Origin of the sequence: Chryseobacterium formosum, from assembly GCF_026460885.1 — a bacterium.
GTDB lineage: Bacteria > Bacteroidota > Bacteroidia > Flavobacteriales > Weeksellaceae > Chryseobacterium > Chryseobacterium formosus.
The window spans coordinates 1-57,671 of the sequence record NZ_JAOVZW010000013.1 but is presented as its reverse complement, the minus strand read 5'-3'; the positions used below and the strand labels follow the sequence as shown (position 1 = coordinate 57,671).

Sequence of the window (57,671 nt, the reverse complement as noted above, 5' to 3'; positions counted from 1 at the left end):
AACCAGGATAACGAATACTTCTTACATCTACTCCATACTTGTCAAAATAATATTCACACCATTTTTCACCTGCCATTTTTGAAATTCCGTAAACTGTTGTAGGATTTAAAACAACATCCTGACCAACATTTTCTTTTGGAATTCCTTTCCCAAAAACAGCAATAGAACTAGGCCAGAAAATCTTTTTAAGCAAACCTTCTTTCGCCAATTCACAAAAATGAAGAAGTGGTTCAAGATTTAATTTCCAAGCGAAAATAGGCTGCTTTTCTGATGTCCCAGACAAAAGTGAAGCCAAGTGATACACAGTCGTAATTTCGTAATCTTTAATAACCTGTCTTACCAACTGTGTATTGGTAACATCCATTCTTTCGTAGTAACCTGCAGAAGTAAGACCTTTTTGGTATCTGTCAAGACCTGAAGCAACTACATTTTCAGCTCCATGAATCTCAACAAGTCGGTTTGTAAGTTCAGTTCCAATCTGCCCTAAAGCACCTGTAATCAATATTTTTTCCGTATAGGACTCCATTTTTATTTATTATTAGTTGATTGAAAGCAAAAGTAAATATTTTGATTACGATGAGAAAACAAAATTGTGATTTAGGATATAATTTTTATCATCTTTTGATTTCAAGTTTAAAACTTACTCATTTTCAATTGCTAAAGTTCAAATTAATACCTGAAATAATTTTTAATTTATATCTCGCAGACTGAGTAGATTATGCAGATTAATTCAACAAAATCTGCTTTATCTTTTTAATCTGCGTGAGGAATAGCTTTGGCAAGATAAAATTAGCATGAAAAATTCTATTTAATTTCTGTATTTTTCAGAAATATTTTAGAAACTCCAGCTTTGAAAAAGAAAAAAATCTACCAACAATTATACTTTCAGGTAATCATCGCCATCACATTAGGAATTCTTTTAGGAAAGTTTTCCCCTGAATTAGGCGAAAAAATGAAACCTTTAGGAGACGGATTCATCAAATTGGTCAAAATGATTATTGCTCCTGTCATTTTCATCACCCTTACTTTAGGGATTGCTCATATGACAGATCTAAAAAAAGTAGGACGAATTGCCGTAAAAGCAATGATCTATTTCTTCACATTCTCAACTTTAGCTTTAATAATTGGCTTAATTGTAGGAAATTTATTACAACCTGGATCGGGGTTAAACATTGATCCCACAAGTTTATCGGGAGACGTTTCACAGTATCAGCAAAAAGCTCATGACACGACTTTAACAGGCTTCATTATGAATATCATTCCTGAAACTCTTTTCAGCCCGTTAATTGGTGAGAATATTCTTCAGGTACTTTTGGTTGCAATTTTAATGGGAGTCGCTTTGGTTTTAACAAAAGAAAAAAGTGGAAAAGTAACAGAATTTTTACAGGTTTTGGCTGCTCCAATTTTTAAAATTGTTCATATTCTGATGAAATTGGCACCAGTCGGAGCTTTCGGAGCAATGGCATTTACGATTGGAAAATATGGTTTGGCATCAGTAATCAATCTTATATTTTTGGTAGGAACATTTTATATTACTTCTATCCTATTTGTTGTTTTGATTTTAGGATCTGTTGCTTGGTACAATGGTTTTAACATTTTTAAACTGATGTATTATCTTAAAGAAGAACTTTTGCTGGTTTTAGGAACAAGTTCATCCGAATCTGCGCTTCCAGGAATTATGGAAAAGATGGAAAAAGCAGGCTGTTCAAAAGCAATTGTAGGTTTGGTTGTTCCGACCGGTTATTCTTTCAATCTTGACGGAACCAATATTTATATGACTTTAGCCTCACTATTTATTGCGCAGGCTTTGAATATTGATCTTTCTATCGAAAAGCAATTGATGTTACTTTTAGTTGCCATGTTGAGTTCAAAGGGTGCAGCCGGAGTTACCGGAGCTGGTTTTGTGACTTTAGCAGCAACTTTGGCTGTAGTTCCTGAAATTCCGATTGCGGGAATGACTTTAATTTTAGGAATCGATAAATTTATGAGTGAATGCCGTGCTTTAACGAATGTTATTGGAAACTCTGTTGCAACAGTCGTTGTGGCAAATTGGGAAAAACAGCTGGATAAAGGGCAGCTTCAATATTGTTTGGCAAATCCGAATAAGATTGAGGAAAAACTTGAAGTTTAGAAAACTAAATTCTATGATTAGGACCATAAAATTTCAGAATTGTAATCGTTTACTTTGTAAGAGATTATTATCGTAATAATAATTTTTTCATCATTTGTGTTTTTAAGCCTTCTTCACGGAAGGCTTTTTTATTTCACTCTGATTAGTTTAAATAAGAATATTCAGACTTGAAGGCTGAACTTTTATATGAATTGGAGATTTTATTTTATTGAATTCTCCATCGAGATGCCAGTTTTTGGTATTTACTTTAAATTCAATTTCAGAAACCGGAAGATAAGTGATGTAATCATCTTCTTTCAGTTTTTTTGTAAACATTCTGAACGCAAACAGCGGCGAATAGGTCAGTGGAAACTTTTTAACCAAAACCATGTCAACCAAACCATCACTTTTACTTGCCATTGGAGCGATATAAGCATTATTTCCAAATTGACGGGTGTTAGCAATATTAACCATTAAATATTTTCCGTTGTACTGCTTATAATTTTCATCAAAAAATTTCAATTTAATCGGTTTATAATTAAAAAAAGTCTTTAGTGAAACTTTGATGTAATTTTTAAATCCACGATTGGTTTTCTCAAATTCCTTCACAACTTTTCCATCAAAACCAGTTCCGGAAACATTGATGGAAAGCTTGTCATTAACCGTAAACGTATCGATTTTACGGGATTTTTTAGCTTTTAATTTATCTAATAATTCATCTAAATTTTTACTAAACTGCGTTTCATTAGAAAAGCCATTTCCAGAACCCGCCGGAAAAATAGCTAAAATTTTATCAGTATTAATTAAGCTTTTGGCAACAGTTGAAATTGTACCGTCACCGCCAATTGCTACAAAAAAATCAACATCACAAAAATGAGTTTGGATAAATTCTTCAGTTCCTAAAATTGATTCAGAAATATAATACAAGGGATTTTGTACTTTATTTTTAAGTTCGTTCAGAAAAGGCAGATAATTTTTTTTTGCCGAAAAAGGATTGATGATAAAAGCTACTTTTTCCATTGCCACAAAATTAAAAAATGCTTCCTGATTTGGAAGCATTAATATTAGTTAATTTTCATTCTCTTTTTAAATTCGGGATTAATTGTTCCTTTTAATTCTTCCCAAGAAACAGGAATTACTATATCTCCCGCTGCAAAAGCCGCAATTTCATACGGACTGTAATGAAAATAGAGATTTTTTTCATCAAAATAAAAATCTTTGTTTGCTGGAATAACATCAACCAAAAGCATTTCAGAATTATTGACTGCACCCTCAGAATCTGTTGTTCCACTTGGAATTTTATTGAGATTTTTCATTAAAAGTGCTTCTAATTTTTCTTTTGGAATAGTTGTAATATCTTTTAAATCTAATTTTCTATTATTTTTCAAATCGAAAACTCTTGTATTAAAAGAATAATTTCCATGCGCTCCACCTTCATAAGAAGTGTATAAATATTCTATCTGAAGAAAATCGTCAGTCTGCGAAATCAATTTCATAAATGAGCCCGATTCCCAAGTTTGAGAGCGGTCAATATCAGAAATCCATTCTTTACTGTCTTCTTTCACAGAAGCAAAGAAATCTGTTTTATCTTTATTTAAAAAGTTCTCTAATCCTTGTTTTGAATAATCTGTAATTCCTTTTTTATCATAAATACTGTCTAACAATGCTTTATCTTTTAAAGTTGGAAATACCAGCATTTTTGCGGAATAATTTACGGAAAGCATTTCGTTAAACTTAATGGAATCATTTACTTTAATAGAATCTACTACAAATTTTTCAGGATTTTTGACATTTATTTTCGTTTCAATAGTTTTTGTTTCTGTCTTTTTACAAGCTGATAAAAGAAAAGCGGCAGAAAACAGAATTAACACAAATGCATTTTTCATAATTGTTTATTTTTGGATTGAAATGCAAAAACCATTCACAAAATGAATGGTTTTATATATTTTTAAAGAATAACTGATTATTTTTTAATCAAACTCATTACCTGACTTTCAGAATCTGAGATTACTTTCCAGATTTGTTTAAAAGCAGGATAATATTCTTTAGGATAATCGGCGCTTGCGATTTTATATTCTGAAACCGTTATTATCTTGTTATCTTTTTTCTCTACAGTGTAAGAATAACTGATCTCTTTATCATCAGTAACGATTTTTTTACTTTTTGGTAACTCAGCAATATCATATCCTTCAGGAATTTCTATTTCTACAACTTTAGCTTTGCTCATTGGCGAAATAAAATCAATCATATATTTTCTTGCTTCTTCCTGATCAAAATCATTCTTTGTCTGATGCAAAAATAAAAGTGGATTGATGATTTTTCTTTTTCCTAAATTATCAATCATATTGCTTGAACTAAAGCTCATCGTAGAACGAAACTCCCCCCCATCTAAAGTTCTTGAATTGATATTATCAAAATCAACAGAAAAAACTTCTTTATATTCTTTTTTATATTTATCTTGATTTTCATCAAAACGCTCTTTTGCATTAAGAGCTCCCATCCCTTCATCCTGATCCTGGTAAACACCAGAAACTGTACCATCAGGATTTATTTTTGCTTTTACTGTATGACTATTATAACTTTCTTTAATATTGGTAAGAGAAATAAGTTCTGCTTTATCATCTCTCAAAAGTAGCCCATTACTGTTCCAAACTCTTGCAGGAAGAAGATCTTCTTTTGCCTGTTTAGATGTTGCATCATAAAGGTATATTTTCTTATCAATTTCTGCACATACAATGACATAATTGAAATTACCCAAATTTGGGAAAGTAAGATTTACATAACCATGTCCGATAGTAGAAATCAAAATAGGATATGCTTTAATTCCTTCACTTCTCAAAATATTTAACAAAAGTAAGTTTATGTCTGCAGCATTACCCGTTTTATTTTTAATTAAATCTTTTATTCCATTATCTGTTCTAAAACCATAACGCTCATTCCATGTGTAACTATTTTTAACGAAATCAAATAAAAGATTCGATTTCTTATGTTGATCTTTTTCCTCGGAAATATTCTTCTGTATAATTTCTTTTACTAATCTATCTTTTTTATACTGATTTCCGAACTCATCATCTTCCCAGAGTTTTTTCCTGATATCTTCCCAGGTTGATGTATAATTTTTCAAACCATTATTGAAAAAAGTAGAATGCAATTCTGCCCTGATCTGAGTTCTGTAATTATCGTTGTTTTTCACAAATTTTTCTTTTTTAAAACCCTTTACATTCTCATAAGCAAATCTATACGTTTTGTATTGAGCTCCATAAATGTTTTCCTCTGCTACCTTTTTGTATTTCGGAGTCAGAGAACCTCTAAAATCAATATTATATGACATATTTATGGGTGATTCAAAAACATATTCGGTATATTCCGAAGGGGTATCCGTTTCAATATAAGTTAAAGGAATTTCATACGAGAAAGGTGAAGTGATTTCGTATTGAAATTCAATAACAGAGCCATTTTTAATATTAGGAAAGGCAAACTTATTGGTAGTATAATATTTGTTTTCTTTAGATCTGAATTTAGAACTTTTATCTACTTTTGTTTCAGCTATTTTACCATCTTCAAGATTATAAACATAAGCTTTTATTGAATTAAGAGTTTCTCTGCTCCCTTGGTTATTGTCATAAAGTGAGATTTCCAGATTCATCCAATCTTCTGCTTTATCTTTATCATAAATTTTAATTCTATATTTTACTTTTTTAACGTAATTACCTGTAGAATTATCAATATGATAATGTATTGAACGATATAAAGTTTCTGCCGGAGCTTTTTCATCAATCTCGGATTTTGCTTTTTTCAAATCTTCAATATCGAATTTCGGCAATTTCAGAAACTCATGTTTTTGTGCATAGATGGCAACAGTAGATACTGTGAAATACAATGCAAAAAATATTTTTCTCATTTATGATTTTTTAGAAATTAGAATTTTAGAATTATCAGCATTCATAATTTTTTTTCTGAAACTGATGTAATCATTGTATTTATCTTTAGAATGAAGTCCTTTTTTCATTTGAAAAAATCTTTTCACGATGAGTTGGTCATCTTTTTTCTCAAACGAAATTTTATATGTTCCAAAATCTGAAACTACATTTCCGTTTTCAGGAATTTCTTCGATAAAGTATCCTGCAGGAAGTTTATAAATAATTTCATACTCGTCTTCAAAAGAAAAACGGTTTTCAAAGGGAAGTTTTCGATTTTCATCCTGATGATAAGTCGCATTCGAGTAAATAGGAATTGCTCTGAAAATATAGCTTGAACCTACCATCTTTGAATAATTGACTGCTTTAAAATTCAAGTCAAAATCAATTGTTGCTAAATCTCGGTTATTTTTAAAATCAGACATTTCAACTTTTTCAAAATCCAACGTTGAAAGTGAGTTTTTAATCGAGCTATTTCTATCGGTTTGGCTTAATCCCGAATAAGATAAATTAAAATCATACTGATTTCCAGTGTAAGAAAATTTCCCATTACCACTAATGGTTTTATCAGGGTTTAACTGAATATTTAAAATCTGCTTTTCTTTATTTTGACCTGAAGAATAGCTTGGAGTCTCCATAATCTCAATTCCGGTAGGTTTTACTGCTAAAACATTTCGGTCTGTTGTGCTGTAACTTAGATGATTATAAGCAATTTCCTGAGAAGTATTTTCAAGCCAAATATTTCCTTTTTCAGTTGGAACTACCAAAATTACGTGATTTCCAGCCATTTTTGGAAAATCTGTATCAAAACTTATCGGTGAGGAATTCGAATTAATAATCGCATAATAAGATTTTATTCCAGCGTCATCCAAAAGCGTTTTCATATAATTGGTAAGACCTTTACAATCACCATACCCTTTCTTTTGTACTTCATCGGGCATCATGGGTTGCCATCCTCCAATTCCCAAAGCCACAAAAACATATCTCGTTTTGCTTTGCATATACTGATAAATTTTCTTCACTTTTTCTTCAGTAGAACCCGAAAGATTAAGTGCTGCAATTTCAGATTTGATTTGAGGCGTTGATGTAGAAACCGGAGTCAAAAGGTTATTATAATACCACAAACCAAAATCTTTCCACGTCGTTATACTTCCTTTTTTCCCCACCAAGCTAAACTGATCCAAAGAAAAACTTACTTTCGGCAATATTTTTTGGGGATTAGGAACCATGCCTTCATTATCAATTGCCGGAACATTTTCATAAGAATACAATTTTCCCCCGTCTTCATCCGCAACTTTCACTGAAGCAAAACCAAATTGGGAATCGTATATTTTAGAGCGTAAGTTAATTCCTGATTTATTTAAAATTTTAAAACTACTTTTCTGCAAAGAAATATTAAAATCATTATACGGTGTAAAATCAGAGATAAAAACTGTATTCTGATCTTTCTGATCGTAACTAAACTCAATGGTGTAAGGATAAGATGTTGGTGTATAAGACAGATACATCATCCTGTTATCAGAATAAAAAGAACCTTGAGAATTGGCTGCAATATCTGTAAAATCACTTTTAGAATAGCTTTTTATTTTTGCACCTTTTTCATCATAAACGGTTACTTTAATATCAGAAGCCGTATTTCTTTTTTCATAATAAATTCTCGGAATCGCAAAACCTACTGCATCTTTATTAATTACAGTGATTGCAGAAGAATTATGATAAACAATTTCGTCAATTTTATTGATTTCTAAAACTGTACTTTCATTTCTTATTACTGCACTTGCATTTTTCTTTAAAACATCACTGATTTCTGATACCGGATAACTTTGTGCATAGTAAAATGAAGCTAAAGAAACAGCTCCAACGCACCATAATTTCATCATCGTTATTAATTTTCCTCAAAAATAAAAAAAATCTTAATAAAATGTTAATTAATTTTCATTATCCTGAGATTTATTAGGTAAAAAAAAGACTCCATAGAATAATGGAGTCTTTTAAATATATTTAGAGAGATTAATTATACATCAATCTTCGCATATTTTGCATTTTTCTCGATAAATTCTCTTCTTGGTGGAACCTCATCTCCCATCAACATTGAAAAAACAGAATCTGCTTCTACTGCATTGTCGATAGTTACCTGCTTCAAAATTCTGTGCTCAGGATTTAAAGTTGTTTCCCAAAGCTGTTCAGGATTCATTTCCCCAAGACCTTTATAACGCTGAACCTCAACACCTTTTCCGTCCGGAGACATTTCTAAAGTAATTTCTTCACGCTCTTTTTCGTTATAAGCATATATTTTCTTGTTTCCTTTCTTTAATAAATATAGAGGAGGTTGTGCAATATAAATATATCCGTTTTCAATCATTTCTTTCATGAATCTAAAGAAGAAAGTAAGAATCAAAGTAGAAATGTGAGAACCGTCAATATCGGCATCGGTCATGATTACTACTTTATGATATCTTAATTTAGTTAAGTTCAAAGCTTTACTGTCTTCTTCAGTTCCTACAGAAACTCCAAGTGCCGTGTAAATATTTTTAATCTCTTCGTTATCGTAAACTTTATGAAGCATAGATTTCTCAACATTCAAAATCTTACCTCTCAACGGAAGAATCGCCTGGAAATGTCTGTCTCTCCCCTGCTTTGCAGTTCCCCCTGCCGAATCTCCCTCGACTAAGAACAATTCAGATTCTGCAGGATCTTTTGATGAACAGTCAGATAATTTCCCAGGTAAACCAGAACCTCCCATTGGAGATTTTCTCTGAACCATTTCACGAGCTTTCTTCGCAGCCTGTCTTGCTTTTGCAGCTAAAACAACTTTCTGAACGATAATTTTAGCTTCGTTTGGATTTTCTTCTAAAAAGTTTGTAAGCATTTCACCTACAATCTTATCTACAGCTCCGGAAACTTCAGAGTTACCTAATTTCGTTTTAGTCTGTCCTTCAAATTGAGGCTCCATTACTTTTACCGAAATTACAGCCGTTAAACCTTCACGGAAGTCATCTCCAGTAATTTCTACTTTTTCTTTAGCAGGAATTCCTAAATCATCAGCATATTTTTTCAACGTTCTTGTTAAAGCACGTCTGAAACCAGCCAAGTGAGTTCCACCTTCGTGAGTGTTTATATTATTAACGTAAGAATGAAGATTTTCACTGAATGAAGTATTGTAACGCATTGCAACTTCAATAGGAATATTTTCTCTCTCTCCTTCCATGAAAATTACGTTTTCCATGATTGCTTCACGGTTACCGTCGATGAATTCTACAAATTCTTTCAGCCCACCTTCAGAATGAAATACTTCAAAAGCGAAAGATCCGTCTTCATTTTCTTCTCTTTCATCAACAAGAGTAATTGTAATTCCTTTATTTAAGAAAGACAATTCACGCATTCTCGCTGCAAGAGTATCGTAATTATAAACTAATTCCTGAAAAATAGTTCCATCCGGTTGGAAGAAAACTTCAGTTCCTCTTTCGTCTGTAGTACCTATTTCAGCAACATCTGCCAAAGCTTTACCTTCAGAATATTTTTGCTGGTATAATTTACCGTCACGGCTTACTGTCGCAACCAATAATGTAGAAAGTGCATTCACGCAAGAAACCCCAACACCGTGAAGACCTCCTGAAACTTTGTAAGAATCCTTATCAAACTTACCTCCCGCACCGATTTTGGTCATCACAACCTCAAGAGCAGATTTTTGTTCCTTTTCGTGAAAATCTACAGGAATTCCTCTACCATTATCTTTTACAGAGATACTCTCTCCTTTATGTATCGTAACTAAAATAGTATCACAATGTCCCGCCAATGCCTCATCAATAGAGTTATCGACTACTTCATAAACCAAATGATGAAGACCTCTCACTCCTACATCACCAATGTACATAGATGGTCTTAATCGAACGTGCTCCATGCCTTCTAATGCCTGGATACTACTAGCTGTATATTGTTTTTGACTCATATAAAATATTAAAATCTTGCTAATTGCAAAGACTTACAAATATCGTGATTTTTTTCGAATTATGAAAGTTAAAAACCTCTAAAAATCTCTGAATTTATACTTAAAACAGAGTCAATATTTAGAACATAAAAAGAATAAAGTTAAAGCAGATTTTTGAATTATTTCTAATGTTTTAAATCATATTCTTCGCCTTTAATTTATCCGTAACTTTAAACTGAAAAATTGATATTATGGACGATTTCATGGCAGCTCGTGCACAGATGGCGCTCTCTTTGGGTTTTCACATCATCTTTGCGTGCGTCGGAATGGTAATGCCTTTTCTCATGGCATTCGCACACTGGAAATACCTCAAAACCAGAAACGAAATTTATAAAGGTCTCACAAAAGCCTGGAGCAAAGGAGTTGCGATTCTTTTTGCAACCGGAGCAGTTTCAGGGACGATGCTTTCATTTGAATTGGGATTGCTTTGGCCTGGATTTATGAAACATGCAGGACCCATTTTCGGAATGCCGTTTTCTCTTGAAGGAACCGCTTTTTTTATTGAAGCTATTGCTATTGGATTTTTCCTTTATGGTTGGGATAAATTTAATAAATGGTTCCATTGGTTTTGCGGATTTTTAGTTGGTTTAAGCGGTTTGGCATCAGGGATTTTAGTTGTCGCAGCCAATGCATGGATGAATTCTCCTACCGGATTTGATTACATTAACGGACAATACGTAAATATCGATCCTATAAAAGCAATGTTCAATGATGCTTGGTTTCCACAGGCTTTACACATGACAGTTGCTGCTTTTTGTGCGACAGGATTTGCAGTTGCGGGAGTTCATGCTTTTTTAATAATGAGAAAAAAGAATGTTGAATTTCACACCAAAGCGTTTAGAATTGCGGCAGGTTTTGCAATGATTGGAGCTTTCGGAGCACCTTTAAGCGGAGATGTTGCTGCAAAATCTGTTGCTGAAAGACAGCCCATCAAATTAGCAGCAATGGAAGCTCATTTTGAAACAGAAAAAGGTGCTGCTTTTGTGATTGGTGGAGTTCCTAATGAAGAAAAAGGAGAAATCAATTACGCTTTAAAAATCCCAAAAGTTTTAAGTTTTTTAGCAACGAACGATTTTAACGCAGAGATTAAAGGTTTAAATGATTTTCCAAAAGACGAATGGCCACCGGTTGCCGTTGTGCATTATGCTTTTCAGATTATGATTTTCTTTGGTGTTGTCATGATTACAATCGGTATCGTTTATTTATATGCAACTTTTTTCAAAAAAGAATGGCTGAACAAAAACTGGCTTTTAAAAACATTTTTATTTGCTACACCTTTCGGATATATTGCCTTGGAAGCAGGCTGGACGGTCACTGAAGTCGGAAGACAACCATGGATTATTTACGGAATAATGCGAACCGCCGATGCTGTAACGCCAATGCCAGGAATTCAGTATTCGTTTTACTTTTTTACGGCGATTTTTGTTTCTTTATCATTAATTATCATTTTCCTTTTAAGAAGACAGATTCAGATGGTTCCGAGATTGTATGACCCGACCGATGCGCAGTTTAACACTAAAAACAAAAAATCATGATTTACGTTGTAATTGGTTTTCTATGGCTTTCCGTTTGTCTTTATGTGATTTTGGGCGGAGCAGATTTTGGAGCCGGAATTGTAGAATTGATGTCTAAAAAGAAGGCAAGAAAACACACCGAAAAAATAATGTACGAATCAATCGCACCGGTTTGGGAAGCAAATCATATGTGGCTGATTATTGCGATAGTAATTCTTTTCGTAGGTTTCCCTGAAATTTACACTACCCTTTCAACATATCTTCATATTCCTTTGGTTTTAATGCTTTTAGGAATTATTGCAAGAGGAACCGCCTTTACTTTCAGACATTATGATGCAGTAAAAGACAATTGGCAGGTTTTATATACTCAAATATTCTATTACGCAAGCTTATTGACTCCATTTTTCTTAGGTTTAATTGCAGCTGCAACAATTTCACAATCGATCAATCCGGATGCAAAAACCTTTTTAGATTTATATATTTTCAGTTGGCTCAATTGGTTCGGAGTGGCAGTTGGACTTTTTGTAGTCTCACTTTGCGCTTATCTGGCTTCCATTTTTTCTTTGAAAGAAACAAACGACCGATTGGAATTAAATTTAATGATCAAAAAGTCACATCAAACAATGATTTTTGTAGTGATTACGGGATTATTGGTGTTTTTAGCAGCTCATTTTTCAGATATTCCTTTAACAAAATGGATATTTTCAAAACCTTTAGGCGTAATGTCAATTGCATTTGCAACAGTTGCTTTAGGTTTAATTTTAAGAGCCATGCACAACAAAAAATTATTGCCAGTTCGAGCTTTAGCAGGATTTCAAATCATTATGATTTTAGTGGCAGCAACTTACCAACACAATCCAGACATTATTCTGTTAGGAAACGGGCAACATCTTTCTTTATTAAAACATATCGCTGCTCCGAAAACAATTTCGGCTTTGGGATGGGCTTTAATTCTTGGTTCTCTGTTTATTTTACCGTTTTTATTTTATCTGATGTTTTCATTTACAAAAGCTAAAAACAAGGCATGAAGAATTTATTTTTTAGTTAAAACAATTTCTACACGTCGATTTTTACTCATATCTCCCTCTGTAACTTCAGGGTAAACAACAGGATTGAGATGCCCTAAACCTTCCGCCTTGATGCGATTCGGTTCTATTCCCATTGTAATTAAAAAATTTCGGATCGCATTGGCTCTGGTAAAAGATAGATTAAATGTTTTTAAATCTAAATCTTCCCCATCAAAATTTTCATAATCGCAGCAAATGTGTCCCTGAAGTTCAACTTCAAGTGTCGGATTTTTCTTTAAAATTTCAAAAAGCATAAACAGTTTGGGAGTACCTTTTGAGAGCCAAGCATGACGACCACCGATAAAGTTTACGTTGGGTAAAGAAAAAGTATCTTTCACTTTCATCTGAGCAATTTTTACATCAAAAAAACTAGGATATTCGCTTCTGGAAATCTTTTCACCTTTATCAAAGAATCTTTCAATAAAAATATCAACTCTCCTGTTTTTAGCTAATAAACTTTCAGAACTATTATCATTAATCTGTTTTGTAATTCCTAATCCTACAGAACTCGCCAAATTAATATTTTCACTTATTTTGTTTTTCAAATAATTCGTGACATTTTTTGCTCGGTTTTCAGATAAACTTTTATTTAAAGTTTCATTTCCTAAAGGATTTGCATTACCGAAAATTCTGAAAGTCAATTTTGATTTTAATTGAGCTAAACTGTCGAGTTTTATTTTGGATTCTTTCCTTAATTCGGAACTGTTGTTTGTAAAATAAATTGAAGTTAATGTCTGCGCGTTTAATCCTCCTGAAATCAACAAGAATAAAAGAAAATATTTCATGAGAATTTGAGTTTTATTTACAACGGAAAAATGCAAATTTATTGCTATTTAAATAAGAAAATCCTGAAAAATTTCAGGATTTCTTCTATAAATTATTTTTGAGAGAATTAGTTAAACCAATTTCATCAAAACATTGTCATCAATTTTCTCAACTTTCACCAAGTTTCCTTTGGTTAAAGTTTTAGAAGCTTTATCCCATTTTTTTCCGGATAATTTGCTTAAAGTTTTCACTTCAGCTAAAGCAATTTGCTCACCAGATTTCAAAATATCAAGAATCAAATGCTCGTCTTCTCCCAGCTCTATTTGTGGAGTTGTTTTTTCCGGCTTCATCTGAGGGAAGAATAATACTTCCTGAATTGACGGATTATTTGTTAAAAACATAATTAATCTATCCATTCCGATTCCTAAGCCAGAAGTTGGCGGCATTCCATATTCTAAGGCTCTTAAGAAATCTTCATCGATAAATCCGGTTGCTTCATCATCACCTTTTTCAGATAATTTCAACTGCTCTTCAAAACGTTCTCTCTGGTCAATCGGGTCATTTAATTCTGAATAAGCATTTGCGATTTCTTTTCCGCAAACCATTAATTCAAAACGCTCCGTCAAACCTTCCTGACTTCTGTGTTTTTTAGTCAAAGGCGACATTTCAATAGGATAATCGGTAATGAAAGTCGGCTGAATGAAGTTTCCTTCACATTTTTCACCAAAAATTTCGTCGATTAACTTCCCTTTACCCATCGTTTCGTTCACTTCGATTCCGATAGATTTTGCAAAATCAAACAATTCTTGTTCTGATTTTCCTGTAATATCAAAACCTGTATATTTTATGATAGCTTCGGTCATAGAAACTCTTGGATAAGGCGCTTTCCAGCTAATGGTGTGCTCCCCAAAAGTAGATTCTGAAGCTCCGTTTACAGAAGTTGCACAGAATTCCAATAATTTCTCAGTGAAATCCATCATCCAATTGTAATCTTTGTAAGCAACATAGATTTCCATTGCGGTAAATTCCGGATTATGAGTTCTGTCCATCCCTTCATTTCTGAAGTTTTTTGAAAATTCGTAAACACCGTCAAAACCACCAACAATCAATCTTTTCAAGTACAATTCGTTGGCAATTCTTAAATATAAAGGAATATCTAAAGCGTTATGATGCGTCATAAAAGGTCTTGCCGCAGCTCCACCAGGAATCGACTGCAAAATCGGAGTTTCCACTTCAAAATATCCTGCATCATTGAAGAAAGTTCTCATGGCATTGAACAATTTCGTTCTTTTCACAAAAATTTCTTTCACATGAGGATTTACTGTTAAATCTACATAACGCTGTCTGTATCTTAATTCTGCATCGTTGAATGCATCGTGCACCACTCCATTTTCGTCGGTTTTTGCTTGAGGAAGCGGTCTTAAAGCTTTAGTTAAAAGGGTAAAGTTTTTCACCAAAACCGTTTTTTCACCAACCTGAGTCGTGAATAAATCTCCTTCAATACCGATGATATCACCGATGTCTAAAAGGTGTTTGTAAACGTCGTTGTATAAAGTTTTATCTTCTCCGGTACAGATTTCGTCACGATTGAAATAAACCTGAATTCTTCCTGTAGAATCCTGCAATTCAGCAAAAGAAGCCTTCCCCTGAATACGGCGGGACATCAATCTGCCCGCAATCTTCACCTGTTTACTTTCAGAAAAATTCTGTTTTATAGATTCTGTAGTATCTGTAACCGTGTATTCTTCTGCAGGGAATGCGTTGATTCCCATTTCAACAAGCTTAGTCAGCTTTTCTCTTCTAATAATTTCCTGTTCTGATAATTGCATTATAATTCAATTTTTTCGAAATGCAAAAATAGTGAATTTTAAACGTTTATGAAACTTGAATTTTGTTTTAACCAAAAAAGTCACAAAAGTTTTATATTGGATTGAAGATTGATGATTTTGATATTCAATTTCACAGAATTGAATCGTACAGTTTTGGGTAAAAATCGTGTAAATTGCTACAAAACCGCAGCCCGACTTGAACGGAAATCCTTTTGTGAGGAGGTACGACGAACAAAAGATTGGGAGTGGAAGGCGGATAAAGCTGCCCTAATAAAAATTATTCAACAATTAAAACCAATATTTCCGGTTTTCTATTGGAATAAATGTCCAAGCTAAAATTCTACTAATTTTCTGACCTTGAGCCATTTCAATTGTTTTGATATCGATAGCATTGTTGTTTTTCAAACGGGTAATCAACTGATGCAGATTGTCTTTTTTGGAAACCAAACTTGTAAACCACAGAACCTGTGAAGAAAACAAAACACTTTCATCAATCATCTTTCGGATGAACTCCAATTCACCACCTTCGCACCACAATTCGGAATGTTGACCTCCGAAATTAAGTTTTGGATTTTGAACTTTTTTTTTCCGAAGATTGTTGTTTTTCCTGCGATTTCCGAGCATTGCATCTGCCTCAGATTCGTGGAAAGGCGGATTGCACATTGAGAAGCTGAATTTATCTTCAGGAGAAATTATATTTTTAAAAATAAAATCCGAATCAGGCTGAAGTTTTAATTGAATGCTTTCTGATAAGTTTGGATTTTGTTCTAAAATTTTTTGCGCATTATCTAAAGAATTGGGATTAATGTCTGTTCCGACAAATTTCCAGCCGTAAGATTGATGAGCAATCAGTGGATAAACCAAATTAGCCCCGGTTCCGATATCTAAACCTTTTACTGAATTTTCTTTTGGAATTTGACCATTTTCTTCCGCTAATAAGTCTGCCAAATAATGAACATAATCTGCACGACCGGGAATTGGCGGACAAAGATTACCTTCGGGAATATCCCAGTTTTTGACCTCGTAATATTTCAGAAGCAATGCTTTGTTGAGTAATTTTACAGCTTGCGGAAGACTGAAATTGATTGTTAACGTATCGTAATCGTTTTTGAAAACGTAATGTTTCAATTCCGGCACACAAGAAATTAACGAGTCAAAATCGTAAGAATTCCGATGTAAATTTCTTGGGTGCAGAGTTGATTTTTGTGAAGACATTTATTCCTTCTGTTTAAGGATATATTCCACCATTTTTTTGGTGTCTTCTTTTGAAATTTGTGGATGGGGCTGCATCGGAACACTTCCCCAATTGCCACTTCCGCCTTCAATGATTTTTGAAGCCAAAATTTCAAGATCTTTTTCAGAATATTTAGCAGCAATTTCTTTATAAGAAGGCCCTATCAATCTTTCATCAATATTATGACAAGCCATACAGTCAGATGCTTCTATTAAATCTTTTCCTGAAATATTGGTATTAACAGGAGTCGAAATATCGGTAGAATCTGTTGATGTAGCTTCTGAGTTTTCTTTTTTGGAACAGGAAATAATAAGCAAGCCTAAAACTCCTGTCAAAAACAGTTTTTTCATTATTTTGTTGCCGTAGAATCTGTTGTTGCAGGTGCAGGAGTTGCAGCCGGAGCTGGTGTAGAGTCTTTTTTAGTTGAATCTGCTGGTACAACTGTAGCCGCTGGTTCTTCCAACATAATATTGCTGTCTTGTAATGATTTGTCAGCCTTTTTTGAACAGCCAACTGCTACTAAACTTCCCAAGAATACGATTACTAATACTTTTTTCATTTTTTTCTAATTTGGTCACAAAAATATAAAAAATAAAGTTCTAATGAGGAGACTTAAGGCTATTATAAATCATATTTAAATTGATTCCAGAGAAATAAAAACAAATTTTCAGCTTTTTTAAATTTTTTGTTTTCGGTATTAAAAAAATTTCTACATTTGTCCCATGATTATTTCAAACAACAAAAATTGGTGGTGGCATTCAAACTCTTCGTCGGGTCTGAAGCTATTGTCTTGTTGTTAATTTACAGCCGGAATTTATAGAAAAATATACAGAGACTTTGACGATTGCGTTGAAGTCTTTTTTTATGTCTAAATCTCAAAAAAATTAAAAAAATGTCAAATTCCATTATAAAAATTAAAACAAAATCTAAAAAAACATTGGGCGATTTACAAACCCCAATGAATATTTATTTACAAATTAGAGACAAATTCCGAGATACAATTCTTTTGGAAAGTTCCGATTCTAAGAATATTGACAACAATTTTTCATTCATTGCGATTAATGCAATTGCAGGAATTGAAATTAAAAATTTACATGAATTTGAAGTTAAACTTCCGAACCAAAACCCAGAAAAAAAGTCTTTGGAAAATGAAAATATTCCAGAATTATTGAATAATTTTTCTAAAACTTTCGAATGCGAGAAAACTCATGACAAAATCGAAGAAACAGCGCAATCTCTTTTTGGATATACAAGTTTTGAAGCAGTTCAGTTTTTTGAAGATGTTAAATTTAAACCTCAAAGCAAAGAAGTTGAAATCCCAATTTTGCGTTACAGACTCTATCAATATGTGATTGCCATTAATCATTTTAATGATGAGATGCACTTCATTGAAAATCAAATTGAAGGCGTAAAATCAGAATTCAGAACTTTGGAAGATTTAATTAAAAATAAAAATGCGGTTGTTTATCCATTTGAAAAAACGGCTGAAGAAACTTCCAACATTACCGATGAAGAATATTTAAAATTGGTTGAAATTGCGCAAAAACACTGTATGAGAGGCGATGTTTTTCAGCTAGTTTTAAGCAGAAGGTTCGAGCAAAAATTTCAGGGAGATGAATTTAATGTGTATCGAGCTTTGCGAAATATCAACCCATCACCTTATCTTTTCTACTTTGATTATGGAAATTACAAATTATTCGGTTCAAGTCCTGAAAGTCAGCTTATTATTAAAGACAACAAAGCTATAATTCATCCAATTGCAGGAACTTTCAAAAGAACCGGTGATTTTGAAACCGATTTACAGTCTATCAAATCCTTAAAAAATGATCCGAAAGAAAACGCCGAACATACCATGTTGGTCGATTTGGCAAGAAATGATTTAGGAAAATTAGGCAAAAATGTAACGGTCACTAAACTAAAAGAAATTCAACTTTTTTCTCACGTTATTCACATGGTCAGTGAGGTGACGGCAGAATTGGAAGAAAATACCAATCCATTTGAAATGGTTGCTACAACATTTCCTCAAGGAACTTTAAGCGGAGCGCCAAAACATAGAGCTTTACAATTAATCAATGAATACGAAAAAGATTCCCGAGGTTATTACGGTGGTTGTATCGGAATGGTCGGTCTGAATGGCGAATGCAACCAAGCAATTATGATTCGTACTTTTTTAAGCAAAAACAATACTTTATTTTATCAAGCCGGAGCTGGATTGGTTGCAAAATCGAATCCTGAAAGTGAGCTACAAGAAGTGAATAATAAACTCAATGCCTTGAAAAAAGCAGTGGAAAAAGCAGAGAAGATTATTGTTGGTTGATCGTTTTTAGTTGATAGATTTTTTAAAAACATAAACATGGAATATAAAGATTTAGAAGTATGGATGGAAGCAAGAAAACTTACAAAACTTGTTTACGATACGACAAAAAATTATCCAAAAGAAGAGATTTTTGGATTGACAAATCAAATTAGAAGATGTGCTGTTTCAGTTCCTTCAAATATTGCGGAAGGTTGTGGTAGAAACACATCAAAAGATACAATTCATTTTCTTTTTATTGCAAGAGGTTCTCTTTATGAATTGGAATCACAGATTTATCTATCATCCGATTTAGAGTTTATAAATGATGAGAAACTTGCTACTATTTTGAACCATATAATACTTTGCAAAAAGTTATTGAACGGATTTATTAATTATTACAGAAAAAAAATAAAATGACAAATATACCATCAACCATCAACCAACAACCAACAACCAAAATATTAGTCTTCGATAACTACGATAGCTTCACTTATAATTTGGTTCAAATCATCGAAAGAATTCTGAATCAAAAAGTAGATGTTATCAGAAACGACCAAATTTCGCTTGAAGAAATCGAGAAATACGATAAAATCATCCTCTCTCCTGGACCTGGAATTCCAGAAGAAGCCGGAATTTTATTGGATTTAATTAAAAAGTATGCTCCAACAAAAAGTATTTTAGGAGTTTGCCTTGGTCAACAGGCGATTGCCGAAGCTTTTGGAGGAAATTTAATCAACCTTAGCGAAATTTATCATGGTGTTGCAACGGAAGCTATCCAAACCAGTGAACATAAAATTTTCAAAGATTTACCACAGACTTTGGAGGTCGGAAGATATCACAGTTGGGCAGTTAATCCTGAAAATTTCCCTAAAGAATTGGAAATTACGAGTACCGATAGCAAAGGAATGATTATGAGTTTGAAACATAAAACTTATGATGTTCACGGCGTACAATATCATCCGGAAAGTATTTTAACACCCGATGGCGAAACGATTATTAAGAATTTTTTACTTGGTTGATAGGTTTTGATTGAAAGTTAATAGAATAATTTAAACTGCTATAAAACCAACAACCAAATACTAACAACCAACAACAATTACCAACATGAAAGAAATCCTACAATACCTCTTCAATCATCATACCTTATCAAAATCGGAAGCGAAAGCGATTATGATTGAGATTGCTCAAAGTAAATTTAATGACACGGAAGTCACTGCATTTATCAGCATTTTTCTGATGCGAAATATCACGTTAGATGAGCTCAAAGGTTTCAAAGAAGCTTTGCTGCAAATGGCTGTTCCTGTATTTTTAAATACCAATGACACAATTGATATTGTTGGAACAGGAGGCGACGGCAAAAACACCATTAACATTTCCACTTTAGCAAGTTTCGTCGTTGCAGGAACCGGACAAAAAGTAGCGAAACACGGAAATTACGGAGCTTCAACAATCACAGGTTCATCTAACGTGATGGAAGCTTTAGGCTATCAATTCAAAAAAACTTCGGAAGAGCTTAACGAAGATTTAGAAAAGGCAAACATATGTTTTCTGCACGCTCCTTATTTTCATCCAGCGTTGCAATCTGTTGTGGCATTGAGAAAATCTTTAGGTTTACGAACTTTTTTCAATCTTCTCGGTCCGTTGGTGAATCCTGCAAAACCTCAATTTTCTGTGATTGGTGTTTACAATCTTGAGATTGCCAGAATTTATCAATATCTACTACAAAAAGAAAACAGAGATTTCGTTTTAGTCCACGGAATGGATGGTCACGACGAAATAAGTCTTACGAGTGACAGTAAAATCATTACCAAGAGCGGAGAAAATATTTATTCGGCGCAAGATTTAGGTTTTAAATCAATTGATGCAGAAAATATAAAAGCTGGAAAAACGCCTGAAGAAACCGCACAAATTTTCAGAAACATTTTGGAAGGAATAGGCACAGAATCACAAAATTCAGTGGTTTTGGCAAATGCTGCTGTTGCTTTACATCATACAAATAAATTTGGTAATTACGCGGATTGCTTAAGTTCAGCGAAAGAAAGTTTGTTTGGTGGAAAAGCATTGAATAGTTTGAAGTTATTATTAAGTTAGATAATAAACTATCTTCCCTATTGTCATTCAGAACGAAACGCAGTGAAGTGAAGAATCTAAAAACATACACAAATGAAAACTTTAGGAACACATAATTATTACGTTTACATCTTAACAAATTATAATAAAAACGTTCTCTATGCCGGAGTTACTAACGATTTAAAAATTAGACTACATCAACACAAAAATCCTACACAAGGAGATAAATTACATTTTACAACAAAATACAAATGCTTTTATTTAGTTTATTATGAGCATTTTCAAGATGTAGAATTGGCAATTGCAAGAGAAAAACAAATTAAAGGATATTCAAGAATGAAAAAAGAAAAATTAATTATTGCTTTTAATCAGAATTGGGACTTTTTAAATGATTTGATTGACTAATACAAGTTAAAAATTATAATTTCTACCGTTCCAACAAAAAGAGTAAAATAATAAAAAATAGATTTCTCACTTCATTTCATTGCGTTCGAAATGACAGATTGAGAAGTAAAAATTAAATGTAATGACAATTCTTGACAAAATCATACAAACAAAAAAACGAGAAATCTCAGATTCAAAATCAAAAATTTCTCTACAACAATTAAAAGATTCTGAATTTTTTGAAAGAAAAACCATTTCACTAAAGGAAACTGTAAAATCAAAATCTGGAATAATTGCAGAATTTAAAAGGAAATCTCCGTCAAAAGGAATTATCAATGATAAAGTTTCTCCTTTGGATGTTGCTTCCGCATACGAAAACTTCGGAGCAAGCGCAGTTTCTATTTTAACGGATAAAGATTTTTTTGGAGGGAGTTTTGAGGATATTTTAAGCGTAAGAAAACACATCAACATTCCGATTTTGAGAAAAGATTTTATGATTGATGAATATCAGTTTTACGAAGCAAAAAGTATCGGAGCAGATGTTATTTTGTTGATTGCAGCCTGTCTTTCACCTCAGCAAGTTCAGGAATTCACTCAACTTTCCCATAAATTAGGATTAGAAGTCTTGCTCGAAATTCATACAGAAGAAGAATTGAAACATTTAAATTCAGAAGTAGATTTGGTTGGAATTAATAATAGAAACTTAAAAGATTTTAAGGTTGACTTACAACACTCTGTAAATCTTAATAATCAACTTCCAAATGATGTTTTATCAGTTGCTGAAAGTGGAATTTATAATATTGAAGACTTCAATTATTTAAAAGAAAAAGGTTTTGATGGTTTTTTAATGGGTGAATATTTTATGAAACACGAGAACCCCGGAAATAAATTTAAAGAATTCACTTTCAATATAACAATGTAACAGTTTATCAATTTAACAATGTCTGAAAACCAACTACCTTCAACGGAAATTCACCAACCAAGACTCAAAGTTTGCGGACTCACCCAACTGCATCAAATTCGTGAATTAGTGGCATTAAAAATTGATTTTTTAGGGTTTATTTTTTATGAAAAATCTCCGAGATATGTTTTGAATCATTTGAATTTAGAACAAATTTCAGAAATTAATCATCAGGGAAAAATTGGAATTTTTGTCAATGAAAGTTTAGAAAAAATTATTGAAGTATCCAAAAAAGCAGATTTAAATTTCATTCAGCTTCATGGTGACGAAACTGAGCATTTCATTTCAGAATTAAAACAAAAACTCAATCCAAAAATTGAAATAATAAAAGTAATTAGAATAGGAAACCAATCATCAAATGAATTACAAAAAACCATCAACCAACAACCAAAACCAATCAACTACCTATTATTTGATACCGACAGCAAAGCATTCGGCGGAGCCGGAAAAACCTTCGACTGGAATATTTTAAATGAAATGGAAATCCCAATTCCCTATTTCCTCAGTGGTGGAATTTCTTTAGAAAACTTCCATCAAATATCAATCATTAAACAACAACCTTTTTCACTGGATGTCAACTCAAAATTTGAAATAGAACCGGGAATTAAGGATTTAGAAAAAATAAAAGCATTAATAAGTAAATTTAAAAGTCCCAACGGAACAACTTTCTAAAGGAATAGGCTGCAAATCCTATCAACACAGATTATAAAAACACAAAGAAAATGTCACAATCATTAGTTAAAAATTATGTCCATATCATCTTCAGTACAAAACACCGAAATGATTTTATAGATGAAAGCATTGAAGAAGAACTTTTTGCCTATATATCTACAATATGCAAAAATCTCAATAGTCCTTCCATCAGGATTGGCGGAACTGATAACCACATTCATATCCTTTTGACTTTGTCACCAAAATATGCCTTGATGAAAGTCATTCAGGAAATAAAAGCTCATTCTTCAAGATGGATTAAAACAAAAGGAAGAAAATATGAAGACTTCTTTTGGCAAGATGGCTACGGCGCCTTTTCGGTAAGCCAAAAACATATTTTTGCAACGATTAATTATATCATAAACCAAAGAGAACATCATAAAAATGAAGATTTTAAGACCGAATTTCTAATGATTTTAAATAAATACGAAACAAACTACGATGAAAAATATCTTTGGGATTAATAATAATCCAATATCAGTCACGAAGTGACGCCCTTCTAAAGGATAGGATGATAATCCTATCAAAACATTAAATAATATAATGCAATACAACGTGTAAAATGAATAGGACTCACGTCCTATCCTTTAACAAATCGTCCTTTCAGGACTCTTTCTTAATTATAAATACAAAATCATGAATTATAAAAACCCCGACGAAAACGGATATTATGGAGAATTTGGTGGAGCTTTTATCCCAGAAATGCTCTATCCAAATGTTGAAGAATTACAGAAAAACTATATACAAATCATTGAATCTGAAGATTTTCAAAATGAATATCAGGATTTGCTGAAAAACTATGTTGGTCGAGCAACACCTTTGTATTTTTCGAAAAATTTAAGTCAGAAATACAAAACCAATATTTATCTGAAAAGAGAAGATCTCAATCACACTGGAGCACACAAAATCAATAATGCTTTGGGACAGGTTTTATTGGCAAAACGACTAGGAAAAACCAGAATCATCGCTGAAACCGGAGCCGGACAACATGGCGTTGCAACAGCGACAGCTTGTGCACTTTTAAGTTTAGAATGCATTGTTTATATGGGTGAAATCGACATCCAAAGACAGGCTCCAAATGTGGCGAGAATGAAAATGTTGGGAGCGAAAGTTGTTCCTGCAACTTCAGGCTCGAAAACTTTAAAAGATGCTGTAAATGAAGCATTAAAAGATTGGATCAATAATCCTGTAACTACTCATTACGTGATTGGAAGTGTTGTTGGACCTCATCCTTTTCCTGATTTGGTGGCGAGATTTCAGTCGGTGATTTCTAAAGAAATTAAAGTGCAACTTCACGAACAAATCGGAAGAGAAAATCCAGATTATGTAATTGCCTGTGTTGGTGGTGGAAGCAATGCTGCAGGAACTTTCTATCATTTTGTGGATGAAGAAAATGTAAAAATTATTGCTGCTGAAGCAGGAGGTTTTGGAGTTGATTCAGGGAAATCTGCGGCAACCACTTTTCTTGGAACTTTGGGTGTTTTGCATGGAAGCAAAAGTTTGGTAATGCAGACAAAGGACGGACAAGTTATTGAGCCACACTCTATTTCCGCAGGTTTGGATTATCCAGGAATCGGACCATTTCATGCGAATTTATTCAGGGAAAAACGAGCAGAGTTTTTCAGTATTAACGATGATGAAGCTTTACAATCTGCTTTTGATTTAACTAAACTCGAAGGAATTATTCCAGCTCTGGAAAGTGCTCATGCTTTGGCCGTTTTAGACAAAAAAGAATTTAATCAGGATGATATTGTTGTTATCTGTTTGAGCGGTCGTGGTGACAAGGATATGGAAACCTACTTAAAGAAACTAGAAGTTAGTAGTTAGAAATTTGTATTTCAACGCAATAAAAATCTAGCTTTTAACATCTAATCTCTAACTTCTAATAAAATGAAAAAACTTAATATATACTTTACAGCCGGAATTCCTCAACTAGAAGACACTACAGAAATAATCAAACTCATTCAGGATTCAGGAGCAGATATGATGGAAATCGGGATGCCTTATTCCGATCCAGTTGCTGACGGACCGGTTATTTCTCAAGCTCACGAACTGGCTTTGAGTAACGGAATGACCATCGAAAAACTTTTCTCTCAGTTAAAATCAATAAAAGATGAAATCAGAATTCCTATTATTTTGATGGGCTATTTTAATCCGGTTTTAAGCTTCGGATTTGAAAATTTCTGTAAAGAATGTTCAGAAAGCGGAGTTTCAGGATTAATAATTCCGGATTTACCTGCGATAGAATTTGAAAAAAACTATCAGAAAATTTTAAAACAACACAACCTTAACTTTACATTTCTTGTCACTCCAGAAACTTCAAATGAAAGAATTTTATATCTCGATTCTTTAAGTTCAGGATTTTTGTATGCGGTAAGTTCATCTTCCACAACAGGAAATGACAATTCTGTATTAAAAAACGAGGAATATCTTTCAAGATTAGCTTCTCTCCCATTAAAAAATCCGGTAATGATAGGTTTTGGAATTAAATCTAAAGAAGATTTTGAAAACGTTACCGAAAAAGCAGACGGTGGAATCATCGGAACGGCATTTGTGAAAATTCTTTTGGAAAGGAAAAATTGGAAAGAAAATGCGAAAAACTTCATTCAAAATTTAAAATAGTAATAAATTAGACTTAGATTATTATTTATGAAGCTCTTATTTCTTGTTAGTTTTTTACTTTGCTCGGTCTGCTTCTCTCAGAAGAAACAAGCTGACCTTGAAAAAGTAATCACCAAAGATTTTACTTTGGAATTTGACAGTAACTATTTTTCAAGAATAGATGCTTATGATAAATTGGTTATGCTTTTTATAAAAAATCCACAAAATGGTTATGTGGAATCCTTGAGAATATCTGTTGAAGATGTCAGCAAATACAAAAAAATGGATCTTGAATATTTTTCTGAAATAAAAGAAAATTTATTAAAAGATGAGTATAAAATTCTGAGCAAAACAAAAGGTGAGCTCAACGGAAATAAGTATATCGATTTTAGTTTTGGTAAAACAACTCTAATCGAAAATAATAAATCTGAATTTAAAAATCTTGAAAGACTTTATTTTCATAAGTCCAAAATCTATAAAATATTTTTTGGTTCCTCTGAAAAAAGCTATGAAAAGCATCTTCCAAAAATCCAACAGGTTTTAGAATCATTTAGAATGAAATAATTTCATTGGAAAATCAGAATCCACCTATAGATTTCATCCATTCCATAAAAGGGTAAAATTTAGTAAATTTGTATCATCAAAGTAAAGAATGAATACACATCAGAATAAAGTCGTAGAGTTTGAAGATTTAGGTATTAAAGAATATCAACCCGCTTGGGATTATCAGGAAAAACTGATGAAAGATATCATCGATACCAAAATTAAAAACAGAGATTTACCTGCCGAACAGCATATTACAACATCCAATCATTTTCTTTTAGTAGAGCATCCTCATGTTTACACATTGGGAAAAAGCGGACATGAAGAAAATATGTTGGCTGGAATTGATAAATTAAAAGAAATCGACGCTACTTTTGTAAAAGTGAATCGTGGTGGTGACATTACCTATCACGGTTATGGACAAATTGTGGGTTATCCTGTTTTAGACCTTGAAAATTTCTTCACAGACATTCACAAATACATGAGAAATCTGGAAGAAGTTATCATCAGAACGATTGCAGATTACGGCTTAAAAGGAGAACGTTCTCCTGGAGAAACTGGAGTTTGGCTAGATGTAGGAAAACCTTATGCCAGGAAAATCTGCGCAATGGGTGTAAAAGCTTCACGTTGGGTAACTCTTCACGGTTTTGCCTTAAACATCAATACCGATATGCGTTATTTTGAATACATCATTCCTTGTGGTATTAAAGATAAACAGGTGACTTCTTTAAAAAGAGAACTTGAAAGAGATTTGACTCCCGAAGAAATGGAGGACATCAAAGCTAAAATCAGAAAGCATTTTGTGGATATTTTTGATGCAGAATTGGTGGTTAAAGCTTAATAAAAATATTTTTTAATGATATGAAATCTGTTTCTTTTGGAAGCAGATTTTTTTTATCATTGTGATTGGAAATAAAATTGGATTTGATTCTATATTTATTTACTTTTAAGAAAATTATAATTTGGATTGAAGCAATGCGTAAAGCCAAATGTTAGCGGTAATTTACAAATAACCAACTGCTAAAAGAAGACAAATCATTTATTGAACTTAAACTAAATGAAAATTTTAAATAACTCCAACAAATTATTCTACTTAAAATCAGTTAATGTAATTGGTGGACAAAACATTTTTCTCTTTTTTAGACAAGCAGATAAATATAATTTACGAAATACTATAGAAAATCAATATGACTACATCAATGTATCATTGATTTTGTGGATGGAAAACTCTAAGAGTGCGAACAATGAATGCTTAAAGATTAAAGAATATTTTTTGGACGAAACAATTTCAATAGACACAATAAATGAGACAGAAATTGAATTTATTGGAGGCTATGATTATCGAATTAAAGTGAAAAAATATGATGAGGATATCATAGACCAATTTACAGAAGATTGGATTGACAGATATTTATTTGCAACAAAGTTTGCCTATGACCAAATGGCAATGGGTGGTAATTATTATAACTTGCTTAAAGAAATAGTAAATATTACAAAATTTTCTAAAGACGAAACAGCAAAAAATATTATGGACAAGGTGAGTTATTTTGAGCAAGAACATAAAATCAAAATTGATTAAAAAACTATCGCTAACAAGGGCTTTTCAATAGTGGGGCGAAACCGCAAAGTTCAACGGTATTTCTTCGATTGAATTTTTGTGCAAAATTGAAAATTTATGCTTGTATTGTCCGACCATCGTAAAGCCTCGAAACGTTCTTAAAAATATTAAAAGTGCAGATATTATAAAGTTTGAAGGTGGAGAACAGACTAAAGCACTACAGAGCACAAACTATGATTTATTTAGCCGAAAAAGTAATACACAGTATGATGAAATTCAAAATTTAATAAAAAAATACCCTAATTCATTTCGCTGGACTTCAAAATTACATCAGAGATTCAAAAAAAGTTGATAATAGAAAAGTGCTGAAATTAAAAAATTCAAAAAATGAATTAACCGAAGTCATCGATAAAAAATATAAAAAGCATCTCATTGTTCTTTGGGCAAGTTGGTGTGGATCATGTAGGAAAGAGATTCCAATTTTAAAAAAAATTATTTCTGAACATAAAATTGACGATATTGAATTAATCTCAATATCGATTGACGAAAAAGAATCGGATTGGAGAAAAGCACTAAATGAAGAGCAAATGAGCTGGAAGCAATTCATCATGTCTAAGGAAGAGAGCGAAAATTTTAAAATAGTTTTAAAATATAGTGGAGCAATTCCTTATTCGGTTTTGGTTGATAATGATATGAAAACATTGTCAAGCTTAACAGGATTATATAGTGAAGAAGAAATGCTTAAAACATTAAATAAATAATAATTTCGCAAATTAGTTATAAAAAATACATGTAATAATTAAAGTACAAAAAACTAACCCTATGAAAACAAAAAGTCTTCTTATAGCTTTCGCCCTATTTACATTTAGTTCTGCTTATTCACAAAAAATATTTAAAGCAATTTCCGATGAAGATATTGAAAAAGTGGGCAAACTATTGGAAAAAGAAGATGTGAATCAATTATCAAAAGAATATCAAATCACACCACTCTATGCTGCAGCAGGAACGGGAAATGTAAAACTTGTTGAACTATTAATTTCAAAAGGAGCAGATATCAATAAACCTCTGAAAACAACAGCAAGCCCTCTAAATAAAGCCTCTCAAGAAGGGTTTACAAAAGTCGTTGAAATACTTTTGAAGAATAATGCAAATCCTAATTACAAAGATGTAAATGGTTGGACAGCTCTACGATTTGCCGTAAGAAATAATAAAATAGATATTGTAAAACTCTTAGTTGAGCATAAAGCTGAAGTCGATGTAAAAGCTAATGACAAAGCAACTCCTTTCGCTTCTTCAATTGGGAAAGGCTATATCAACATCTCAGAATATCTCATTAGCAGAGGAGCAAACATCAACAATGTTGATAAAGACAATGACACGCCTTTAATGTATTGTGTTCAAAATGGCGATTTAGCAACGGTTAAATTTCTTCTTCAGTACAAACCAGATTTAACAATAAAAAATAACAGTGGCAAAACAGCTTTGGATATTGCAAAAGAGAAAAACCATACTGAAATTATTAAATTATTGCAGTAACAATTTTAACTTATACCCGATTTAAATATAAGATCTAAACCTCGCCTTACAGCGAGGTTTTCTCATTCCAAAAAATAACAAAAAAATCTATCTCAAACATTTTAATGTTTTCTGCATTTTTTTCGATACTGAACTTTTAAATATTACACAAAAGGGTAATTGATTTATACTCTAATAATTCCACAACTTTGGGTAGATAATTTAACGGAAAAGCCGAACACCGTATTACAAAGTAGGTACAATTAAATTTATATAACAATGGCACAAATTTGTAAAGAACACAGTTTAGGCTGGACAAAAGGAATTCGTCAAACAAAAGGAGTATGGACTAATGATGGTTAGCTTGGCACACCAAGTTTTACATTATATTGTCGAGATACAATTTATACAGCTTATGCTGAGCTATGTGGACCTGATGATATTTTAGATACACTTTGGAGTGATGTTCAAACTTGCATAGTTGCAGCTTTAGGGGCTTCTGCTCTAACTTCAATTTTCGCAAGTCCAGTAGCTGCGACACCTGCATTTGAAGCAACTTTTAAAGGATGTTTAACAGCAAAAGTTGGTGACAGGATCAATGAAATTGGAATACATTTAACTGTAAGAGACACAACAGGTGACTGGGGTGCTTGTTAAAAAACTAAAATATGAAAAAATATGTGATTCTAATCTTTATACTAATTTCAACTAATTGCTTTAGCCAAAAAATGTATATCAAGGAAGTTAAAGTAAGTCAAGATTTGATTTATCCATTAGTAATTATGGATGATGCAAAACTAAAAGAAAAAGCGAATAAACTAAATAACCTAATACTTAAAACGTATTTAGGAATAAATGTTACACTAAATTCTATTAAAGATGCATTACTAAAGGAACAATCTGATGCTAAAACAGAACCTTATAGCTATTTAGAATTTTTAAGCTATAATGTTATTTTTAATAATAATGAGTTATTCACTTTTGATATAAATAGCTTTTGGTATGTAAAAGGTACAGAAAATGAAACAAAGCAATATAATATTAATGTTTCCACAGGAGAATTAATATTAATGCAACAAGCATTTACAGAAAATCTGCACAATTTGATCGATAAAAAAGTGAAAATTGAATTTCAAAAAAGAATAACACAGTCTATTACAAAATTAAAAAATAAAGGAAATTGGAATGAAATGTATAAAGAAGATTTACAAAATTATAAAATTGAAACAATGCTTCTTGATTTTAGAATAACAGAAAATGGAGTTAATTTCATTTATGACAACCAATTGTTTTCACATGGGGATATGGACTGCCGACCAAATGAATTATATTTTTTTAGTTGGCAAGAAATAAAGTCAGTGATAAAAAAAGATAGTCCAATAAATTCCGTGATAAACTAAAACAGTTTACAACCATGTAATCGTTAAAAAGTTGCAATAAACGGCTTCGATTAGACGATTATAAGATTCAACTTTAATTCTTCGATTGAAAGTTAATATTGAAAAAAAACAATCGGCAAAATCTTCCAGCTTTCAATCAAAACAAAAAAATCCCTCTCATCACTGAAAGGGATTTTCTATATCTAAAAAACTCAATTACATATAAGCTTCAATCGGCTCACAAGTACAAACTAAGTTTCTGTCTCCATAAGCTTCATCAACTCTTGATACAGAAGCGAAGAATTTGTGCTCTCTTACCCAATCTAATGGATATGCTGCTTTTTCTCTGCTGTAAGGTTTATCCCAAGAATCAGAAATAACGATTTGCTCAGTGTGAGGAGCGTTTTTCAACACGTTGTTTGCTTGGTCAGCTTCTCCATTTGCAATCTCGTCAATCTCTTGCTTGATGGCAATTAAAGCTTCTGCAAAACGGTCGATTTCAGATTTGCTTTCAGATTCTGTAGGCTCGATCATCAATGTTCCTGCAACCGGGAAAGATACTGTTGGAGCATGGAAACCATAATCCATCAATCTTTTTGCAACATCAGCTACCTCAATTCCTAAACTTTTAAACTGTCTGAAATCTACGATACACTCGTGAGCTACTTTTCCGTTTTCGTTTGAATATAAAATCGGGAAATGTTCAGCTAAAATTTCTTTTAAATAGTTAGCATTTAAAATTGCATGCTCAGTTGCTTTCTTCAATCCATAAGTTCCTAACATTTTAATGTAAGAATAAGAAATATTCAGAATCAAACCTGAACCGTAAGGCGCAGCAGAAATACCTTCAATAGAATCTTTAGTTCCGACTTTGATATTGGCATTTGATGGTAAGAAAGGAACCAAATGTTTAGCCACGCAGATTGGGCCAACTCCAGGACCTCCGCCTCCGTGAGGAATTGCGAAAGTTTTGTGAAGATTTAAGTGACAAACGTCTGCACCAATATTTCCCGGACTTGTAAATCCTACCTGAGCGTTCATGTTAGCACCGTCCATATAAACTTGTCCGCCATGTTCGTGAATCAAGTTGGTGATTTCGATAATGTTTGCGTCGAAGAATCCGTAAGTTGACGGATATGTGATCATCACACAAGAAAGGTTTGAAGAATGTTGCTCTGTTTTAGCTTTCAAATCTTCGAAGTCAATTTCTCCACTCTCTAAGTTTTTAACAACAACGATTTTCATTCCTGCCATTGCTGCAGAAGCCGGGTTTGTTCCGTGTGCAGACTGAGGAATCAACACCACATTTCTATGATCTTCACCTCTTGATTTGTGATATTCTCTAATCACCATCAAACCTGCATATTCTCCCTGAGCTCCTGAGTTTGGTTGAAGAGAAGTTCCTGCAAAACCAGTGATTTCAGATAAATCTTTTTCAAGCTCACGAATCATTTCCTGATACCCTTTTGCCTGCTCTACCGGTACAAATGGATGCACACTTCCCCACTCACCCCAAGAAAGAGGTAACATTTGAGTCGCTGCGTTCAGTTTCATCGTACAAGATCCCAAAGAAATCATTGAGTGTGTTAAAGAAAGATCTTTTCTCTCCAAACGCTTGATGTAACGCATCAATTCTGTTTCAGTATGATATTTATTGAATACTTCTTCCGTCAAGATTTCGTCTTTTCTCAATAAATCATCCGGAATACTGTATCCTTCTTTTAATTCTAATTTTGAAACCTGCTTGTCTTTGAAATATCCAAATGAAGTCATCAAAACGTCAAGCTTCTCAATGGTCGAACTTTCGTTAATGGCGATACTTACAACACCTTCTGTGAAATAATTCAGATTGATCTTGTGATCTTTCATCATTCTCTGAAGTCTTGTCTTATCTTCCTCGCTCATGAAAACTTTTACGGTATCGAAGATTGGCTCCTGAGCTACATCATAACCTAAAGTAATCAATCCGTTTTTAAGAGCATTAGCCTTAAAGTGAATCTGATCAGCAATGAAATTTAAACCTTTCGGACCGTGGTAAACAGCATACATTCCTGCCATTACTGCCAAAAGAACCTGAGCTGTACAAATATTTGACGTCGCTCTTTCTCTCTTAATATGCTGCTCTCTAGTTTGCAAAGCCATTCTCAAGGCACGTTTTCCGTAAGCATCCTGAGAGACCCCGATAATTCTTCCCGGAATATCTCTTTTGTACTCTTCTCTACAAGAGAAAAATGCTGCGTGAGGACCACCGTAACCCATTGGTACACCAAATCTCTGTGAAGTTCCTACTGCACAATCAGCGCCCATAGAAGCAGGAGATTTCAATTTAACCAAAGCCATCGGATCACAAGCTAAAACAACCTGTAGATCTAATTTTTTATATTCTACGATATCTTCTGTATAGTCTAAAACGATTCCGTTTTTACCTGGATACTGCAATAAAACACCATAGTAAGAAGCATCAAACTGATGAGTTTTGTGATCTCCCTGTACGATTTCGATTTCTAAACCTTCTGCTTTAGTTTTTAAAACCGAAACAGTTTGAGGTAAAACAAGATCTGAAATAAAGAATTTATTGGCTCCTGCTTTCTTCTGATCTTTCGTTCTGTTGTTGAAGAACATGTGCATTGCTTCTGCTGCCGCTGTAGATTCATCCAACAAAGAGGCATTTGCCAAAGCAAAACCTGTCAAATCGCAAATTACGGTCTGATAATTCAACAAAGCCTCTAATCTTCCTTGTGCAATTTCAGCTTGGTAAGGCGTGTAAGCAGTGTACCAGCTTGGGTTTTCAAAAATATTTCTTTTGATTGCCGCAGGTAAAAGCGTGTTGTGATATCCGAAACCGATATAATTGGTAAAATCAGCATTTTTGGAAGCCAATTCCTTTGAATGACGAATCATTTCGTATTCTGAAAGTGGTTCTGAAATGTCTAAATCTTTCGCTAAACGGATGGAATCAGGAATGGTTTGAGAAATCAACTCCTCAATACTTGAAACGCCAACTCTTTCCAACATCGCCTGTTTATCGGCTTCATTTAAGGAAATGTGACGGTTCACAAACTGTTCTGTATTCATTTTTTATATTAGATTTTGTATGTAAAAAAAGATTCGTAAAATTACGTTTTTTTGAGCAAATTCACAACCTATATTAATTGGATGTTAAATCTTTTGAAAGGAAGATTTGGTTAAATATTTTTAGTTAAAATTACGAGAAATCATTTCGAAATTGATTGCAAAACCTCTAGTAATCAATATTAAAAGAAAATTACAATTTTATTAATTATATTTATTCTAAATTAATATATTTGCAACATGAATATTATTGTTCCTTTCAAAATCGCTCCATTGGCTCCTGCGTTTAACTTCAATACTGAAGAAATGTTTTGTGGCGACAAAAAGTCTTGCTGCAAAAAGTTTAAAAAAGGAAAACGTTGCAAAAAATGCCCGGGAAATAAAAAGCTGGCTTAGTGAAGTTTGAAAATTAATAAATTTTTGAGTTTAGTTAAATCTTAAATAAAATCACTAATCCAAAAATAAATTAGAATTGCCAAGATAATGATTCCCCAAATCAGCAGCATAATTTTGGGATAACCTCTTCTGTTAATGACTGTTCGAGGTTGTGGTCTAAACAATTCTTCTGCTTTGTCTCTGAATTTTTCTCCATCAGATTCAAAAACTTCTGTTATTGTAATTCCCTGAACGACGGTTTTATGCAAAAGCGAATTCGTTGCATGAAGCAATAACTGGAATTTTCCGTTTTTAAATTCTGTTATCTTAAAAATCCTTTCTCCATACACTTTTTCCAGTCCAAAAGGTAAAACTTTCACTACATCGGCGTTTTGAGTTTGCCACGTAATAATAATTTCTTCTCCTTTTTTTGCATGAATTTTATTGGCCGAAAAAGTTTTTATCGAAGGCGGAACTGTATATCTGAAAGTTTTCTGCTGACTTTCTAAATTCTGATCATACGTAATTCTTCGTCCTTTATCACTTAAGGTTTCGTACGCTTCCTGAATTTCTTTGAAACGGTCTGCAAAAAAATCGTCGTTCTGATTTTTATCCGGATGGTATTTTAATGAAAGCTTTCGGTAAGATTTTTTGATGTCTTCATCTGAAGCATCGTGAGAAATCCCGAGAAAATAGTAGTAGTCTTTCATTTAGGCTAACAAAAATAAGGAATTTGCGATTGTTGGCAAAAAATTTATAGCCACGAATGGCAGAATTTTGTGATTATGAGCGTAATTTTTTAACGCAAAGTTCGCTAAGATTTTTTTAATGATTGAAAATATTTTTCGTTCGCAAAGGCGTTTCACTCAGCAAAGAAAGACTTATCTTTTAATAATAATTACCATATTTGTCATTCCGCAGGAATCTCGGTATCGAATACAATTTATAGCTTAGTTTCCTCCAGAATGACAAACGTTGTGTTGATTTAAATTTAAAGAAATTCGTGTATTCGTGGCAAAAAAATTCCGACACATTTTTGCGCCGGAATTAAACAATTTCAATTTAGTTACTTTCTATTTTATGCTTCTGCAAATTTTTCTTTTTTGTCGAAATTTTTATGACAACATCTCGAAGCAAATTCTTTTTTGAACTTTCCTTTCAATTCCTGATATTGCTCTTCATCCATTTCTCTGATTTTATCAGCTAATGCAAATGGAGATTTTTCTTTGATTCCGTATTCATTAAAAATACCTTTTACAAATCTTTTTCTTTCGATTACTTTTTTAGCAATTATGGCAACTCCTGCAACAGCAACAGCTCCTAAAATACCTTTTAATACTGAATTTTTCATTTTCTTAAATTTTAAATTTTACTACTTCTTGTTTTTTATAGAGACGAATTCGTTTCAATTTTTACTTTACTACTTCTAAAAATTTTAAACTACCCGTTTGTTCATTTGTTTCGGTTGAAGAATCCGCTTTCGCATTTCTGTCTCCAAACTTCTTTGAATTTTTCCTTTTCATCATCAGACATTCCTTCCATTCTGTGTTTCATGTGTTTTTCTTTCATATCACGCATTCCCTGTCCGAATTTTCCGTGAAAACCTCCAAAAAGAATTTTACTTAGCACTAAAATCCCCATTGCCTGCCAATAATTAATTGTTTTTACACCAATAATTTCGGGAAGAATACAGTTCCAAAGCCACATTACAATCAATGCAACGGTAAGGAAAATCAAGGGCGGACATAAAATTAAAAGAGCCCAACTTTTTTTATATTTATTATTCATCTTATTTATTTCTAATTATTTAAATCTTCGTACAATTGTCTCAATCTGCTTCTCAAATGCTTTACTGCATAATTTTTTCTACTGATAATGGTTTTGATATTTTCACCCTGTTCATCTGCGATTTGCTGTAAAGTTTTATCGTTAAGTTCGTTTTCTGTGTAAACCAATCTTTGTTTTTCGGGAAGTTCGTCTAAAGCTTCAAAAAGTTTTTTCCAAATTTCATCCTGAAACATTTTAACTTCCGGACCAGCGCTGTCGTCCATCAAAAGAATATCTTTAATCGAAAATTCGCCATCTTCGTCTTCGTACACAAAATCCTCAAGATTTTCGGTTTTCTTTTTACGGTATTTGTCGATGATTTTGTTTGAAGTCACTCGGTACAACCATCCTCCAACGTTTACAATTTCCGAAAGATTGGTCAAACTGCTAAACTGATACCATACTTCCTGCAGAATATCTTCAGCATCTTCGGTATTTTTTACTTTAGGACGAATAAAAGACATCAGTTTTCCGCCGTAACTCGTTACGGTTTGAGAAATAATGTTTTCCTTTTCCTTCTCTGGCATTGGTAGTTTTTCGACAATCTCCATATTGTTAGGACGACTGTACTGATTGTTTTACTTTAATAAATGTAGAATATTTTTTTGAATTTTAAAATTTTCTTTTATTCATGAGGTTTTCGTCGCTCTCTTTTGTTTAAAATTTCAGATGAAATAATTTAAATATCAAATTTCTTGAATAAATCGGTTTTGGAAAATGGTGATGTTTTAGTTTAAATTTGTTGCTTCGTTTTAAAACATAGAAGGAAATGGCGACAATGAAGAAACTGGAAATAAAGAAGAATATTCAAAAACTAGAAGACAAAAATTTATCGTTCCGTGTTTTTGACTTAAATGAGGAAAATTTGAAAGAGTATTTTAAACCTCACAAAAAAGACCATTTCTTTATCATTGTCATCGAAAAAGGAACTCTACAGCCTCATATCGAAGACAAAATTCATTATTTAAAAGCAGGAAAAATTTCAGTTGTGTTTCCTGAACAAGTCCATTTTATATCAGATTTAAGTCCAGATTTAAAAGGAAAAATTATTCTGTTTGAAGAAATATTATTCTGTTCGGATATTCTGAAAAATGAATTGAGTACTTATAATGTCAATCTTTCCACACAACTTAATTGTACGATTTTATCTCAAGAAGATTTTGACCAAAGCTTAAACGCTATAAAAATTATCAAAGGAATTTATGAAAATCCAAGTTTGATAAAAAAAGAACAGGCGAGATTTCAGATTAAAATTTTTCTTTTAAGTTTGATAGAATCTGTTCACGGTTTGCATCCCATTTTAAATAATGATTCAGCCGACAAACATATTTATGTTCGATTTAAAAAATTATTGAACGAACATTATAAGCAGTACAGAACTGTTCAATATTATGCTGAAGAATTGTCAATCACTCCAAAAAAATTAAATTCAATCACCAAAAAACATTGTGGAGAAACGGCAATTCAAGCGATTCACAATAGAATCTTAATCGAAATAAAACGTCAGTTAATGTTTTCTGATCTTTCTCACAAAGAAATTGCTTTCGATTTAGGTTTTAATTCTCCTTCAGCTCTCAACAAATTCGTAAAATCAAAACTCAAGGAAACACCGACCGAACTTCAACAGGAATTGGCGCAAATGTATATCGGATAATCTCGTTTGTATAACATCGTCGGATTTTGCTTATTTAATTTTGCTTCATCAAAAAATTAGATTAAAATGAGCAAATTATTTATTGCAGGAGAAGTTTTCCATGGAGCAGGAACTCTTTCTGAATTGGCAAATATCAAAGGGACAAAAGCGGTAATCGTAACAGGCGGAAGTTCGATGAGAAAAAGCGGAACGCTGGATAAAGCGGTTGCTTACCTTACAGAAGCTGGAATCGAAACTCAGATTTTCGAAGGTGTGGAAGAAGACCCGTCATCTGCAACTTGTATGAAAGGTGCTGAAGTGATTCAGAATTTTCAGCCAGATTGGATTATCGGCTTAGGTGGTTGTTCAGCGATTGATGCAGCAAAAATTATGTGGGTTTTTTATGAATATCCAGATGCTGATTTTGATGCAATGATTAAACCTTTCACAGTGCCAGTTTTAAGAAACAAAGCGAAATTTATCGCAATTCCTTCTACAAGCGGAACAGGAACTGAAACAACTGGTCTTGCGGTAATTACAGACAGAGAAAAAGGAGTAAAGTATCCTATAGTTTCTTACGAATTAACTCCTGATGTTGCAATCATTGATGGTGAAATCTGTGCATCAATGCCGGCTCACGTTACTGCAAACACAGGCCTTGATGTGTTGACTCACTGTGTTGAAGCTTACGTTTCTAATATCGACAACAATATCGCAGATGCACTTTCTAAAGGAGGATTGGAACTGGTTTTTGATAACTTGAAAGAAGTGGTAGAAAATCCAAATAACATTGCGGCACGTCAGAATATGCATGATGCTTCTTTTATGGGAGGTTTGGCATTTAATAATGCTTGGTTAGGAATTGTACACTCTTTATCTCACCAAGTTGGTGCTTTGTACGGAATTCCTCATGGTGCTTCTAATGCGATTTTCTTACCGAATGTAATCCGTTTTAATGCTCAGGCAACTGAACGTTATACAGAATTGGCAAAAGTTATCGGTAAAGAAACAACTGAAGAATTGGCCCAGGCTATCGAAAATCTTCGTTTGGAAATCAACAATCAGTCTTCTATCAAAGAATTTGGAATTTCGAGAGAAGATTGGGATAAAAACCTCGATTATATTGCAAACAACGCTTTAATAGATCCTTGTACAGGTTTCAATCCGAGAGTTCCTACTTTAGATGAATTGAAAGCGATTTACAATGCTTGTTATGAAGGTTTAATTTATGCTGAAGAAGTTGTTCTTGGATAAATTTGGATTATTTTAGATAAAAACAGGAAGTCAATGCTGGCTTCCTGTTTTTGTTTTATTGATAAATGACGATATTATCTTTCTTTAATTGATAACCTGTCTTTTTGTAAGGAACTAAAATATAGTTTCCGTTTTTCCAGGCTTTGCCTTTTCCAAGTCTTGTTAAAATTAAACTTCCTTTATTTTGTTCCGGAAGGAAAATCTCTGCTTTCTTCATGTCTTTGCTAAAAATAACAGCAGTCATCGAGGTTGAGCTTCCTTTCGGTTTCACTTCATTGAGCTTAATTTTCTGTTCGAAAACTCTTACACAATCATTTTTGATTTGTGAATAGGTGTAACCTGCAGAGCCGATACAGCCGTGAGCATCTTTATCTCCACCCACTTTTTGAGCAATCGTAAAAGTAGAAAGGAACATTACTGATAATAAAAATATTTTTTTCATATTTAATTTTTGATTAGAGTAAATTTCGTAAAAAGTATTCAAAAAAATACAATTAGATATTTAATTTAAACATTGTTTCGAAATATCAGACAATTGATTCGAAGACAGAAAAAATCAGTACAAAACAAACCTCAACCACTTAGTTGTCTCAATGAAGCATTTCGTTACGACAATCAAATTGTTATTTGACTCAATCAACCACTTCGAAAGAGTAATCAAGTACTTCGAACAAACAGTCAACCATTTCGAAATGCTGATCAAGGAGTTCGAACAGCCAATCAAGGAGTTCGAAGAAGCAATCAACTACTTCGAAGAGGCAATCAACCAGTTCGAAGAGGCAATCAAGTACAATTTGTTATTTTCCAACAACTTACAGACCTTTCATCAATTGTAAAATCAGACGCAAGTTATTATTCATCATTTATCACCCATAAAAAAGCCACTCTTTCGAATGGCTTATATAATCATTTATTTGAACATCTTATTTCGTCCAGTTGATTTTTGAATGTTTCACTTCTTCAGAATTGGTACCGATCATGATATCAAAATCTCCCGCTTCCCAATCGTATTTCAAATCTCCGTTGTAGAATTTCAATTGCTCAGGAGTGATGTCAAAAGTAACCTTTTTAGATTCACCTTTTTTAAGCATTACTTTTTGGAAACCTTTTAATTCTTTTACCGGTCTTGTAATCGTTCCAACTAAATCTCTGATGTAAAGCTGAACTACTTCTGCCCCATCATAATTTCCTGAATTCGTTACGGTAACCGAAGCCTGAACCGTCTGATTTCCTTTCGGGTTTGCGTTAGAAACCGTCACATCAGAATAATTGAATTTAGAATAACTCAAACCGTAACCAAATGGATACAACGGTGTATTACACTCATCCATATAGTTTGAACGGAATCTTTGGTATTCACATTTATCCGTCAGTTCCTGACTTAATGGTCGACCTGTATTTTTAGCATTGTAATAAATCGGAATCTGCCCTAAACTTCTTGGAAAAGTCATCGGAAGTTTTCCTGAAGGATTTACTTTTCCGAAAAGAACATCAGCAATTGCATTTCCGGCTTCTGAACCTGGGAACCATGCATTTAAAATAGCATCCGGTGTATCTTTCACATTCGTTAAAGCTAATGGACGACCTGTAAACAGTACCAATGCGATAGGCTTTCCTGTCTTTTTTAATTCATTTAATAAATCAACCTGAGATTGAGGAATTGTAATTTCAGTTCTTGAAGAAGATTCCCCACTCATTTCGGCAGATTCTCCGATAGCTAAAACAATAACGTCTGCTTTGTTCGCAACATCCACAGCCTCTTTTAATAAAGCTTCTTTTGAACGGTTATCTCTGTCGGTTTTTTTACCGTGAGCTGCGTAAATATCTTCTAATTTTGCATCGTAATCAATGTTTGCTCCTTTTGCAGAAAGGAATTTTACCTCTTTCCCATAATTAGCCTGAAGACCTTGCATCAAGTTAACAGAAACTGCGTGTTTTGTAGCTACGCTCCATGTTCCTGCCATATTCATTGAGTTGTTAACCAATGGACCAATCACCGCAACAGTTCCTGATTTTTTCAATGGTAAAATCTGATTTTCATTTTTCATCAAAACCATTGATTGAGCAGCAGCCGTTCTCGCAATATTACGGTTTTCCATGCTATAAACTTCTTTTGCAGCAAGTTTTGCATCTCCATGTTTGTAAGGATTGTCAAACAAACCTAAATCATATTTTGCTTCAAGAATTCTTCTCGCTGCCATATCAATTTCAGCCTGCGTCACTTTTCCTTCAGATAAAGATTTTTTTAATGTTGTTAAAAAACCTTCACCTACCATATCCATATCAACACCCGCTTTTAATGCTAAAGCAGAAACTTGTTGAAGATCTCCCATTCCGTGATCAACCATTTCGTTGATCCCTGTATAATCTGTAACTACAAAACCTTTGAATTTCCATTGATTTCTCAACACTTCAGTTTGTAACCATCTGTTTCCTGTCGCCGGAACACCGTCAACCTCGTTAAAAGACGCCATCACTGAAGCTACACCTGCATCAACCGCTGCTTTGTAAGGTGGGAAATATTCGTTGAACATTCTTACGTGGCTCATGTCAACAGTATTGTAATCTCTACCCGCTTCGCCGGCTCCGTATAATGCGAAATGCTTAACACAAGCTAAAATATTCGTTCCGTTCGCCAAGTCTTTTCCCTGATAACCGTACACCATATTTTTAGAAATTTCACTTCCTAAATACGGATCTTCACCAGATCCTTCAGAAACTCGTCCCCATCTTGGTTCGCGGGAAATATCTACCATTGGCGAGAACGTCCAGTTGATTCCATCTGCTGCTGCTTCTTTTGCTGCAACTCTTGCTGACTGCTGAACCAAATTCATATCCCAAGAAGCTGCTAAACCTAATGGAATCGGGAAAGTTGTTTCGTAACCGTGAATCACATCCATTCCGAAAATCATTGGAATTTTCAGACGGCTATTTTCTACCGCAACTTTTTGTACTGCTTTGATTTTATCAGCTCCTTTTATATTGAAAAGTCCGCCAACTAAACCTTGTTCAACTTTTTTTCCGATGTCTGAACTTTTCGCAAGACCTGTGGTAAAATCTCCTGAACTAGGTAAATTCAATTGTCCGATTTTCTCGTCTAGGGTCATTTTAGCCAAAAGAGCATCAACAAAAGCTTTCTTCTTTGATTGGTATTGAGCGGTCTGGTAAGACTGAACCGGCTTTGTTACCATTTCCTGCGCCGAAAACATTGGAGCAAGGGCTAATGTGGCAATTACAATTAACTTTTTCATAAATCTATCTTCTTTTAATTATATTTTCTTTTTTGTTTTTTTAATTATTTATTTTCTTTTAGACAATATCCATTCATACAACTTAGGATTTGAATAAGTGGAATCCCATGAATTGTGATTATCATTAGGAAAAATTGTTAATTCAGCTTTTGTATTTACCGGATGTAGAGCCTGATAAAAATTAAGTGCATTTTCAGGTAAAACAACATCGTCCATTCCACCGTGGAAAATTTTCATGTTCAAATTCTTGTATTGATGTATATTCGCATACATTACACGATCTGTAGGAGCACAAACTGAGACTACAGCTGCAAACATTTCAGGATGTTCCATAGCCAGTTTTAATGTTCCCCAACCTCCCATAGAAAGTCCGGTAAGATAAATTCTGGAGGCATCAATTTTATATTTTGACTGAATTTCTTTAATTAAATTATAAACTGTTTCTGTATCCCACCACATATTTTCAGGACATTGTGGAGCTAAAATCGCAACAGGTTCTTTTATTAAATTTTTGTAAGTAAACGGACTATGCGCTTTTACAATCTCTAAATTAGTTCCTCTTTCTCCTGAACCGTGTAAAAAAACGATGAGAGGGACATTTCCCTTTGCATTTTGAGGATAATCCAAAATGTAGGAAATTTTTTCCTGTCTTTTTACTTCTTTGTTTAATTCTGCTTTGACTTCCTGAGCATTCATACTCAATGATAATGGAAGAAGTAAAAGTGGAAGGTATTTTAGTTTTAAACTCATATTTCTTTAGGTTTTGGCTAAAGCCGTTTGATTTTATTTTTTTATAAACGGACTAAAGTCCGTTCCTATTGATAACAATTCTATTTTGAAGAATTTTAATTAGCCCCGATAGAAGCGGCATCCTTTTTTGTTGCAGACGCATCCCGAAACTTCGGGATGCGTCTGTGACAAAAAAGATACAGCGGATAGCGGGATTAAGCTCCTAAAAACTATTTAATGTTATATTTTTCTGATTTGAAGCTCAATTTCTTTAATCCCTGTTGGATTTCCGGGGCATTCATGAATAATTTCCATAAAAATCCAGTGCGGTAATTTTCAATCATTGGAGCAATTGTTCCCTGATCTATTGCTAAATATCTTGGCGTAGTCCAATTGTTATAATTGATTGAAGTTGCATCGTAAGGTCCTGCAGAACCGATGAATTCTGGTTTTTGAGTATAAATAAATCTCAGGAAATCCATAGATTCTTTCGGTGTATACGGGAAACTGCTCAAAGCCGCCGTTGGAGTGATCACTCCATGATCGTTTTGTGGAAAATGGGCATCGTAACCAACGCTTCCATCTTTATTTCTGGAATAACCTGCGGTTAATCCCCAATAATTTGGTCCGTAACCTTTCCAACCTTTTGGATTTTCGACGCAATATTTATAGTCAATTAAGACTTGATTTTTATTTAAATCAAAGTAGTTATTGATTAATTTATCTGATAAATTTGTCGGGTCTAAACCAATGTATGAATATTGAGTCCAAAATAAAGGACCACCATATTCTTCTGCTCCATTGTGTTTTACATACATTGGAAGTCCGTATTTTTCTTTGTCTGAAATGTAGGTTCCGTTTCTTGTCCAGCCTTTGTAATAGGTTTCAGCATCGATTGAATATGTGGGTGAAGAAGCTGCTAAAATATAAGTAATTAAACATTCGTTATAGCCCTGCAGAGGAAAATTCATTTCCCACTGATATTCCGGTGACCAATGCCAATACAGAACTTTTTCACCTCCTTTTGTGTACCAATTCCACTGAATACCTTTCCAAAGTTCGTCACATTTTTTTGCTAGAGCTTTTTCTTCGGCATTTCCATTTTTGAAATATTCGCGAACCTGAATTATTCCTGTTGTTAGAAAAGCGGTTTCTACTAAATCTCCACCATTATCTTTCTTTCCAAAAGGAACCGTTTTTCCGGTTTCTCCATTAATCCAATGTGACCAGGCACCTTTGTGTCGATCAGCCTTTGCAAGGAAATCCATCATTGTAGTCAATCTTTTTACCGCATCTTTTCGTGGAATAAAACCTCTTTCAACTCCGACTAAAATTGTTGCTAAACCAAATCCTGATCCACCTGTAGTGACTACATGTTTATCATTATCCGGATAGATATTGTCTTCGTGATAGCGTTCTCTTCCCAACATTGAGTTTGGCTCTGCATAATCCCAAAAGTACTTTAGAGCATCTTTCTGAACTTTGTTCATCAGCTGTTCATTTGCAATATTAGATTTTACAACTGACTTTTGAGAAGATTCTTGTTTTGAAACTTGAGAATTTTTGCACGAGACAATAAGTAATGATATCGCTGCGATTGAAAGTATTATCCTTTTCATTATATCATTTTTTAAACTTAAATACTAAAAGAAGAGGAGAACTTTCATTCTCCTCTAAATATATTTGATTATTAATAACCAGGGTTCTGCGTTAAAATACCTTTACTATCTGTAATTGCTCTTAAAGGTATTGGAAACAATTCATTTTTACCGGTCTGAAATCCTAATGGACCAAGGAAAGTACCAGCTTGACCTGTTCTTACTAAATCTGGAAATCTATCATTTTCCATTGCCAATTCAACCCTTCTCTCTTGCCAAATTGCAGTTCTAAGAGTAGACTGATTAGTTGCAGTTGTATTCGCAAGCTGAGCTCTATTTCTTACTAAGTTGATATTTGTAATCGCAACCGCAGTATTTCCTAACTCATTTGCCGCCTCGGCATTGATTAAAAGAATGTCTGCAAATCTCAAGATTCTTATGTTTTGAATAGATCCATATCCGCACGCATTATTGTTAAGTGATGAAGGGACGTAAGTTTTATAATTCCAAGTGTTACCTGCTTGTGGATCTCCTTTTTTGATAAGATCACCTTCCGGTGTAGTTTGACCTTCTCTAAGAATGGTAAATTGTTTTCTGATATCACCAGGTTCAAATGCATTCTCTAATGCTTGAGTTGGTGTAAAGAAACCCCATCCGTACTGATTTCTTACCCCTTGAACTTCTGCATACTGACTCCCACCAAATTCTGGAGAACAACCACAATTAACTTCGAAAACTGACTCAGTTCCAAATTCACCTGCTGGTCTAAATAAGTGATTAAAACTAGGATCTAAAGAATATCCCATTCCTTTTACTTGATTTGAAACGTCATAAGCTTTTTGGTAGTCTTTCATATAAAGATAAACTTTTGAAAGTAATCCCAGAGCACCACCCTTTGTGACTCTTCCTTCCTGACCTGCAGGATATGTTTGCGGTAAAATTGCAGATGCTTCAGTTAAATCCTTTACAATAAATGCATATACCTCTGCAGCAGTATTTCTTGGTTTATTAATATAATCAGTTTGTATCCCATCAAAAATAGGAACGCCACCATATATTCTTACCAAATTAAAATAGAAATAAGCTCTCAACATTTTAGCTTCAGCAACCAATCTGGTTTTAAGAGCTGTATCCATAGGAATGTTCGGAACATTGGTAATAACCTGGTTTGTTCTTTGAACAGCTTGCCATTGACCAGTCCAGTATCCATTAACTCCGTCATCACTTGTTGTAAAAGAAAAATTATTATACGCATTGATAAAAGATGCATCACCAGGATTTGATCCTTTTTCAACGTCATCTCCAGTTACTCCAAACACATATTGTGCAGGAAAACCAGAATTTTCCCAACTTCTTAGGAAGCTGTATATAGCATTCGTCGCTTTCATAGCATCAGCTTCTGTTTTAAAGAAGTCCTCTGCTACTACTACTCCTTCCGGCTTGATATCAACAAAATCATCATTACAGCTAACAAATAATGAAAGTATTGAGATTGTTAAAAATATTTTTTTCATGACTTTTTAATTAAAATGTTAAGTTCATACCCATTGTATAAATAGCAGAAATTGGATAAATATTATTATCAATACCCATTTGTACTCTATCAGAATTCATAATTTCAGGAGAGAATCCGTTATATTTGAAAATTGTTAATGGGTTTTGTGCACTTAGATATATTCTCAGTTTTTTAACTGATAAAGATTGAGCAATTGACGAAGGTAAATTATATCCTATCTGAATATTTCTGATTCTAAAATAGCTACCATCTTCTACATAAAAGCTACTAGGTAAAATAATAGATTGGTTTGAAGTAATCATAGAATTGGTGTTGGAAGTACCTGCACCCGTCCATCTGTTATTATACATATCAAGATCCCAACTTTCATTACCATAACGTTGCTCACGGTTATAATTATAAATTTTATTACCAAATACACCTTGGAAATCTATTCCAAAATCAATTGAATGAACCGCCAAGTTTATTCCAAATCCATAAGTTCCTTTGGGGATGGGGCTACCTAGGAAAGTTTTATCTCTTGTATCAATTACTCCATTTCCATCAAGATCTGCAAACTTAAACCATCCTGCCTTTGCTCCGTTCTGCCCAGATGCAGCCGCTTCAGCATCAGTTTGGAACACGCCTGCAACTTCGTATCCATAGTAAGAACCAACAGCTTGCCCAGCTTGCAATCTTACAATTGAATTACCGAATAAACTAGCTCCTGTTTCTAAGAATGAATCTTGATAAACGTTTGTGATCTCATTTTTAAGAGTTGTGAAGTTACCATAAACTCCAAGTTTAACATTTTCACTAAGATTTGCATTATAATTTACAGATACTTCAAAACCTTTATTTTTAAAAGAGTAAGCATTAGTGATAAAATCATATGGATTACTAGCTCCGGAAATCGTGGCTTGATTAACTCCGTAAACTATATCTTTTGATTCTTTGTTATAATAAGTTCCCTCAACTTTTAATTTATTATTTAAAAATGCCATCTCAACACCAAAATCTGAACCTGTTGTTGTTTCCCAACCAATTGACGAATCAATCACTCTGTCAACCGTTCCTGCCGGATATCCAGTATTACCATAGTATGCACCTCCACCAATATTAGTTACAATCTGAGAAAAGTCTCTTTTAACTCTCGGGTTACCTAATTTACCCCAACTTGCTCTCAATTTCAACAAATCAAAAACATTCTGCTCACTCATAAAACCTTCTTTAGAAACTACCCAACCAATACTTACGGCTGGAAAAGTTTTATATCTGTCTGTTGATATTTGCGAACTTGCATCTCTACGTACAGAAGCATTTAAAAGATATTTACCTTCATAATCATAATTGATTCTTCCAAAGAAAGATTCAATTCTTTGTTGATCTTGTGTAGCTGCAGGTCTACCATCTTGAACCGCTGCTGCAGTATCGTGATAATTAAATATATCAGTACCATTGAAAATATTTAAAGAACCATTGGTCCCGTCATAGTTTACATTTTTAGCAATCCATACATCTTCTGATCTGGAATCTCTAATTCTGGAAAAACCAGCTAACAATTCTAAATTATGATTTCCGAAATCTTTTTTCCAATTAATAGTGTTGTCCCAAACATAGTTTCTATTACGAACATTCCTTGTAATAAGGTTCGAAAGAGTTGCATTTGGAGTATATGTAATTGCAGGCGTATATTCGTATTGGCTTGGACTATAGTTATCAGTTGTGTAACTACTTCTAAAAGTAAAATCTTTTAAAAACTTAATATCAATAAAAACGTTATTAAGCATTCTGTCCTGTCTTATCTGTGATCTGTAAAGATCTAATTGTGCTCTTGGATTTGCAATAGAATAGCCGTTGAAAAACTGATAACTTCCTGTTGCAGGATTCATAGGTCCAAATAATGGTGGAGAATTACGTGCATTTAACAAAGGATTATTTGCAACGTCAGTTCTTGTTTTTGAGTAAGAGAAATTATTTCCAATTGTAATGTTATCTGTAATTTTATAACTTAAATTCAATTTTGTATTGAATCTATTAAAACCACTTCCTGAATTAACTCCTTGCCCCGCAGCCAAATTACCATCATCCTGCAGATACCCAACACTACCATAATAATTCAATTTACCAAGACTTCCTGAAGCAGAGAAATCATTTGAATTTATAATGCTGGTGCGGAAAATTTCCTCGAACCAGTTGGTATCAGCTGGGAAATTTGCTCTACTGATAGATCCTGCAGAAGAACCATTGTCATTCATTAATTTTTCATTGTACAATTCAACGTATTGATCTGCATTTACCATTTTAGGAATATTGGTTACCTTCTTAATACCTAAATAAGAATTAACATTAAAAACAGGTTTTCCTTTTCCACTCTTAGTTTTGATGATTACAGCTCCATTTGCAGCTTTAGCTCCAAAAATTGCCAAACTTGAAGGATCTTTCAAAACACTCATCGATTCGATATCCTGAGGATTAAGGAAAGAAATATCTTCCGTTAACATTCCATCAACAATGAAAACAGTGTTACCAGACAAAGATCCAACCCCTCTAATATCTACCCGAGGAGATCCACCTGGTGTACCAGATGTCACAATATTTACCCCAGCCAATTTTCCTTGCACTGAGTTTAGTGGGTTTGCATTTGGTTTATCTGCTAAATCTTTAGCCGTAACCAAACCAATACTTCCTGTAACGTTTTCTTTTTTCTGTGCTCCATACCCAATCATCACAACCTCCTCAATCTTTTGCTCTTTTGGCAAAGTGTCTTGAGGAGTAACTTGTCCATTGACATTCATACCGAAGTATAAAACAGCAATAAGACAAGAATACTTTAAATTAGTTTGTTTCATATAGTTTAATTTTATCTTGTACAATCAAAGTCGGTAAGATTTTTATAATCAAATCTTAAAATCTCTTTTTCTCAAAAGAAGACATTAATCAAAAATAGAAAAAATATTGAATCTTGTTAAAATTAGTTAAAAAAATTTCTATAAATGGTTTAATTTTAATTATTTGTTAAGAAACACACATATTCAGTTAACTTATCATTAAAATTAACCTTAATTTTTGATAATTCCATACGTTTAAAAATACCATTTTCTCATTTTGAAGCAATAAATTTCTCCAAAAATTGCAGTCAACTGCTAGTTTTGAAGGTTTAGAGAAAAAAATGTTTCAATTTGGTATAGAATTAGTGAATTACTCAATTTATTCTTTGTCATTCGAAAAGTGTTGTTGCAAACCACAGAAGTAATTACCTTTGACAAAGTTTAGAAAGAATAAAAAATTATAATGAAAAAATATATTATCGCAGCAGCTATCATTTTAGGAACTGGTGCAATTATCAATACGACGATGCAATCTTGCACTTCTTTAGCTACATCAGATTTAGGTTTAGCAGTTATAAAGAGAGTATTGCTTGGCGGAATTAACAAAGGAGCAAATATTTATGGAAACAAAGAAGCTTTCCTTCAAAATAATTTGGTAGATAAAGCTTTACCTAAAGAACTTCGTGATATCAATACCACTTTGGAGAAAATTGCCCCCTCAATTGTTACAAAAGAGAGAGAATATATTGCTGAAGCAGCTGTTTATACGGTAAACATTTCGAAACCTATTTTAGAAACTGCGGTTAACAGTTTGAATGCTCAAGACGTTACGAGAATTATTCAAGGGGAAAAAGGAACGGCTACTTTGATTTTAAGAGAAAAAACTCAGACACAGCTTGTCGCAGCGATTGCGCCAAGAGTTGAGCAGGAACTTAATAAATACGGAATTGTAAAAACAATTAATACAGCATTATCGGGAACTAATCTTTTGGGAAGCTTATTAGGAGGTAACAAAACAAGTGTAAATGCAGGTGGATTGAGTACTTTAGCTTCAGAACAACTTGTTAACGGGATGTTCAATATTATTGAAGATCACGAAAAGCAAAACTCTGCGTCTTTGCTCGCTCCGTTTGGAAAATAAGACGAATTTCATTATATTTATATATTATTAAGGAAGAAAATGGAAATATTACAAGGAAATGAAAATGCAAATCCTGAAGAATTTTACAAATCATTAAAGGAAAAACTGGAAGGTCATCACGATTTTCCGGAAGATTATTTATTCAAATTTATCATTCCTACTGATGAGGCAAAACTGACGGAAATTTATAAAGTATTCGACGGTATAAAATTTACAATGGGAAACCGCGAAAGTAAAAACGGAAAATACACAGCCTGCAATATAAACGCTTTTGTTTTAGATGCGGATCAGGTGGTTCGTATTTATCAGGAAGTCGCAAGAATAGAAAACGTTATTTTGCTTTAAGCAAAAATAAATTGCAAATAAAAAAAGGTTAGTTTTAAAACTAACCTTTTCTATTTTTATATAAATCTGACTTTTTCAGAACTATTTTTCGATAAAAAATTTCACATTTTCAATTGGCCTTCCCAACATTGCAACAGAGCCTTTAATTAAAATCGGTCTTTGAATTAATGAAGGATTTTCTGATAAAATCTGCAACCACTCTTCTTCAGAATGATCTTTTCCTGCATAATTTTCAAGATATAATTTCTCTTCTTTTCTGATGATATGAAATACGCTTTGATTAAGCTTTTTCAGTAAAGTTTTCAATTCTAAAACACTTAAAGGTTCTTCAACAATATTGATAATTTCGAACGGAACACCATTTTCGTCCAAATATTCCAAAACAGCATTAGATTTTGAACAATTTCCGTTATGAAGAACTTTTACCAGCATTTTGATTTGATTTTTAAAGATTGAATGTATTATTTGGTAAACAAATTTAGAACCAAATATTATGTTAATCTAAAAATTAAAATAATCCGTTTAATTCTGTTTCAATCTTCTCTAAAATTAAACCGAAATCTTCAGGTTTTTCAACAAAATCAAGGTCGTCAACTTCAATAATCAGTAATTTCCCTTCAGTGTAATTGGTAATCCACTTTTCGTATTTTTTATTCAATTTAGAAAGATATTCTATACTGATTGTCGCTTCATATTCACGACCTCTTTTGTAGATTTTCTTTACTAAATTAGGAACATCAGATTTAAGATAAATTAATAAATCGGGCGCAGAAACAAAGGTTTTCATCAAATCAAAAAGTGAAGCGTAGTTTTTGAAATCTCTGTCTGAAAGGAGTTTCATATCATTCAGGTTTTCAGCAAAAATATGAGCATCTTCATAGATTGTACGATCCTGAATAATATTTTTCCCACTCTCTCTGATCTCTTTTACCTGACGAAATCTGCTTCCCAAGAAATAAATCTGCAAAGCAAAACTCCATTTGCTCATATCTGCATAAAAGTCTTCCAGATACGGGTTGTGATCTACATCTTCAAACTGTGCATCCCAATTGTAATGTTTTGCAAGCATTCTGGTTAACGTCGTTTTTCCTGCTCCAATATTTCCTGTAACTGCAATGTGCATATTCTGTCTCTTTATTTTTGAAATGATTTAAATCTAAAAACCCAAGTCTTCAATTTCATCCATCAATTTGATAATATCTGATTTCTCAGACTTTTCAACTTCCAGTTTTTCGATGGATTCTTCGAGTTCTTTTTTCTGCTTTTCAGCTTCTTTATTTTTTTTAATATCAGCGATATTTTCAAGGCTGTAAAGATAGAGTTTGTTGCCTTTCACTTCAAAATATGCGAGCGAATTTTTATCCACAATCTGAGCATCGGGATCTTCAAAAATTTTGGCTAATTCTTTCTCCGGAATGTATTTAAAAATAGTATTTTTTGCGATAATTAAAATAACTTCATTCTCTCTTCTGAAACGTTTTCCGTTTTCTACAGGAGCCTCAAAGAGTTTTTCAAACTTTAAATTGTAAACTCTGAATTGCGTTTTAGTTAAAATATATACTTTATTTTCGAAAACCAAAAGATCAATTAAATCATCAAAGTTGGCATCAAATGGAAACGAATTTATTGTTGTGTCGTTTCTGAAATTATACTGAAGAAGACGTTTTGTACTTTCATCTAATAACCAAATCTGCTGCAGATCTTCCGCATAAGCATGTCTTATAAAGGTGAATTTCTGTCTGAAATCAAGTTTCTGAATTTCATTAAGATTCTGATCTACAAATTTCATTTCCTGAGCATTTTCCGAAAAAAGCGCAACACTTAAAGGATTTTGAACTCCCTGAACCCGAAAAGGAACGGTAAACATCATTTTCCCCAACTGTTTTCCTAAAGAATCGTATTTCGTAAAACTGAAATCTTTGTTCCGATATAAATAGAGATTTCCATAATCATCTGCAAACATATCTTTCGTTTCCTTTAGTTTTAAAGAATCAAAAGGAAGAGCTTTCTGCGCCGAAACAGTACAGAAAAAAAGAAAGAAAAAAAATGAGAATATTTTCAAAAAATCTATTTTAACAACATAGCGCTCCCGAAGGAACGCCACCAATTTACATCTTTATTTTATTAAGTAAGAAATTGCTTTCAGTTTTTAACTATTTAATAGCAACTTCGTAAATTTTTGACCAGTTTTTTCCGGTTACCAACATATTATCTCCTTTGAAAGCGATTCCGTTTAATACATCATCACTTCCTTTTGTATTTTGTTTGGTAAGATCTGTAAAATCAAATTTCCCTACAACCTCTCCGTTAGCAGGATTTATTTTTAGAATAATTGGTTTCTGCCAAACATTTGCATAGATAAAACCTTTATAATATTCCAATTCGTTTAATTGGTCATATACTGAAGTATTTCCAGCAACAGAAATATATTTTACCATTTTTGAAGGATCTTTTACATCTAAAAAGTAAAGATTTTTTGTACCGTCTGAAGCGATAAGATTTTTACCATCATACGTTAAACCCCAACCTTTTACCATCATATCCGGATAAGCAAATTCTGAAACTAAGCTTAACGTATTTTTATCGTAAACAAATCCTTTTTTGTTTTCCCAAGTCAACTGATACACTTTATCTCCAGCAATTGTACTTCCCTCAGAAAAAACATCATCTGACTGTTTTGTTTCTTTAATAGGAGTAGTTTCTCCAAGTTTGTAGGTAATTAACCTTGATGAACCGTATTGGCCTTCACTTTCATAGATTGTATTTCCCTCAATTTGAAAACCCTGTACGAAATTTTTCGGATCATGTGGATATTCTGCAACAATTTCGTAATTTAAATTTTGCTCCGGAGCTTTGCTGTACACATTAATTGTTGCGTCCTGATACAGATTTTCGCCACTTTTAGTTTTAATATTAAAAGTAATTGCATTATCTCCCAACATAAAATATTTAGGATCAACTATAAGACTTTTAGATTCTTTTTCACCAAAACTTATTGTAATACTTTCTGCATTATCTAAAACCTCTTTCGGAAGATCTAGTTTGTCACCAAAATGATAACCTGCAGTTTCCATTGATGAATTATAATCAGCTAAAGAAGTCAATATTTTATCGTCATTTTTACAAGACATTACCAAAAGTAAAGCTGCAAAACCTACAATTATTTTATTTTTCATTTTTTATTTCTAAAATTTCCCCAAAAATAGCAAATTTTATTCCTCTCTGCTAATCTGTCGCAGGTCTATTACACTGATTTAACTAAAATTGACATTTTTGAGTATTTTAATGAGCAAAACCTGTAATTTTAGCTTCATCAAAATCCAGCTGCATTTCAATGGTTCTCATCACATGATCATCGAATATTTTCTCACGTTTCATTTTGTGAAGTTCATTTCTCTGAGCCTGAATAACCTGTCTTAAAACATCTTTATTTTCGTTCATTGCTGCAGCATAATCTACGGTTGAGCCCATACATTGTGCTTTATCCGCAATCAGTTTCATTTCATTTTCCAGCTTATAAATTTGATGTCTTACGAGACTGTTGTTTTCAGACAATTCTGAAAAATCTGAAGTTAGCTTTTGAAGTGCAGTTTCTTTTAATTTTTTCATTAAAATTGCCTCCTGTTTTTCTTCCGGAAGATCGCTTCCTGCATCATCAATTTTAAGGAATTTTAGGATCGGAGACAGCAATAATCCTTGTCCGACTAACGTAATCAGAATAATCACAAAAGTCACAAATAAAATAATATTTCTGTGCGGAAACGCTTCTCCCGGACTTATGTAAACAGGAATTGAAAGTGCAGCCGCTAAAGAAACCACTCCTCTCATTGCCGCAAAACTTATAATAAATGGTTCTTTCCAATCGGGTTTTGGGTTTTCTTCCCGAACTTTTTTGGATAAAAGCCTTGGAACATACACAATCGCGTAACTATATGCTAATCGTGTAAAAATAATAGCTCCTCCAATGACAATACTGTATAAAATACCTTCTGAAATCGTATAATCTTTCATTGCAGCAACCACAATTGGTAATTCAAGACCTATTAAAATGAAAATAATAGTATTCATAAGGAAAATAAGAACGCTCCAAACATTACCAGACTGAATTCTTGAAGTATGACTTAGATAACAATGCGAATTATAAGACATTAATAAACCTCCTGCAACGACTGCCAAAACTCCGGAAAAATGAAAATGTTCTGCTGCAACATACATTACATAAGGAACAATTAAAGTAATAACGGTATCAATATTAGAATTGGAAGGAATTAATCTTAAAAATTTCCCGAAAACCAAGCCAGCCCCAATTCCCACTGCAACACCACCAATCGCCATTGTAAAGAAATCTGTCACCGCTTCACGGAAGATAAACTGTCCTGAAATTACAGCTGCCAAAGCAAATTTAAATACAATTAAACTTGAAGCATCATTAATTAAACTTTCACCTTCTAAGATGGTTGTAATCTTTTTAGGAATTTTCATGTTTTTTAAAACAGAAGTCGCTGCAACTGCATCCGGAGGAGAATTTACACCACCCAAAAGAAATCCCATTGCAACCGTTAATCCCGGAATAATGGATGAAGAAAGATAAGCTACAACAATTGACGTTAAGAAAACCAATCCGAATGCCATCGAGAAAATCTGTTTTCTCCATTTATGAAAATCCTGCCAAGAAGTAAACCACGCTGCTTCAAATAAAATAGGCGGAAGAAATATAAGAAATACCAAATCTGGCTCAATTTCTATTTGCGGCATTCCCGGAATGAAGCTTACGAGCAAGCCTGCAATCACAAGAAAAATCGGGTAAGCTACTTTGAGCTTCTGCCCTACCATCACCAAAATCATCACCGATAAAAGTACAGCGATGGAAATAATTACGTAATCGTGAATCATGGTTGTGATTATTTAGTTGTTAAAAAAAAGTATTGTTTTTTTGAGTTTTGAAAACTCTATAAATTCTGTTTTTAAAGACCGAATCAAAGTCTTTTTTACTTTAATTTCTCGTAGGAATATTGTTGTAAAAACCAATTTGTATTTGTCCGCGGTTTTTATTTTCCTGAAGCTGATTCATATAACCTGCTTCAATTCTCATATTTTTATTGATCACAAATCCTAAAGCTCCGTAAACCCGGTTTCTGTCGAAAACCGGACTATCAAGATTCAAAAAAATCTCATTATAAGCCGAAACATATAAGGTTTTTGGCAACATTTCCTTATTATTAATCGGAATATTCAACCCTAATAAATAACGAAACCTCATCCTGAAATCATCCTGTAAAAAACGCTCTTCCAAACGATAACGATGCTGTAAATTGAATCTTCCAAACTTCTGTTTTGTAATAAATTGCTGGAAAATACGATGTTCAATATTCTCAGTTTTTTCACCTTTTATATAAGGTTGGCTTAGAATAAAACCATACCCCAACAAAACATTATTGTTATTTTCAGTCAAATCATATCCTATTCCGGTGCGGATTAATAATTGCTCTAAATCTCCGATTCCATCAAAATTACGATATTGGATTTCATTATGGAAATTTAATTTTTTGCTGATTTTATTATTTCCAAAATACATATACCAAGCTCCAAGATCATTTTCCTGAGCAAATGAAAGGAAACTTCCAAGACATAAAACAGAAACAGTTAGCTTTTTAAAAAATTTCATTCTTATTTAAATTAATTTATATTAACTATCGTAATTAACAAAATTAATATTAAAAATCTATATAACAATAATATCACATTACCACTATTTAACATAATAAATTAAATGAAAACAATACTAAAACGCAAAAAAGCAAACAATTATATAAATTTTAAACAAATAATTATACATATCCAAAAATATATTAATTTAGTTCTTGCAAATTATTTAAAAAAATTATTATGGCATTTGACAATTTAATCAGTCTTACTTTTTCTGAAAACGAACTTACTAACATCGATCAGGCAATTCAAGCCATCGAAGCAGTACTTCAGGGCAAGACAATCAATCTTACTCCCGACCAAAGACAGCAGTATGGCAGAATAGCCGAGCAAAATAAGCTTTTTGTAAACAAAGCAAAGGGTTATATGGAGCAATACCCGCAGCATGTACCTGGGTTTTTAGATAAAACAGAATTTGACAATGATTTTTCTGCAAGACAGCAGATAGAAAACAGACTTCAAAGGCTAAGCTCTCTTACCGAGCAGCTTTCTGATACTAAGGTGTTGCTGGATCACGACAATTACCACAATGCTATTACATTCTACAGAAACGTGAAGTTTCTTTCGGGTGAAAACGTACCGGGAACCAATGTGATCTATGATGACATGAAACAGTTTTTCAGTTCATCTATATCATCCTCTTCTTCAAGCACCACAACACCGCCTGCAAACGGTAATCAACCGGCATCATAAGCGGCTGCAGGCATTTTATAAATACCCAAATAGGGTTACATAAAATACCAATACCCCCTTCATGAAGGGGGTATTGGTATTTATCGTAGTAGGTGAAAACCCTTTATATATGGTATAAAGATACTCTAAGCAAGGCTACAACCACATCGACTAAAGCCTGACCACTTCAAGACATTCTTCACTTATTTCATTATTTGTTTTTAAGCAGACTTTCTATAAGCTTGCTTTGAGCTTCTATAAGTTTTGTAATCTGCTCCTGATTTTTGAGAATGCTTTCCGTAAGCTCAGGAGACTGAATATTAAAAACTGGATTATACTGATTAACAGCAGCTACAGCATGGTCACTAAATTCGTTATTTGACATAATATTGCTCGTTGAATCATTCAACAATTCATTAATATCAACTTCCAGTTCTTTAGCCATTTTATTTAATAAAAGAGAATTGGGAATGGTTTTGTCCGATTCGATGTTGGAAATTGTTCCCTGAGTAACATCCAAACGCAGAGCCAGATCATCCTGAGACCACCCTTTTACTTCCCTGTACTTACGTACTTTACCTCCTATTTTCATTTCATTAAAATTTTAATCAAAAATATTAAAATATTAATGATACCGGCAAGAAAAATCTTTTAGTTTTGCTAAAAACAATCACATAGTAGTGATTGAAAAATAATTTATATATTTAATCCCTAAAACTAACACAATAGTATGAAGAAAAATCTATTTCTCAGGCTCTGCCTGATCCTTTTGGTCGCCGTTACTGCTTACTCCTGCAGAACCGAAGACTTACACAACGAAGAAGCGCAACAACAAACCCAACTGCGGCTTACTTCCCAAAGAATTTCACTAAGTGAAGCCAAGCACAGAAGCCAGCTTTTGCCCAATCTTGAAAAGGCAGAAACAGCGATAGAGAAGAAACAGCTCAATGTGCAAGGTAAATTGGTAAACATCGGAAACGGAATTACCATAGATACCGATGATGTAATCTACATAGAAAACGGACCCGATTTTCACACCTACACCTTCAGCGTAATCAGAGATAATGCATCTGCCAATGCACCGGTAGAAAATGTTCTGATGACTCCCAATACAGACGGAAGCTACAGGGTTTTTCATATCGTTCTCAATCTTACGGAAGCAGACAAAGCCAAAATTGGCAACAGAGAATTTGTAGATTTTAAAAACAAAGAGCAGGTGACAGAGCTTGCCAATATGGATTTGTCGTCTCTTTCGCAAAGAACATCCTGTACACCGGAATACTATTCTTACCCGATACCG

At 33.2% G+C, this 57,671-nt stretch carries 56 protein-coding genes (1 of these 56 running past the window's edge); 27 read left to right on the top strand and 29 right to left on the bottom strand.

The window, feature by feature from the left end; genetic code table 11:
- Positions 1 to 526, bottom strand: the 5' portion of a protein-coding gene (locus OF897_RS10820) for an NAD-dependent epimerase/dehydratase family protein (protein ID WP_267265700.1). It extends 440 nt beyond the left edge of the window; the window shows 526 of its 966 coding nt (coding positions 1-526); its start codon is at positions 524 to 526; the stop codon falls past the left edge of the window.
- A 324-nt stretch (positions 527 to 850) separates the two neighbouring features.
- On the opposite strand from OF897_RS10820, the gene OF897_RS10815 reads away from it, so the two are divergent.
- Complete coding sequence (locus tag OF897_RS10815) at positions 851 to 2,131, top strand: dicarboxylate/amino acid:cation symporter (RefSeq protein ID WP_267265699.1); 1,281 nt, start codon at positions 851 to 853, stop codon at positions 2,129 to 2,131.
- 147 nt (positions 2,132 to 2,278) lie between these two features.
- On the opposite strand, the gene OF897_RS10810 is transcribed toward OF897_RS10815, so the two are convergent.
- The 5 genes from OF897_RS10810 to gyrB all read right to left on the bottom strand — a co-directional run bounded on the left by OF897_RS10810 (position 2,279) and on the right by gyrB (position 9,976).
- On the bottom strand, positions 2,279 to 3,169 hold the full coding sequence (locus OF897_RS10810; RefSeq protein ID WP_407648308.1) for a diacylglycerol/lipid kinase family protein: 891 nt from the start codon (positions 3,167 to 3,169) through the stop codon (positions 2,279 to 2,281).
- 5 nt (positions 3,170 to 3,174) lie between these two features.
- A complete protein-coding gene (locus tag OF897_RS10805) occupies positions 3,175 to 3,996 on the bottom strand; it encodes a DUF3298 and DUF4163 domain-containing protein (protein ID WP_267265698.1) in 822 nt (273 codons plus the stop codon).
- Between the two features lie 77 nt (positions 3,997 to 4,073).
- Positions 4,074 to 6,011, bottom strand: a complete 1,938-nt coding sequence (locus OF897_RS10800) for a DUF3857 domain-containing protein (RefSeq protein WP_267265697.1) — start codon at positions 6,009 to 6,011, stop codon at positions 4,074 to 4,076.
- The gene (locus OF897_RS10795) at positions 6,012 to 7,907 is read right to left on the bottom strand and encodes a DUF3857 domain-containing protein (protein WP_267265696.1); all 1,896 of its coding nucleotides are present in this window, start codon (positions 7,905 to 7,907) and stop codon (positions 6,012 to 6,014) included. It lies immediately after the preceding gene.
- Between the two features lie 134 nt (positions 7,908 to 8,041).
- Positions 8,042 to 9,976, bottom strand: coding sequence for a DNA topoisomerase (ATP-hydrolyzing) subunit B (gene gyrB / locus OF897_RS10790; RefSeq protein WP_267265695.1), 1,935 nt, complete (start codon positions 9,974 to 9,976; stop codon positions 8,042 to 8,044).
- Between the two features lie 230 nt (positions 9,977 to 10,206).
- Here gyrB and OF897_RS10785 point away from each other — a divergent pair, with 230 nt between their 5' ends.
- Positions 10,207 to 11,550 carry a cytochrome ubiquinol oxidase subunit I gene (locus OF897_RS10785; protein WP_267265694.1) on the top strand — a complete coding sequence of 448 codons (1,344 nt, stop codon included), beginning with the start codon at positions 10,207 to 10,209 and terminating at the stop codon, positions 11,548 to 11,550.
- Positions 11,547 to 12,557: a cytochrome d ubiquinol oxidase subunit II gene (locus OF897_RS10780; RefSeq protein ID WP_267265693.1), complete on the top strand. Its 1,011-nt coding sequence runs from the start codon at positions 11,547 to 11,549 to the stop codon at positions 12,555 to 12,557. Before OF897_RS10785 ends, OF897_RS10780 begins: the two co-directional genes overlap by 4 nt.
- Before the next feature lie 5 nt (positions 12,558 to 12,562).
- Here the strand turns inward: OF897_RS10780 and OF897_RS10775 are convergent, their stop codons facing one another.
- The 5 genes from OF897_RS10775 to OF897_RS10755 all read right to left on the bottom strand — a co-directional run bounded on the left by OF897_RS10775 (position 12,563) and on the right by OF897_RS10755 (position 16,983).
- Positions 12,563 to 13,381, bottom strand: coding sequence for an OmpA family protein (locus OF897_RS10775; RefSeq protein WP_267265692.1), 819 nt, complete (start codon positions 13,379 to 13,381; stop codon positions 12,563 to 12,565).
- Between the two features lie 111 nt (positions 13,382 to 13,492).
- Entirely contained in the window at positions 13,493 to 15,190 is a 1,698-nt protein-coding gene (gene lysS / locus OF897_RS10770) for a lysine--tRNA ligase (protein ID WP_267265691.1), read from the bottom strand.
- 288 nt (positions 15,191 to 15,478) lie between these two features.
- Positions 15,479 to 16,405: a 23S rRNA (adenine(1618)-N(6))-methyltransferase RlmF gene (gene rlmF, locus OF897_RS10765; RefSeq protein WP_267265690.1), complete on the bottom strand. Its 927-nt coding sequence runs from the start codon at positions 16,403 to 16,405 to the stop codon at positions 15,479 to 15,481.
- Positions 16,406 to 16,774 (bottom strand): c-type cytochrome, encoded by a 369-nt coding sequence (locus tag OF897_RS10760; RefSeq protein WP_267265689.1) that lies wholly within the window; start codon positions 16,772 to 16,774, stop codon positions 16,406 to 16,408. It abuts the gene before it with no gap.
- Positions 16,774 to 16,983, bottom strand: coding sequence for a hypothetical protein (locus OF897_RS10755; protein ID WP_267265688.1), 210 nt, complete (start codon positions 16,981 to 16,983; stop codon positions 16,774 to 16,776). The genes OF897_RS10760 and OF897_RS10755 overlap by 1 nt, the downstream gene beginning before the upstream one ends.
- A gap of 333 nt (positions 16,984 to 17,316) precedes the next feature.
- On the opposite strand from OF897_RS10755, the gene OF897_RS10750 reads away from it, so the two are divergent.
- The 16 genes from OF897_RS10750 to OF897_RS10675 all read left to right on the top strand — a co-directional run bounded on the left by OF897_RS10750 (position 17,317) and on the right by OF897_RS10675 (position 30,463).
- Complete coding sequence (locus tag OF897_RS10750) at positions 17,317 to 18,741, top strand: anthranilate synthase component I family protein (RefSeq protein WP_267265687.1); 1,425 nt, start codon at positions 17,317 to 17,319, stop codon at positions 18,739 to 18,741.
- A gap of 36 nt (positions 18,742 to 18,777) precedes the next feature.
- A complete protein-coding gene (locus OF897_RS10745) occupies positions 18,778 to 19,137 on the top strand; it encodes a four helix bundle protein (RefSeq protein WP_267265686.1) in 360 nt (119 codons plus the stop codon).
- Positions 19,134 to 19,739, top strand: a complete 606-nt coding sequence (locus OF897_RS10740) for an anthranilate synthase component II (protein ID WP_267265685.1) — start codon at positions 19,134 to 19,136, stop codon at positions 19,737 to 19,739. The genes OF897_RS10745 and OF897_RS10740 overlap by 4 nt, the downstream gene beginning before the upstream one ends.
- An 85-nt stretch (positions 19,740 to 19,824) precedes the next feature.
- Complete coding sequence (gene trpD / locus OF897_RS10735; RefSeq protein WP_267265684.1) at positions 19,825 to 20,811, top strand: anthranilate phosphoribosyltransferase; 987 nt, start codon at positions 19,825 to 19,827, stop codon at positions 20,809 to 20,811.
- A gap of 72 nt (positions 20,812 to 20,883) precedes the next feature.
- Complete coding sequence (locus OF897_RS10730; protein WP_267265683.1) at positions 20,884 to 21,195, top strand: GIY-YIG nuclease family protein; 312 nt, start codon at positions 20,884 to 20,886, stop codon at positions 21,193 to 21,195.
- Between the two features lie 121 nt (positions 21,196 to 21,316).
- Positions 21,317 to 22,096, top strand: coding sequence for an indole-3-glycerol phosphate synthase TrpC (gene trpC / locus OF897_RS10725; protein WP_267265682.1), 780 nt, complete (start codon positions 21,317 to 21,319; stop codon positions 22,094 to 22,096).
- Between the two features lie 18 nt (positions 22,097 to 22,114).
- A complete protein-coding gene (locus OF897_RS10720; protein ID WP_267265681.1) occupies positions 22,115 to 22,807 on the top strand; it encodes a phosphoribosylanthranilate isomerase in 693 nt (230 codons plus the stop codon).
- A 50-nt stretch (positions 22,808 to 22,857) separates the two neighbouring features.
- Positions 22,858 to 23,310, top strand: coding sequence for an IS200/IS605 family transposase (gene tnpA, locus OF897_RS10715; RefSeq protein ID WP_267265680.1), 453 nt, complete (start codon positions 22,858 to 22,860; stop codon positions 23,308 to 23,310).
- Positions 23,311 to 23,482: 172 nt separating this feature from the next.
- A complete protein-coding gene (gene trpB / locus OF897_RS10710) occupies positions 23,483 to 24,673 on the top strand; it encodes a tryptophan synthase subunit beta (protein WP_267265679.1) in 1,191 nt (396 codons plus the stop codon).
- A 63-nt stretch (positions 24,674 to 24,736) separates the two neighbouring features.
- Complete coding sequence (trpA, locus tag OF897_RS10705; RefSeq protein WP_267265678.1) at positions 24,737 to 25,468, top strand: tryptophan synthase subunit alpha; 732 nt, start codon at positions 24,737 to 24,739, stop codon at positions 25,466 to 25,468.
- A 27-nt stretch (positions 25,469 to 25,495) separates the two neighbouring features.
- Positions 25,496 to 26,011, top strand: coding sequence for a hypothetical protein (locus OF897_RS10700; protein ID WP_267265677.1), 516 nt, complete (start codon positions 25,496 to 25,498; stop codon positions 26,009 to 26,011).
- Positions 26,012 to 26,099: 88 nt separating this feature from the next.
- Positions 26,100 to 26,831, top strand: coding sequence for a lipoyl(octanoyl) transferase LipB (gene lipB, locus OF897_RS10695; RefSeq protein WP_267265676.1), 732 nt, complete (start codon positions 26,100 to 26,102; stop codon positions 26,829 to 26,831).
- Positions 26,832 to 27,047: 216 nt separating this feature from the next.
- The gene (locus OF897_RS10690; protein WP_267265675.1) at positions 27,048 to 27,569 is read left to right on the top strand and encodes a hypothetical protein; all 522 of its coding nucleotides are present in this window, start codon (positions 27,048 to 27,050) and stop codon (positions 27,567 to 27,569) included.
- 341 nt (positions 27,570 to 27,910) lie between these two features.
- Positions 27,911 to 28,309, top strand: a complete 399-nt coding sequence (locus tag OF897_RS10685; RefSeq protein WP_267265674.1) for a TlpA family protein disulfide reductase — start codon at positions 27,911 to 27,913, stop codon at positions 28,307 to 28,309.
- 61 nt (positions 28,310 to 28,370) lie between these two features.
- Entirely contained in the window at positions 28,371 to 29,084 is a 714-nt protein-coding gene (locus OF897_RS10680) for an ankyrin repeat domain-containing protein (protein WP_267265673.1), read from the top strand.
- A gap of 647 nt (positions 29,085 to 29,731) precedes the next feature.
- On the top strand, positions 29,732 to 30,463 hold the full coding sequence (locus OF897_RS10675; RefSeq protein WP_267265672.1) for a hypothetical protein: 732 nt from the start codon (positions 29,732 to 29,734) through the stop codon (positions 30,461 to 30,463).
- 195 nt (positions 30,464 to 30,658) lie between these two features.
- On the opposite strand, the gene gcvP is transcribed toward OF897_RS10675, so the two are convergent.
- Positions 30,659 to 33,517 (bottom strand): aminomethyl-transferring glycine dehydrogenase, encoded by a 2,859-nt coding sequence (gene gcvP, locus OF897_RS10670; RefSeq protein WP_267265671.1) that lies wholly within the window; start codon positions 33,515 to 33,517, stop codon positions 30,659 to 30,661.
- A 237-nt stretch (positions 33,518 to 33,754) separates the two neighbouring features.
- Here gcvP and OF897_RS10665 point away from each other — a divergent pair, with 237 nt between their 5' ends.
- Positions 33,755 to 33,910 carry a hypothetical protein gene (locus OF897_RS10665; RefSeq protein ID WP_267265670.1) on the top strand — a complete coding sequence of 52 codons (156 nt, stop codon included), beginning with the start codon at positions 33,755 to 33,757 and terminating at the stop codon, positions 33,908 to 33,910.
- Positions 33,911 to 33,951: 41 nt separating this feature from the next.
- On the opposite strand, the gene OF897_RS10660 is transcribed toward OF897_RS10665, so the two are convergent.
- The 4 genes from OF897_RS10660 to OF897_RS10645 form a co-directional block, all read right to left on the bottom strand.
- Positions 33,952 to 34,599 (bottom strand): J domain-containing protein, encoded by a 648-nt coding sequence (locus OF897_RS10660; protein WP_267265669.1) that lies wholly within the window; start codon positions 34,597 to 34,599, stop codon positions 33,952 to 33,954.
- A 368-nt stretch (positions 34,600 to 34,967) separates the two neighbouring features.
- Positions 34,968 to 35,240, bottom strand: a complete 273-nt coding sequence (locus OF897_RS10655; protein ID WP_267265668.1) for a hypothetical protein — start codon at positions 35,238 to 35,240, stop codon at positions 34,968 to 34,970.
- Between the two features lie 101 nt (positions 35,241 to 35,341).
- Positions 35,342 to 35,677, bottom strand: a complete 336-nt coding sequence (locus tag OF897_RS10650) for a hypothetical protein (protein WP_267265667.1) — start codon at positions 35,675 to 35,677, stop codon at positions 35,342 to 35,344.
- An 11-nt stretch (positions 35,678 to 35,688) separates the two neighbouring features.
- Entirely contained in the window at positions 35,689 to 36,243 is a 555-nt protein-coding gene (locus tag OF897_RS10645; protein WP_267265666.1) for an RNA polymerase sigma factor, read from the bottom strand.
- 251 nt (positions 36,244 to 36,494) lie between these two features.
- On the opposite strand from OF897_RS10645, the gene OF897_RS10640 reads away from it, so the two are divergent.
- Positions 36,495 to 37,370 carry a helix-turn-helix transcriptional regulator gene (locus OF897_RS10640; protein ID WP_267265665.1) on the top strand — a complete coding sequence of 292 codons (876 nt, stop codon included), beginning with the start codon at positions 36,495 to 36,497 and terminating at the stop codon, positions 37,368 to 37,370.
- 66 nt (positions 37,371 to 37,436) lie between these two features.
- On the top strand, positions 37,437 to 38,603 hold the full coding sequence (locus OF897_RS10635; RefSeq protein WP_267265664.1) for an iron-containing alcohol dehydrogenase: 1,167 nt from the start codon (positions 37,437 to 37,439) through the stop codon (positions 38,601 to 38,603).
- A gap of 55 nt (positions 38,604 to 38,658) precedes the next feature.
- Here OF897_RS10635 and OF897_RS10630 read toward each other — a convergent pair whose 3' ends face one another.
- Complete coding sequence (locus OF897_RS10630) at positions 38,659 to 39,045, bottom strand: hypothetical protein (protein ID WP_267265663.1); 387 nt, start codon at positions 39,043 to 39,045, stop codon at positions 38,659 to 38,661.
- A 151-nt stretch (positions 39,046 to 39,196) separates the two neighbouring features.
- Here OF897_RS10630 and OF897_RS10625 point away from each other — a divergent pair, with 151 nt between their 5' ends.
- Complete coding sequence (locus OF897_RS10625; RefSeq protein WP_267265662.1) at positions 39,197 to 39,439, top strand: hypothetical protein; 243 nt, start codon at positions 39,197 to 39,199, stop codon at positions 39,437 to 39,439.
- An 87-nt stretch (positions 39,440 to 39,526) separates the two neighbouring features.
- Here the strand turns inward: OF897_RS10625 and bglX are convergent, their stop codons facing one another.
- From bglX to OF897_RS10600, 5 genes are all read right to left on the bottom strand, one after another.
- Positions 39,527 to 41,854: a beta-glucosidase BglX gene (bglX, locus tag OF897_RS10620; protein WP_267265661.1), complete on the bottom strand. Its 2,328-nt coding sequence runs from the start codon at positions 41,852 to 41,854 to the stop codon at positions 39,527 to 39,529.
- Between the two features lie 48 nt (positions 41,855 to 41,902).
- Complete coding sequence (locus tag OF897_RS10615) at positions 41,903 to 42,604, bottom strand: carboxylesterase family protein (RefSeq protein WP_267265660.1); 702 nt, start codon at positions 42,602 to 42,604, stop codon at positions 41,903 to 41,905.
- Between the two features lie 209 nt (positions 42,605 to 42,813).
- Positions 42,814 to 44,202, bottom strand: coding sequence for a glucoamylase family protein (locus tag OF897_RS10610; RefSeq protein WP_267265659.1), 1,389 nt, complete (start codon positions 44,200 to 44,202; stop codon positions 42,814 to 42,816).
- A gap of 71 nt (positions 44,203 to 44,273) precedes the next feature.
- A complete protein-coding gene (locus tag OF897_RS10605) occupies positions 44,274 to 45,695 on the bottom strand; it encodes a RagB/SusD family nutrient uptake outer membrane protein (RefSeq protein WP_267265658.1) in 1,422 nt (473 codons plus the stop codon).
- 10 nt (positions 45,696 to 45,705) lie between these two features.
- Positions 45,706 to 48,528: a SusC/RagA family TonB-linked outer membrane protein gene (locus OF897_RS10600; RefSeq protein WP_267265657.1), complete on the bottom strand. Its 2,823-nt coding sequence runs from the start codon at positions 48,526 to 48,528 to the stop codon at positions 45,706 to 45,708.
- A 442-nt stretch (positions 48,529 to 48,970) separates the two neighbouring features.
- Between OF897_RS10600 and OF897_RS10595 the strand changes: the two genes are divergently transcribed.
- The gene (locus OF897_RS10595; RefSeq protein WP_267265656.1) at positions 48,971 to 49,648 is read left to right on the top strand and encodes a DUF4197 family protein; all 678 of its coding nucleotides are present in this window, start codon (positions 48,971 to 48,973) and stop codon (positions 49,646 to 49,648) included.
- 39 nt (positions 49,649 to 49,687) lie between these two features.
- Positions 49,688 to 49,993 carry a DUF493 family protein gene (locus tag OF897_RS10590; protein ID WP_267265655.1) on the top strand — a complete coding sequence of 102 codons (306 nt, stop codon included), beginning with the start codon at positions 49,688 to 49,690 and terminating at the stop codon, positions 49,991 to 49,993.
- 81 nt (positions 49,994 to 50,074) lie between these two features.
- On the opposite strand, the gene OF897_RS10585 is transcribed toward OF897_RS10590, so the two are convergent.
- From OF897_RS10585 to OF897_RS10560, 6 genes are all read right to left on the bottom strand, one after another.
- Complete coding sequence (locus tag OF897_RS10585) at positions 50,075 to 50,425, bottom strand: ArsC/Spx/MgsR family protein (RefSeq protein ID WP_267265654.1); 351 nt, start codon at positions 50,423 to 50,425, stop codon at positions 50,075 to 50,077.
- Between the two features lie 76 nt (positions 50,426 to 50,501).
- Positions 50,502 to 51,116, bottom strand: a complete 615-nt coding sequence (locus OF897_RS10580) for a deoxynucleoside kinase (protein WP_267265653.1) — start codon at positions 51,114 to 51,116, stop codon at positions 50,502 to 50,504.
- Between the two features lie 33 nt (positions 51,117 to 51,149).
- Positions 51,150 to 52,055 (bottom strand): hypothetical protein, encoded by a 906-nt coding sequence (locus OF897_RS10575; protein WP_267265652.1) that lies wholly within the window; start codon positions 52,053 to 52,055, stop codon positions 51,150 to 51,152.
- A gap of 91 nt (positions 52,056 to 52,146) precedes the next feature.
- Positions 52,147 to 53,169, bottom strand: a complete 1,023-nt coding sequence (locus tag OF897_RS10570; protein WP_267265651.1) for a glutaminyl-peptide cyclotransferase — start codon at positions 53,167 to 53,169, stop codon at positions 52,147 to 52,149.
- Positions 53,170 to 53,275: 106 nt separating this feature from the next.
- On the bottom strand, positions 53,276 to 54,886 hold the full coding sequence (locus OF897_RS10565; protein ID WP_267265650.1) for a Na+/H+ antiporter: 1,611 nt from the start codon (positions 54,884 to 54,886) through the stop codon (positions 53,276 to 53,278).
- Positions 54,887 to 54,986: 100 nt separating this feature from the next.
- A complete protein-coding gene (locus OF897_RS10560) occupies positions 54,987 to 55,658 on the bottom strand; it encodes a DUF2490 domain-containing protein (RefSeq protein ID WP_267265649.1) in 672 nt (223 codons plus the stop codon).
- 221 nt (positions 55,659 to 55,879) lie between these two features.
- On the opposite strand from OF897_RS10560, the gene OF897_RS10555 reads away from it, so the two are divergent.
- Positions 55,880 to 56,392: a hypothetical protein gene (locus tag OF897_RS10555; RefSeq protein WP_267265648.1), complete on the top strand. Its 513-nt coding sequence runs from the start codon at positions 55,880 to 55,882 to the stop codon at positions 56,390 to 56,392.
- A gap of 190 nt (positions 56,393 to 56,582) precedes the next feature.
- Here OF897_RS10555 and OF897_RS10550 read toward each other — a convergent pair whose 3' ends face one another.
- Positions 56,583 to 56,963: a helix-turn-helix domain-containing protein gene (locus OF897_RS10550; RefSeq protein WP_267265647.1), complete on the bottom strand. Its 381-nt coding sequence runs from the start codon at positions 56,961 to 56,963 to the stop codon at positions 56,583 to 56,585.
- Between the two features lie 138 nt (positions 56,964 to 57,101).
- Here OF897_RS10550 and OF897_RS10545 point away from each other — a divergent pair.
- The coding region (locus tag OF897_RS10545) for a hypothetical protein (protein WP_267265646.1) at positions 57,102 to 57,671 on the top strand (570 nt) is incomplete at its 3' end.

Bases quoted from the DNA above. Each gene is read 5' to 3' on its own strand.
- OF897_RS10570 (WP_267265651.1), bottom strand. From the start codon at position 53,169: ATGAAAAATAAAATAATTGTAGGTTTTGCAGCTTTACTTTTGGTAATG.
- OF897_RS10805 (WP_267265698.1), bottom strand. From the start codon at position 3,996: ATGAAAAATGCATTTGTGTTAATTCTGTTTTCTGCCGCTTTTCTTTTA.
- OF897_RS10680 (WP_267265673.1), top strand. From the start codon at position 28,371: ATGAAAACAAAAAGTCTTCTTATAGCTTTCGCCCTATTTACATTTAGT.
- OF897_RS10615 (WP_267265660.1), bottom strand. From the start codon at position 42,604: ATGAGTTTAAAACTAAAATACCTTCCACTTTTACTTCTTCCATTATCA.
- OF897_RS10665 (WP_267265670.1), top strand. From the start codon at position 33,755: ATGAATATTATTGTTCCTTTCAAAATCGCTCCATTGGCTCCTGCGTTT.
- OF897_RS10690 (WP_267265675.1), top strand. From the start codon at position 27,048: ATGAAAATTTTAAATAACTCCAACAAATTATTCTACTTAAAATCAGTT.
- OF897_RS10600 (WP_267265657.1), bottom strand. From the start codon at position 48,528: ATGAAACAAACTAATTTAAAGTATTCTTGTCTTATTGCTGTTTTATAC.
- OF897_RS10745 (WP_267265686.1), top strand. From the start codon at position 18,778: ATGGAATATAAAGATTTAGAAGTATGGATGGAAGCAAGAAAACTTACA.
- OF897_RS10585 (WP_267265654.1), bottom strand. From the start codon at position 50,425: ATGCTGGTAAAAGTTCTTCATAACGGAAATTGTTCAAAATCTAATGCT.
- OF897_RS10780 (WP_267265693.1), top strand. From the start codon at position 11,547: ATGATTTACGTTGTAATTGGTTTTCTATGGCTTTCCGTTTGTCTTTAT.
- OF897_RS10625 (WP_267265662.1), top strand. From the start codon at position 39,197: ATGAAGCATTTCGTTACGACAATCAAATTGTTATTTGACTCAATCAAC.
- OF897_RS10550 (WP_267265647.1), bottom strand. From the start codon at position 56,963: ATGAAAATAGGAGGTAAAGTACGTAAGTACAGGGAAGTAAAAGGGTGG.
- OF897_RS10630 (WP_267265663.1), bottom strand. From the start codon at position 39,045: ATGAAAAAAATATTTTTATTATCAGTAATGTTCCTTTCTACTTTTACG.
- OF897_RS10800 (WP_267265697.1), bottom strand. From the start codon at position 6,011: ATGAGAAAAATATTTTTTGCATTGTATTTCACAGTATCTACTGTTGCC.
- OF897_RS10580 (WP_267265653.1), bottom strand. From the start codon at position 51,116: ATGCACATTGCAGTTACAGGAAATATTGGAGCAGGAAAAACGACGTTA.
- tnpA (WP_267265680.1), top strand. From the start codon at position 22,858: ATGTCACAATCATTAGTTAAAAATTATGTCCATATCATCTTCAGTACA.
- lysS (WP_267265691.1), bottom strand. From the start codon at position 15,190: ATGCAATTATCAGAACAGGAAATTATTAGAAGAGAAAAGCTGACTAAG.
- OF897_RS10675 (WP_267265672.1), top strand. From the start codon at position 29,732: ATGAAAAAATATGTGATTCTAATCTTTATACTAATTTCAACTAATTGC.
- OF897_RS10555 (WP_267265648.1), top strand. From the start codon at position 55,880: ATGGCATTTGACAATTTAATCAGTCTTACTTTTTCTGAAAACGAACTT.
- OF897_RS10640 (WP_267265665.1), top strand. From the start codon at position 36,495: ATGAAGAAACTGGAAATAAAGAAGAATATTCAAAAACTAGAAGACAAA.
- OF897_RS10605 (WP_267265658.1), bottom strand. From the start codon at position 45,695: ATGAAAAAAATATTTTTAACAATCTCAATACTTTCATTATTTGTTAGC.
- OF897_RS10700 (WP_267265677.1), top strand. From the start codon at position 25,496: ATGAAGCTCTTATTTCTTGTTAGTTTTTTACTTTGCTCGGTCTGCTTC.
- OF897_RS10775 (WP_267265692.1), bottom strand. From the start codon at position 13,381: ATGAAATATTTTCTTTTATTCTTGTTGATTTCAGGAGGATTAAACGCG.
- OF897_RS10610 (WP_267265659.1), bottom strand. From the start codon at position 44,202: ATGAAAAGGATAATACTTTCAATCGCAGCGATATCATTACTTATTGTC.
- OF897_RS10560 (WP_267265649.1), bottom strand. From the start codon at position 55,658: ATGAAATTTTTTAAAAAGCTAACTGTTTCTGTTTTATGTCTTGGAAGT.
- rlmF (WP_267265690.1), bottom strand. From the start codon at position 16,405: ATGTCTTCACAAAAATCAACTCTGCACCCAAGAAATTTACATCGGAAT.
- OF897_RS10740 (WP_267265685.1), top strand. From the start codon at position 19,134: ATGACAAATATACCATCAACCATCAACCAACAACCAACAACCAAAATA.
- trpD (WP_267265684.1), top strand. From the start codon at position 19,825: ATGAAAGAAATCCTACAATACCTCTTCAATCATCATACCTTATCAAAA.
- OF897_RS10655 (WP_267265668.1), bottom strand. From the start codon at position 35,240: ATGAAAAATTCAGTATTAAAAGGTATTTTAGGAGCTGTTGCTGTTGCA.
- trpC (WP_267265682.1), top strand. From the start codon at position 21,317: ATGACAATTCTTGACAAAATCATACAAACAAAAAAACGAGAAATCTCA.
- OF897_RS10595 (WP_267265656.1), top strand. From the start codon at position 48,971: ATGAAAAAATATATTATCGCAGCAGCTATCATTTTAGGAACTGGTGCA.
- OF897_RS10660 (WP_267265669.1), bottom strand. From the start codon at position 34,599: ATGAAAGACTACTACTATTTTCTCGGGATTTCTCACGATGCTTCAGAT.
- OF897_RS10635 (WP_267265664.1), top strand. From the start codon at position 37,437: ATGAGCAAATTATTTATTGCAGGAGAAGTTTTCCATGGAGCAGGAACT.
- bglX (WP_267265661.1), bottom strand. From the start codon at position 41,854: ATGAAAAAGTTAATTGTAATTGCCACATTAGCCCTTGCTCCAATGTTT.
- OF897_RS10810 (WP_407648308.1), bottom strand. From the start codon at position 3,169: ATGCTTCCAAATCAGGAAGCATTTTTTAATTTTGTGGCAATGGAAAAA.
- lipB (WP_267265676.1), top strand. From the start codon at position 26,100: ATGAATACACATCAGAATAAAGTCGTAGAGTTTGAAGATTTAGGTATT.
- trpB (WP_267265679.1), top strand. From the start codon at position 23,483: ATGAATTATAAAAACCCCGACGAAAACGGATATTATGGAGAATTTGGT.
- trpA (WP_267265678.1), top strand. From the start codon at position 24,737: ATGAAAAAACTTAATATATACTTTACAGCCGGAATTCCTCAACTAGAA.
- OF897_RS10565 (WP_267265650.1), bottom strand. From the start codon at position 54,886: ATGATTCACGATTACGTAATTATTTCCATCGCTGTACTTTTATCGGTG.
- OF897_RS10645 (WP_267265666.1), bottom strand. From the start codon at position 36,243: ATGCCAGAGAAGGAAAAGGAAAACATTATTTCTCAAACCGTAACGAGT.
- gcvP (WP_267265671.1), bottom strand. From the start codon at position 33,517: ATGAATACAGAACAGTTTGTGAACCGTCACATTTCCTTAAATGAAGCC.
- OF897_RS10760 (WP_267265689.1), bottom strand. From the start codon at position 16,774: ATGAAAAAACTGTTTTTGACAGGAGTTTTAGGCTTGCTTATTATTTCC.
- OF897_RS10755 (WP_267265688.1), bottom strand. From the start codon at position 16,983: ATGAAAAAAGTATTAGTAATCGTATTCTTGGGAAGTTTAGTAGCAGTT.
- OF897_RS10590 (WP_267265655.1), top strand. From the start codon at position 49,688: ATGGAAATATTACAAGGAAATGAAAATGCAAATCCTGAAGAATTTTAC.
- OF897_RS10785 (WP_267265694.1), top strand. From the start codon at position 10,207: ATGGACGATTTCATGGCAGCTCGTGCACAGATGGCGCTCTCTTTGGGT.
- gyrB (WP_267265695.1), bottom strand. From the start codon at position 9,976: ATGAGTCAAAAACAATATACAGCTAGTAGTATCCAGGCATTAGAAGGC.
- OF897_RS10750 (WP_267265687.1), top strand. From the start codon at position 17,317: ATGTCAAATTCCATTATAAAAATTAAAACAAAATCTAAAAAAACATTG.
- OF897_RS10720 (WP_267265681.1), top strand. From the start codon at position 22,115: ATGTCTGAAAACCAACTACCTTCAACGGAAATTCACCAACCAAGACTC.
- OF897_RS10795 (WP_267265696.1), bottom strand. From the start codon at position 7,907: ATGATGAAATTATGGTGCGTTGGAGCTGTTTCTTTAGCTTCATTTTAC.
- OF897_RS10650 (WP_267265667.1), bottom strand. From the start codon at position 35,677: ATGAATAATAAATATAAAAAAAGTTGGGCTCTTTTAATTTTATGTCCG.
- OF897_RS10730 (WP_267265683.1), top strand. From the start codon at position 20,884: ATGAAAACTTTAGGAACACATAATTATTACGTTTACATCTTAACAAAT.